Origin of the sequence: Erwinia aeris (genome assembly GCF_041224955.1) — a bacterium.
Lineage (GTDB): Bacteria > Pseudomonadota > Gammaproteobacteria > Enterobacterales > Enterobacteriaceae > Erwinia > Erwinia aeris.
The window spans coordinates 170343-227027 of sequence record NZ_JBGFFX010000007.1; the positions used below are offsets into that span (position 1 = coordinate 170343).

At 56.2% G+C, this 56685-nt stretch carries 59 protein-coding genes (2 of these 59 running past the window's edge); 10 read left to right on the forward strand and 49 right to left on the reverse strand.

Annotated elements, in window-relative coordinates; all coding sequences use genetic code 11:
• From AB6T85_RS13325 to ndk, 7 genes are all read right to left on the reverse strand, one after another.
• Positions 1–352, reverse strand: the 5' portion of a protein-coding gene (locus AB6T85_RS13325) for a YfgM family protein (RefSeq protein ID WP_253459321.1). The gene continues 269 nt to the left of window position 1, outside the view; only the first 352 of its 621 coding nucleotides appear in the window; its start codon is at positions 350–352; the stop codon falls past the left edge of the window.
• Between the two features lie 11 nt (positions 353–363).
• The gene (gene hisS, locus AB6T85_RS13330; protein WP_253459318.1) at positions 364–1653 is read right to left on the reverse strand and encodes a histidine--tRNA ligase; all 1290 of its coding nucleotides are present in this window, start codon (positions 1651–1653) and stop codon (positions 364–366) included.
• Positions 1654–1713: 60 nt separating this feature from the next.
• The gene (gene ispG / locus AB6T85_RS13335; protein WP_125289527.1) at positions 1714–2835 is read right to left on the reverse strand and encodes a flavodoxin-dependent (E)-4-hydroxy-3-methylbut-2-enyl-diphosphate synthase; all 1122 of its coding nucleotides are present in this window, start codon (positions 2833–2835) and stop codon (positions 1714–1716) included.
• 37 nt (positions 2836–2872) lie between these two features.
• Positions 2873–3928, reverse strand: coding sequence for a cytoskeleton protein RodZ (gene rodZ / locus AB6T85_RS13340; protein WP_369895807.1), 1056 nt, complete (start codon positions 3926–3928; stop codon positions 2873–2875).
• Positions 3918–4640, reverse strand: coding sequence for a type IV pilus biogenesis/stability protein PilW (gene pilW, locus AB6T85_RS13345; RefSeq protein WP_301252041.1), 723 nt, complete (start codon positions 4638–4640; stop codon positions 3918–3920). Before pilW ends, rodZ begins: the two co-directional genes overlap by 11 nt.
• 66 nt (positions 4641–4706) lie before the next feature.
• Positions 4707–5867, reverse strand: coding sequence for a dual-specificity RNA methyltransferase RlmN (gene rlmN / locus AB6T85_RS13350; protein ID WP_253459309.1), 1161 nt, complete (start codon positions 5865–5867; stop codon positions 4707–4709).
• Positions 5868–6047: 180 nt separating this feature from the next.
• On the reverse strand, positions 6048–6479 hold the full coding sequence (gene ndk, locus AB6T85_RS13355; RefSeq protein ID WP_125289523.1) for a nucleoside-diphosphate kinase: 432 nt from the start codon (positions 6477–6479) through the stop codon (positions 6048–6050).
• Between the two features lie 274 nt (positions 6480–6753).
• Here ndk and sseA point away from each other — a divergent pair, with 274 nt between their 5' ends.
• Complete coding sequence (gene sseA, locus AB6T85_RS13360) at positions 6754–7599, forward strand: 3-mercaptopyruvate sulfurtransferase (protein WP_369895809.1); 846 nt, start codon at positions 6754–6756, stop codon at positions 7597–7599.
• Between the two features lie 127 nt (positions 7600–7726).
• On the opposite strand, the gene sseB is transcribed toward sseA, so the two are convergent.
• The 5 genes from sseB to trmJ all read right to left on the reverse strand — a co-directional run bounded on the left by sseB (position 7727) and on the right by trmJ (position 12615).
• Positions 7727–8482, reverse strand: coding sequence for an enhanced serine sensitivity protein SseB (gene sseB, locus AB6T85_RS13365; protein WP_369895811.1), 756 nt, complete (start codon positions 8480–8482; stop codon positions 7727–7729).
• A gap of 47 nt (positions 8483–8529) precedes the next feature.
• Positions 8530–9813, reverse strand: a complete 1284-nt coding sequence (pepB, locus tag AB6T85_RS13370) for an aminopeptidase PepB (RefSeq protein ID WP_253459300.1) — start codon at positions 9811–9813, stop codon at positions 8530–8532.
• A 130-nt stretch (positions 9814–9943) separates the two neighbouring features.
• Positions 9944–11125, reverse strand: a complete 1182-nt coding sequence (locus AB6T85_RS13375; protein WP_253459297.1) for an IscS subfamily cysteine desulfurase — start codon at positions 11123–11125, stop codon at positions 9944–9946.
• Positions 11126–11237: 112 nt separating this feature from the next.
• Positions 11238–11735 (reverse strand): Fe-S cluster assembly transcriptional regulator IscR, encoded by a 498-nt coding sequence (gene iscR / locus AB6T85_RS13380; protein ID WP_253459294.1) that lies wholly within the window; start codon positions 11733–11735, stop codon positions 11238–11240.
• Between the two features lie 151 nt (positions 11736–11886).
• A complete protein-coding gene (gene trmJ, locus AB6T85_RS13385) occupies positions 11887–12615 on the reverse strand; it encodes a tRNA (cytosine(32)/uridine(32)-2'-O)-methyltransferase TrmJ (RefSeq protein ID WP_253459291.1) in 729 nt (242 codons plus the stop codon).
• Positions 12616–12732: 117 nt separating this feature from the next.
• Between trmJ and suhB the strand changes: the two genes are divergently transcribed.
• Positions 12733–13536 carry an inositol-1-monophosphatase gene (gene suhB, locus AB6T85_RS13390; RefSeq protein WP_253459288.1) on the forward strand — a complete coding sequence of 268 codons (804 nt, stop codon included), beginning with the start codon at positions 12733–12735 and terminating at the stop codon, positions 13534–13536.
• A 55-nt stretch (positions 13537–13591) separates the two neighbouring features.
• Here the strand turns inward: suhB and AB6T85_RS13395 are convergent, their stop codons facing one another.
• Together AB6T85_RS13395 and AB6T85_RS13400 are read right to left on the reverse strand one after the other, a co-directional pair.
• The gene (locus AB6T85_RS13395) at positions 13592–14593 is read right to left on the reverse strand and encodes a nickel/cobalt transporter (protein ID WP_253459285.1); all 1002 of its coding nucleotides are present in this window, start codon (positions 14591–14593) and stop codon (positions 13592–13594) included.
• A complete protein-coding gene (locus tag AB6T85_RS13400; protein WP_301730876.1) occupies positions 14584–15180 on the reverse strand; it encodes a DUF1007 family protein in 597 nt (198 codons plus the stop codon). The genes AB6T85_RS13395 and AB6T85_RS13400 overlap by 10 nt, the downstream gene beginning before the upstream one ends.
• 183 nt (positions 15181–15363) lie before the next feature.
• On the opposite strand from AB6T85_RS13400, the gene csiE reads away from it, so the two are divergent.
• Positions 15364–16629 (forward strand): stationary phase inducible protein CsiE, encoded by a 1266-nt coding sequence (gene csiE, locus AB6T85_RS13405; RefSeq protein ID WP_369895813.1) that lies wholly within the window; start codon positions 15364–15366, stop codon positions 16627–16629.
• A gap of 273 nt (positions 16630–16902) precedes the next feature.
• On the opposite strand, the gene AB6T85_RS13410 is transcribed toward csiE, so the two are convergent.
• Complete coding sequence (locus AB6T85_RS13410; protein WP_253459279.1) at positions 16903–18054, reverse strand: 3-phenylpropionate MFS transporter; 1152 nt, start codon at positions 18052–18054, stop codon at positions 16903–16905.
• Between the two features lie 118 nt (positions 18055–18172).
• Entirely contained in the window at positions 18173–19426 is a 1254-nt protein-coding gene (glyA, locus tag AB6T85_RS13415) for a serine hydroxymethyltransferase (RefSeq protein WP_301730817.1), read from the reverse strand.
• A gap of 333 nt (positions 19427–19759) precedes the next feature.
• On the opposite strand from glyA, the gene hmpA reads away from it, so the two are divergent.
• A complete protein-coding gene (hmpA, locus tag AB6T85_RS13420) occupies positions 19760–20944 on the forward strand; it encodes an NO-inducible flavohemoprotein (RefSeq protein WP_369895814.1) in 1185 nt (394 codons plus the stop codon).
• A gap of 49 nt (positions 20945–20993) precedes the next feature.
• On the opposite strand, the gene glnB is transcribed toward hmpA, so the two are convergent.
• The 5 genes from glnB to purL form a co-directional block, all read right to left on the reverse strand.
• Positions 20994–21332 (reverse strand): nitrogen regulatory protein P-II, encoded by a 339-nt coding sequence (glnB, locus tag AB6T85_RS13425; protein WP_125289509.1) that lies wholly within the window; start codon positions 21330–21332, stop codon positions 20994–20996.
• A gap of 141 nt (positions 21333–21473) precedes the next feature.
• Positions 21474–22808: a two-component system response regulator GlrR gene (gene glrR / locus AB6T85_RS13430; RefSeq protein WP_253459270.1), complete on the reverse strand. Its 1335-nt coding sequence runs from the start codon at positions 22806–22808 to the stop codon at positions 21474–21476.
• Entirely contained in the window at positions 22805–23470 is a 666-nt protein-coding gene (gene qseG, locus AB6T85_RS13435; RefSeq protein WP_253459268.1) for a two-component system QseEF-associated lipoprotein QseG, read from the reverse strand. The genes glrR and qseG overlap by 4 nt, the downstream gene beginning before the upstream one ends.
• Positions 23471–23508: 38 nt before the next feature.
• Positions 23509–24936, reverse strand: coding sequence for a sensor histidine kinase (locus tag AB6T85_RS13440; protein WP_301252049.1), 1428 nt, complete (start codon positions 24934–24936; stop codon positions 23509–23511).
• Between the two features lie 605 nt (positions 24937–25541).
• Positions 25542–29432, reverse strand: coding sequence for a phosphoribosylformylglycinamidine synthase (gene purL / locus AB6T85_RS13445; RefSeq protein ID WP_369895816.1), 3891 nt, complete (start codon positions 29430–29432; stop codon positions 25542–25544).
• Positions 29433–29700: 268 nt separating this feature from the next.
• Between purL and mltF the strand changes: the two genes are divergently transcribed.
• The gene (gene mltF, locus AB6T85_RS13450; protein WP_253459260.1) at positions 29701–31158 is read left to right on the forward strand and encodes a membrane-bound lytic murein transglycosylase MltF; all 1458 of its coding nucleotides are present in this window, start codon (positions 29701–29703) and stop codon (positions 31156–31158) included.
• Between the two features lie 132 nt (positions 31159–31290).
• Here mltF and tadA read toward each other — a convergent pair whose 3' ends face one another.
• From tadA to murQ, 3 genes are all read right to left on the reverse strand, one after another.
• Positions 31291–31803: a tRNA adenosine(34) deaminase TadA gene (gene tadA, locus AB6T85_RS13455; RefSeq protein ID WP_369895818.1), complete on the reverse strand. Its 513-nt coding sequence runs from the start codon at positions 31801–31803 to the stop codon at positions 31291–31293.
• A gap of 39 nt (positions 31804–31842) precedes the next feature.
• Positions 31843–32481, reverse strand: a complete 639-nt coding sequence (gene yfhb / locus AB6T85_RS13460; RefSeq protein ID WP_253459257.1) for a phosphatidylglycerophosphatase C — start codon at positions 32479–32481, stop codon at positions 31843–31845.
• Positions 32482–32601: 120 nt separating this feature from the next.
• Entirely contained in the window at positions 32602–33504 is a 903-nt protein-coding gene (murQ, locus tag AB6T85_RS13465) for an N-acetylmuramic acid 6-phosphate etherase (RefSeq protein ID WP_301730821.1), read from the reverse strand.
• A gap of 159 nt (positions 33505–33663) precedes the next feature.
• Between murQ and AB6T85_RS13470 the strand changes: the two genes are divergently transcribed.
• From AB6T85_RS13470 to AB6T85_RS13480, 3 genes are all read left to right on the forward strand, one after another.
• The gene (locus AB6T85_RS13470; protein WP_369895820.1) at positions 33664–34503 is read left to right on the forward strand and encodes a MurR/RpiR family transcriptional regulator; all 840 of its coding nucleotides are present in this window, start codon (positions 33664–33666) and stop codon (positions 34501–34503) included.
• 325 nt (positions 34504–34828) lie between these two features.
• Positions 34829–36112, forward strand: a complete 1284-nt coding sequence (locus AB6T85_RS13475; RefSeq protein ID WP_369895821.1) for an O-antigen ligase family protein — start codon at positions 34829–34831, stop codon at positions 36110–36112.
• Entirely contained in the window at positions 36109–36873 is a 765-nt protein-coding gene (locus tag AB6T85_RS13480) for a glycosyltransferase family 25 protein (protein ID WP_369895823.1), read from the forward strand. Before AB6T85_RS13475 ends, AB6T85_RS13480 begins: the two co-directional genes overlap by 4 nt.
• A gap of 409 nt (positions 36874–37282) precedes the next feature.
• Here AB6T85_RS13480 and AB6T85_RS13485 read toward each other — a convergent pair whose 3' ends face one another.
• The 20 genes from AB6T85_RS13485 to AB6T85_RS13580 all read right to left on the reverse strand — a co-directional run bounded on the left by AB6T85_RS13485 (position 37283) and on the right by AB6T85_RS13580 (position 52494).
• On the reverse strand, positions 37283–37708 hold the full coding sequence (locus AB6T85_RS13485) for a tail fiber assembly protein (protein ID WP_369895825.1): 426 nt from the start codon (positions 37706–37708) through the stop codon (positions 37283–37285).
• A gap of 2 nt (positions 37709–37710) precedes the next feature.
• Positions 37711–38691, reverse strand: coding sequence for a gp53-like domain-containing protein (locus AB6T85_RS13490; protein WP_369895826.1), 981 nt, complete (start codon positions 38689–38691; stop codon positions 37711–37713).
• A 2-nt stretch (positions 38692–38693) separates the two neighbouring features.
• Positions 38694–39263 (reverse strand): baseplate wedge 1 family protein, encoded by a 570-nt coding sequence (locus AB6T85_RS13495; protein WP_301730827.1) that lies wholly within the window; start codon positions 39261–39263, stop codon positions 38694–38696.
• Positions 39260–40462, reverse strand: coding sequence for a baseplate J/gp47 family protein (locus tag AB6T85_RS13500; RefSeq protein ID WP_253459239.1), 1203 nt, complete (start codon positions 40460–40462; stop codon positions 39260–39262). The genes AB6T85_RS13495 and AB6T85_RS13500 overlap by 4 nt, the downstream gene beginning before the upstream one ends.
• The gene (locus AB6T85_RS13505; protein WP_369895827.1) at positions 40462–40815 is read right to left on the reverse strand and encodes a contractile injection system sheath initiator; all 354 of its coding nucleotides are present in this window, start codon (positions 40813–40815) and stop codon (positions 40462–40464) included. Before AB6T85_RS13505 ends, AB6T85_RS13500 begins: the two co-directional genes overlap by 1 nt.
• Positions 40812–41468, reverse strand: coding sequence for a Gp138 family membrane-puncturing spike protein (locus AB6T85_RS13510; protein WP_369895829.1), 657 nt, complete (start codon positions 41466–41468; stop codon positions 40812–40814). Before AB6T85_RS13510 ends, AB6T85_RS13505 begins: the two co-directional genes overlap by 4 nt.
• Positions 41469–41508: 40 nt before the next feature.
• Positions 41509–42618, reverse strand: a complete 1110-nt coding sequence (locus tag AB6T85_RS13515) for a hypothetical protein (protein WP_369895830.1) — start codon at positions 42616–42618, stop codon at positions 41509–41511.
• Complete coding sequence (locus AB6T85_RS13520) at positions 42615–42923, reverse strand: phage baseplate plug family protein (RefSeq protein WP_253459228.1); 309 nt, start codon at positions 42921–42923, stop codon at positions 42615–42617. Before AB6T85_RS13520 ends, AB6T85_RS13515 begins: the two co-directional genes overlap by 4 nt.
• Positions 42923–43489, reverse strand: coding sequence for a phage baseplate protein (locus AB6T85_RS13525; RefSeq protein WP_369895831.1), 567 nt, complete (start codon positions 43487–43489; stop codon positions 42923–42925). The genes AB6T85_RS13520 and AB6T85_RS13525 overlap by 1 nt, the downstream gene beginning before the upstream one ends.
• Positions 43486–45132, reverse strand: coding sequence for a phage tail tape measure protein (locus tag AB6T85_RS13530; RefSeq protein ID WP_369895832.1), 1647 nt, complete (start codon positions 45130–45132; stop codon positions 43486–43488). The genes AB6T85_RS13525 and AB6T85_RS13530 overlap by 4 nt, the downstream gene beginning before the upstream one ends.
• Positions 45122–45274, reverse strand: a complete 153-nt coding sequence (locus AB6T85_RS13535) for a DUF6889 family protein (protein WP_125289489.1) — start codon at positions 45272–45274, stop codon at positions 45122–45124. Before AB6T85_RS13535 ends, AB6T85_RS13530 begins: the two co-directional genes overlap by 11 nt.
• A 35-nt stretch (positions 45275–45309) precedes the next feature.
• On the reverse strand, positions 45310–45735 hold the full coding sequence (locus tag AB6T85_RS13540; RefSeq protein WP_125289488.1) for a phage tail assembly chaperone: 426 nt from the start codon (positions 45733–45735) through the stop codon (positions 45310–45312).
• A gap of 3 nt (positions 45736–45738) precedes the next feature.
• Entirely contained in the window at positions 45739–46179 is a 441-nt protein-coding gene (locus AB6T85_RS13545) for a phage structural protein (protein ID WP_125289487.1), read from the reverse strand.
• A gap of 10 nt (positions 46180–46189) precedes the next feature.
• Positions 46190–47341, reverse strand: coding sequence for a DUF3383 family protein (locus AB6T85_RS13550; RefSeq protein WP_301730836.1), 1152 nt, complete (start codon positions 47339–47341; stop codon positions 46190–46192).
• A gap of 3 nt (positions 47342–47344) precedes the next feature.
• Positions 47345–47890, reverse strand: coding sequence for a phage neck terminator protein (locus tag AB6T85_RS13555; protein ID WP_369895835.1), 546 nt, complete (start codon positions 47888–47890; stop codon positions 47345–47347).
• A gap of 94 nt (positions 47891–47984) precedes the next feature.
• The gene (locus tag AB6T85_RS23770; RefSeq protein ID WP_436830343.1) at positions 47985–48422 is read right to left on the reverse strand and encodes a lysis protein; all 438 of its coding nucleotides are present in this window, start codon (positions 48420–48422) and stop codon (positions 47985–47987) included.
• A gap of 29 nt (positions 48423–48451) precedes the next feature.
• On the reverse strand, positions 48452–50272 hold the full coding sequence (locus tag AB6T85_RS13565; RefSeq protein WP_301252076.1) for a putative phage tail protein: 1821 nt from the start codon (positions 50270–50272) through the stop codon (positions 48452–48454).
• Positions 50273–50365: 93 nt separating this feature from the next.
• A complete protein-coding gene (locus AB6T85_RS13570; protein WP_369895837.1) occupies positions 50366–50806 on the reverse strand; it encodes a lysozyme in 441 nt (146 codons plus the stop codon).
• On the reverse strand, positions 50790–51140 hold the full coding sequence (locus AB6T85_RS13575) for a phage holin, lambda family (RefSeq protein ID WP_125289483.1): 351 nt from the start codon (positions 51138–51140) through the stop codon (positions 50790–50792). Before AB6T85_RS13575 ends, AB6T85_RS13570 begins: the two co-directional genes overlap by 17 nt.
• A gap of 979 nt (positions 51141–52119) precedes the next feature.
• Positions 52120–52494, reverse strand: coding sequence for an antiterminator Q family protein (locus tag AB6T85_RS13580; RefSeq protein WP_253459207.1), 375 nt, complete (start codon positions 52492–52494; stop codon positions 52120–52122).
• Positions 52495–52671: 177 nt separating this feature from the next.
• Between AB6T85_RS13580 and AB6T85_RS13585 the strand changes: the two genes are divergently transcribed.
• Positions 52672–53349, forward strand: a complete 678-nt coding sequence (locus AB6T85_RS13585) for a S24 family peptidase (protein WP_253459205.1) — start codon at positions 52672–52674, stop codon at positions 53347–53349.
• A gap of 99 nt (positions 53350–53448) precedes the next feature.
• Complete coding sequence (locus AB6T85_RS13590) at positions 53449–53706, forward strand: YfhL family 4Fe-4S dicluster ferredoxin (protein WP_253459201.1); 258 nt, start codon at positions 53449–53451, stop codon at positions 53704–53706.
• A gap of 58 nt (positions 53707–53764) precedes the next feature.
• Here the strand turns inward: AB6T85_RS13590 and acpS are convergent, their stop codons facing one another.
• The 5 genes from acpS to rnc all read right to left on the reverse strand — a co-directional run.
• Positions 53765–54145 carry a holo-ACP synthase gene (gene acpS, locus AB6T85_RS13595; RefSeq protein WP_125289479.1) on the reverse strand — a complete coding sequence of 127 codons (381 nt, stop codon included), beginning with the start codon at positions 54143–54145 and terminating at the stop codon, positions 53765–53767.
• Positions 54145–54876 (reverse strand): pyridoxine 5'-phosphate synthase, encoded by a 732-nt coding sequence (gene pdxJ, locus AB6T85_RS13600; RefSeq protein ID WP_301730840.1) that lies wholly within the window; start codon positions 54874–54876, stop codon positions 54145–54147. Before pdxJ ends, acpS begins: the two co-directional genes overlap by 1 nt.
• Before the next feature lie 71 nt (positions 54877–54947).
• Positions 54948–55673, reverse strand: a complete 726-nt coding sequence (gene recO, locus AB6T85_RS13605; protein WP_253459192.1) for a DNA repair protein RecO — start codon at positions 55671–55673, stop codon at positions 54948–54950.
• A 3-nt stretch (positions 55674–55676) separates the two neighbouring features.
• Complete coding sequence (gene era / locus AB6T85_RS13610) at positions 55677–56582, reverse strand: GTPase Era (RefSeq protein WP_253459188.1); 906 nt, start codon at positions 56580–56582, stop codon at positions 55677–55679.
• Positions 56579–56685: the end of a ribonuclease III gene (gene rnc / locus AB6T85_RS13615; protein WP_125289475.1), read on the reverse strand. The gene runs 574 nt beyond the window's last position; 107 of the gene's 681 nt are visible here — the last part of the coding sequence; the start codon falls outside the window, past its right edge; it ends in the stop codon at positions 56579–56581. The genes era and rnc overlap by 4 nt, the downstream gene beginning before the upstream one ends.

Sequence of the window (56685 nt, forward strand, 5' to 3'; positions counted from 1 at the left end):
TCGCCTTCAGGCCGCTTTGCAGCTGCGCGGCGGCTTTATCCAGCTCGTTGTTGTCAACATAGCGTTTTGCCACATCCAGCGAAGCCAGCGCGCCATAGGTGTTGCTGTTGCTGTCGGCGAATTTCGCCGCCGCCGTCAGCGTTTCCGGCTTGCTGGCGTCCAGCGCGCCCGAAACCTGCTGGTAGGTCGCCGAGACTTCGCGGCTGCTGGTGTCCTGATGGCTGCTCCAGTAGCGCCAGCCCGCCAGCGCGCCGATGCCGATAATCACGCCGATAGCCAGCGCCTTGCCGTTCTGCGCGAAAAAGCCTTTTAGCGCGTCGACCTGCTCGTTTTCGTTGCTATACACTTCCACGCAAACTCTCCTTAAATCGCGGCCGTCTGCTTCAGCATTGCTGCCAGCGTCGCTGCCGCCTCATGCTGCTCCAGCTTCTGCTGCTCGCCGTTGCGCAAATCTTTGATGACAACCTGATTGTTGGCCACTTCTTCCTCGCCCAGCACCAGCGCGACGCGTGCGCCCCACTTGTCCGCGCGGGCAAACTGCTTCTTGAAGTTGCCGCCGCCAAAATTGGTCATCAGCTTCAGAGACGGATCCGCATCGCGCAGTTTTTCCGCCAGCTGCATCGCCGCAGACTGTACGCCAGCCCCTGAAGCGATAACATAGACATCGACAATGCGCGTCGGTTCAAATTCCGGATTCACCGCCTGCACCAGCAGCACCAGACGCTCCAGCCCCATCGCAAAACCGACGGCCGGCGTAGCGCGACCGCCCAGCTGTTCGACCAGCCCATCGTAGCGGCCGCCAGCGCACACCGTGCCCTGCGCGCCCAGGCTGCTGGTCACCCATTCAAAGACGGTACGGTTATAGTAGTCCAGGCCGCGCACCAGGCGCTGGTTCACCGTGTAGGCGATACCGGCGGCATCCAGCAGCTGGCAAAGACCGTCAAAGTGTTCGCGGGAGTCAGCGTCCAGATAGTCGCCCAGCACCGGCGCGTCGTTCAGCAGCTGCTGGACGTCCGGGTTTTTGCTGTCCAGCACGCGCAGCGGATTGCTGTACATGCGGCGTTTACAATCCTCGTCCAGCACTTCTTTATGCTGTTCCAGGAAAGCCACCAGCGCATCGCGGTAGCTGGCGCGCGCCTCCAGCGAACCGATAGAGTTCAGCTCCAGACGGACGTGATCGGCAATGCCCAGCGACTTCCACCAGCGCGCGGTCATCATAATCAGCTCGGCGTCGATATCCGGCCCCTGAAGACCAAACACTTCCGCACCGATTTGATGGAACTGACGATAGCGGCCCTTCTGCGGACGCTCGTAGCGGAACATCGGCCCGATATACCACAGGCGCTGTTCCTGATTGTAGAGCAGACCGTGCTCGATGCCGGCGCGCACGCAGCTTGCCGTGCCTTCAGGACGCAGCGTCAGGCTTTCGCCGTTGCGATCGTCGAAGGTGTACATCTCTTTTTCAACCACGTCGGTGACTTCACCGATAGCGCGTTTGAATAACGGGGTCTGCTCTACAATCGGCGTGCGGATTTCGCTGTAGCCATAGCTGGCCAGCACCTGCTTAAGGGTTTGTTCAATACGCTGCCACACCGCGGTATCCACAGGCAGATAGTCGTTCATGCCGCGGATTGCCTGAATATTCTTCGCCACTGTTTTCTCTTCTTTCCTTTCGGGGGCGGACGCGCAAGCTGCGGCCCGCCCCGCCATTATTTATTTTTCAACCTGCTGCACATCGATACGACGGGATTCGTCCATCATCGCGGCTTTGGCACGAATACGCGCTTCCAGCTGGTCAATCATATCGTGGTTATCCAGACGCTCGCGCAGGCGCACGCCGTCCTCGTAAAACCCGCTTTTCTTGTTGCTGCCGGTGACGCCCAGCGTGGAAACCAGCGCCTCGCCCGGCCCGTTGACCACGCAGCCGATAATAGAAACGTCCATGGGCGTAATGATATCTTCCAGCCGCTGCTCCAGTGCGTTAACGGTGCCGATCACATCAAACTCCTGACGGGAGCAGGTTGGACAGGCGATAAAGTTAATGCCTCTGGAGCGAATGCGCAGCGATTTCAGAATATCAAAACCGACCTTCACCTCTTCGATTGGATCGGCCGCCAGCGAAATACGCAGCGTATCGCCAATGCCTTCCGACAGCAGCAGGCCCAGGCCAATCGCGGATTTCACCGCGCCAGCGCGCGCGCCGCCTGCCTCGGTAATGCCCAGGTGCAGCGGCTGCTCGATCTGCTTAGCCAGCAGGCGATACGACTCCACCGCCAGGAACACGTCCGACGCTTTTACGCTGACCTTGAACTGATCGAAGTTAAGACGATCGAGGTGATCGACATGGCGCATAGCGGATTCCAGCAGCGCCTGTGGCGTCGGCTCGCCATACTTTTCCTGCAGATCCTTTTCCAGCGATCCGGCGTTAACGCCGATACGGATTGGGATATTATTGTAACGTGCGCAGTCAACGACCTGCCGAATACGCTCTTCGTTGCCGATATTGCCGGGGTTGATGCGCAGGCAGTCAACGCCGTATTCAGCCACTTTCAGCGCGATACGGTAGTCAAAATGGATATCGGCAACCAGCGGGACGTTAACCTGCTGCTTGATAAGGCGGAACGCTTCGGCGGCATCCATGGTGGGAACAGAGACGCGAACGATATCAACGCCGACGCGCTCAAGCGCTTTGATTTGGTTAACCGTTGCGGCCACATCGGTGGTTCGCGTATTGGTCATGGACTGGACGGCGATAGGCGCGCCGTCGCCCACTGGCACCTGGCCGACGTAAATGCGCTTTGATTTGCGACGGATAATGGGTGCTTCGTTATGCATATTCTTTCTCCGAAATTACTCGCGACCAGAAGATGCGTTATTGCGCACCGACTGTCAGGCGGGCAACCTGGTTGCTACGGATAAAACGACTCAGATCGACCGGCTGGCCCTGATACTGGATCTGAACGGCGCCCGGCGCGCCAATCTTAAGACGATATGGCGCCGTGCCGGAAAGGCTGAGTTTACCACCACTACGCTGGATCCCGCTGAACAGTTTCTTGCCTGTCGCATCGGAAACTTCCAGCCAGCACTCTTTGCTGAAGTTCATAACCAGCGCGTTGGCCTCGGCGGCTGGCGCGCTAACGCCTGCAGAAGCCGTCGGCATCTGGCCGTTGTCGGCCGGCACCTGCGAAGGCGAAACCGCAACCGGCGCGGCTGAGCCAGTAGCAGCGGCTGAAGTATTGGCTGCGGAGGCGGCTGAGCCGGTTGCAGCGGCTGAAGTATTGGCTGCAGAAGCAGCTGAACCGGTCGCGGCAGCTGAAGTATTGGTCGCGGAAGAAGTGGCAGCAGCGTCAGGCGCGGCCGCAGTATCCGCAGGCGCGCTCTGGGCCGGCGCCGTCGGCGCCTCTTCAGCTGGCGACATGCCGTCCGCGCCGCTGTTGTTCAGCGGAATGGACTGGCTGTTATCGCCGCCTGCGCCGACATTCTGATCGGCCATTGAAACCAGATCGTCCTGCGCCGCCTTGTGGTTCTGCCACCACCATGCACCGGTCAGGCCTACCACCACAAACAGCACCAGCCAGGTAAAAATCATCAGCCACCCGTCGCGTTTTTTGCGGCGTTTGCCCAGGGAAAAACTCTGCATCGGCTCGACTTTAGCAGCCCGTACGGGTGCCTGTTTCGCCATCATCGGCAGCAGCTCTTCTTCCGGCACGTGCACCAGCCGGGCGTAAGAACGGATATAGCCACGCAGGAAGGTAGACGCCAGATCCGCAGGCGCCTTGTCCTCTTCAATATCGCGGACGGTGGAAAGTTTCAGGCAAAGGCGCTCCGCAACGTTCTGCTGAGACAGGCCCATTTGCTCACGGGCTACGCGCAGGCGCTCGCCTGTTGAATTTACTGCTGATTTATCTTGAGTGGCTTCAGTATTCATTAGCTAAAAAATGCAGGTACTGTATCGATTGTGGAAAATTTCGCGCCAGCTGTTCCCCGGCAAGCCGGATGCTCTCCGGATGCCCTGCCCGCGCGGCGAAGCGAATCTCTAACCACAAGCTCTGCGCCGAAGCGGCAAAGTTGTGTTGATAAACATCTAACAGGAGCCGCGATGAATCGCGCTCGTTCTTTCCAAATCGCCTTTCGGCTTCCGCCAGCAGCGCAGCGCCCTTTTCCGCATCGTTTTGCGTCGCTTCCAGCAACGCGGCTTTGGCCTTCTGCGCTTCACCCGCGCGCAGATAGCAATAGCCGGCATTCTCCAGGGCGTCGGCGCGACCCGGTATTCGGATCGCCTTACTGAACTGCTGCTGGGCCGCATCATACTGCCCTAAAAGACAGAGAAACGCACCGTAATTATTGATTACGTCACGGTTTTGTCCTGCCAGCGCCACGGCTTTTCGGTAATGCTCCTGCGCCGCGGCGTTGTCGCCCACGCGCTGAAAATAGCGCGCCATGGCAAGCCTGCAGCGATAGTCGTCAGGCGCCAGCTGCAGCGCCTGTCGTAAATTGCGTTCCGCCGGGGCCAGCTGATCCTGCGCCAGCCAGGCCAGGCCTAATTGTAGTCGCGTCCCGGCCAGCTCGCTGCGCGGTGTCGTCAGGCTACAGCCCGCAAGCAGCAGCGCGACCAGCCAAAATGATAATCCCTTATTCATCATCGCCTCCTTAGCGGAAGCGATGTTACGCCCTTTTACTCAGCGGACAAGCCGCGAGCCTGGCTTTCAGAGCGCTTTCACAGAAATCGCTTCGCCGGCCATTTTTTTACGCATCGTGCGGCGCGTGCGGTCGATGACTTCACCAGCAAGCTGGCCGCAGGCGGCATCAATATCATCGCCGCGGGTCTTACGCACAATAGTGGTAAAACCATAATCCATCAACACTTTAGAGAAGCGATCGATGCGACTGTTCGAACTCCGGCCATACGGCGCGCCCGGGAAGGGGTTCCACGGAATAAGGTTAATCTTGCACGGCGTCTCTTTCAGCAGCGCGGCCAGCTCATGCGCGTTATCGGTGCTGTCGTTGACGTGATCCAGCATGACATACTCGATGGTCACGCGGCCCTGATTGGCGTTGGACTTGGAGATGTAGCGCGCGACGGAAGCCAGGAAGGTTTCGATATTATATTTTTTGTTGATCGGCACGATTTCGTCGCGGATAGCGTCGTTTGGCGCATGTAGCGAAATCGCCAGCGCTACGTCGATCATATCGCCCAGCTTGTCCAGCGCGGGAACGACCCCGGAGGTGGACAGCGTCACGCGGCGTTTTGACAGCCCGAAGCCGAAATCGTCCAGCATGATTTCCATCGCCGGGACAACATTATTCAGGTTGAGCAGCGGCTCGCCCATGCCCATCATTACCACGTTGGTGATAGGACGCTGGCCGGTTACTTTCGACGCGCCGATAATTTTAGCCGCGCGCCAGACCTGGCCGATAATTTCGGATACGCGCAGGTTGCGGTTGAAGCCCTGCTGCGCGGTCGAGCAGAATTTACACTCCAGCGCGCAGCCGACCTGCGAGGAGACGCACAGCGTGGCGCGATCTTTCTCCGGAATATAAACGGTTTCCACCTGCTGGCCACCGACCGTGATCGCCCATTTGATGGTGCCGTCCGCCGAGCGCTGCTCTTCCGCCACTTCCGGCGCGCGGATTTCGGCCAGCTCTTTCAGCTTGCCGCGGAAAACCTTGTTGATGTCGGTCATCTCATCGAAATCATCACAGCAGTAGTGATAAATCCACTTCATTACCTGATCGGCACGGAACGGCTTTTCGCCCAGGCCAACAAAAAATTCGCGCATTTGCTGACGGTTCAGATCGAGCAGGTTGATTTTTTCTTTTTTTGGCGTGGTGATAGCAGATGACGGGGTGACAATTTGTTCAGACATAATATTCTCTGGCCTCGTTGTTACACGTTATGGCGCTGGGGAGGTTAATAAGAAGTATAAATGAAACGCCCCCGCTGAGCAGGGGCGCATTATTGTACAGGCAGAGCGTCTGCGGATTAAAGGGCGTTATGAAAATAAATTGTAAACGCGCCGCATTCCCCTGCCATCAATAATCAATAATTAACGAGTGCGTGGGCACACTTCGCCTTCGCCAAAGAAGAAGGCGATTTCGCGAGCGGCAGACTCGGCAGAGTCAGAACCGTGGGTCGCGTTCTCGGTGAAGCTGTCCGCGTAGTCGGCACGCAGCGTACCAGCCAGCGCGTTGTCCGGGTTAGTTGCGCCCATCAGATCGCGGTGACGCTGTACGGCGTTTTCGCCTTCCAGCACGGAAACCACTACCGGGCCAGAGGTCATGAATTCAACCAGGCCGTCGAAGAAAGGACGACCCTGGTGTTCTGCGTAGAAGCCTTCAGCCTGCTCTTTGGTCAGGTGCAGCATTTTGGTGCCAACGATTTTGAAGCCAGCGCTTTCAAAACGGTTAAAAATGGCACCAATTACGTTTTTTGCCACCGCGTTTGGTTTTACGATAGAAAAAGTACGTTCGATAGTCATAGTGACCCCTGTTTGATGTCGAGTTTGGCCGGTGAAAAGGCTCCCCGGCCGGGAAAATGGCGCCGATTATAGGGGGCATAAGCCCGCATTCCTATCGGATATTCAACAAATCGTTAAAAAAGTCGCTTAAGCGCCTACAGACTGGCAACCTTAGTGCGCAATCGCGCAAAAATGCTTCAGCTCGCCGCCCGGCGTGGAGAAAACCCGAGAAGATCTTGAGATGCCCGTCAGGATAACCGACACTCAGGGCAACTATTCCTGTTGCGAGGCCGCTATGACTTGTTCTTTGTTTGTGACCGCCGACTGGCTGGCGGAACACTATGCCGATGATGATATTCAGGTACTGGACGCGCGTATGCTGCCGCCGGGCCAGGAGAAGGTTCGCGATATTCAGGCGGAGTACCGTGCGGGCCATCTCCCGGACGCGCCTTTTTTCAATATCGAAGCGCTTTCCGACCCTGCCAGCCCTTATCCGCATATGCTGCCGCGAGCGGAAGCTTTTGCCGTGGCGATGCGCGAGCTGGGCGTCAGCAGCGAAAAACATTTAGTGGTTTACGATGAGGGTAACCTCTTCTCTGCGCCGCGCGCCTGGTGGATGCTGCGTCAGTTCGGCGTAGCCTCGGTTTCCATTCTGGCCGGCGGACTGAGCGGCTGGCGCGAAGCCGGTTACGAGGTGGCTACCGGCGACGTCGCGCTGCCGGAAGCGGAGTTCGAGGCCAGTTTCGATCCGGCCGTGGTGAAGCGGATCACCGACGTGATGGTCATCAGCCATGAAGGCGGCGCGCAGATTGTCGACGCCAGAGCCGCCAACAGGTTTTACGGTGAAATGGACGAGCCGCGTCCGGGCCTGCATCGCGGTCATATTCCCGGCAGCCTGAACGTGCCGTGGAACGAACTGGTGGAAAACGGTCAGCTGAAGTCGCCGGAGGCGCTGACGGCCATTTTCCAGCGTCAGGGCGTGAAGCTCGACGAGCCGGTGGTGGCCAGCTGCGGCTCCGGCGTGACGGCGGTCGTGCTGATCCTGGCGCTGACGTCGCTGGGCGTGGAAAACGTCACGCTCTATGACGGCTCCTGGGGCGAATGGGGTAGCCGCGACGATTTGCCGATCGCTACCCGATAAACAGCCGCCCCGGCGGCCGGAAGGAAAGCCTTATTAAGACGGGCGATGGCGATCGATATTCAGCGCGGCTATTTACACTGGCCGCGCTGTTTTAGCGCCATCAGCAAAGCAGAAGTCGCCCGGCGCTTTACAGGATCCTGTCCTGCTTAAGCGAGCGCAGGAAGCTGCCCCACCGCCGTTCATAAAAGGGCGTGATATGCGCGGTAAAGAAGTGGCTGATATTGTCATTATCCACTACTTCGCAAATATCTACCGGCTCATCCTCTAACAGCGTATCGGTCGCCACGCTGCCCGCCGCCTGAATGATATTTTCGATATCACCGTCGGCTTCAATGCCAATTAGCAAATTAGGCTTCGCGTCCGCCGCTTCTTTAATATGCGCTACCCATGCGCGCCGCACCTGCTTATGTTTAGCAAACAGCTCCGTCAGCGAGGCGATGATTTGCGCAGGCGGTTCGGCAATTTCCGACAGCAGCAGCGAAGCGCCGCCTTCCAGCACCGTTTGCTGGCTCAGGGCGTTGCCCTCTTTCCCCAACAGGCTGCTGATTTCCCCCGGCGAAAACTCCTTGCCGACGGGCAGGTTGGGATTCAGAAACAGCGTTTCGCCCTGAGTCATGGCAAACAGCGTGCGTACCGGCATCACCAGAAAAGGCTGTTCTTCGGTGACGGCCTGCTGTAGCGCCTGCTCTGAGGTGAAAAAGGGAATAATGCTGGTGCCGTCCTCTTTTTCCCAGTGCTGCAGCTCCGCATCGGCCTGCTCCACGCTTTCGCCAGGCACCCAGACGCTGGCTTCCATCAGTAACGTAAAGAACTCCGGGCGGTGCGCAGGCTCGGTCGCCGCCAGTTTCAACACCTCTTCCAGGCGCTGGTTGATTTCGTTCATTGCTTGCTTCCAGTCAAAGCGCCGGGCGCAGCGCCCGGCTACACGTTCTATTTCAGCAGCAGATTCGCCACGGTACGTACGCCCAGTCCGGTCGCGCCGGCAGACCACTGATCCACCGCGCCTTTACGGTAGGTCGCGGAGCAGTCGATATGCAGCCAGCCTTGCTGATAGTGCTTCACAAAGTGCGACAGAAACGCGGCGGCCGTGCTGGCGCCTGCCGTATGCGAAGGCGCGGCAATATTGTTTAAATCGGCAAAGTTAGAAGGCAGATAGCCGCGATGGAACTCGGCCAGCGGCAGTCGCCAGAAAGGTTCGTTCTCGCTGGCGGCGCTCTCCAGCAGCGACTGCGCCAGCGCGTCATCAAAGCTGAACAACGCGTGATAATCGTTGCCCAGCGCCGTTTTGGCCGCGCCGGTCAGCGTCGCCGCATCGATCATCAGCTGCGGGTTCTGTTCGCTGGCGTCGATCAGGCCGTCCGCCAGCACCAGGCGCCCTTCCGCATCGGTGTTCATCACCTCTACGCTTTTACCGTTGCGGTAACGAATAATATCGCCCAGACGGAAAGCGTTGCCGCTGACCATGTTGTCGGCGCAGCAGAGATACAGCTTCACGCGCTTATCCAGTCCGCGATCGATAGCCAGCGCCAGCGCGCCGGTCAGCGTGGCGGCACCGCCCATATCCGACTTCATTGAATCCATCGAGCCGCTGGGTTTCAGGCTGTAGCCGCCGGTATCAAAGGTGATGCCTTTGCCTACCAGGCAGGCGAAGACCGGCGCTTTCTCATCGCCCGTCGGGTTATAGTCCAGCGCCAGCAGCGCCGGGCTGCGCGTTGAGCCGCGCCCTACCGTATGCAGACCGCTATAGCCCTGAAGACGCAGATCCTCGCCTTTGGTAATGCGGTAGCTGGCCTTTTCGCCCGCCACGCCGCAGAGCAGATCGACCGCGCGCTGCGCCAGCTGTTCCGGGCTAAGTTCTTCCGCCGGAAGGTTGATGGTGTCGCGCACCCAGTCGATGATTTTCAGACGACGATCGAGCTCGGCCCGATCCGCCTCGCTCAGCGCGGCCCATTCAACTTTTCTTTCGCCTTTCGGCCCGCGGTAGCCCTGCCAGAAGGCCCAGCTTTTTTCCAGGTCCCAGTCGCCCTGCAGGCTGACGTGACGAATGCCCTGCCCGTCGATTTTGCGCGCCGCGCGCTGAATGGTGGTCAGCACATCGCCGCCGTTAAGGTGGATGGTCATGCCGCTGTCGTTGCTGGTCAGGGTCGCTTTTTCGCCCCAGCGCGCATCCGCCGCTGTCGTCGACAGCGTAATGATCATTGGCGTGGTTGTCATAACCTGGCTCCTTGTTAAAAATTTGTTATATCGACCTTGCAACGGCCGACGGCAGCGATAACGCTGCCTGTTCGTTTTAAGATTAACAGATTAAGCATAACGGGCTAAACAGCCCGTAGAACGGAAAAGATTAGCGCGAAGACGCCGCTCGCCATTGCGGAGACAAGTCACGCAGGCGGGTAATGGATTTACGCACCAGCTCGATAGCGTATTCGATCTCCTCACCCGTGGTAAAGCGCCCCAGCGAAAAGCGCAGCGAACTGTGCGCCAGCTCTTCGCTCAGGCCCAGCGCGCGCAGGACATAGGAAGGTTCAAGGCTGGCCGAGGTGCAGGCGGAGCCGGAGGAGAGCGCCAGATCTTTCAGCGCCATAATCAGCGATTCGCCGTCCACGTGCGCAAAGCTGACGTTAAGGATATTCGGCGCGCTCTGCTCCAGGCTACCGTTAAGATACACCTCGTCAATTTCGCTCAGGCCCGCCCACAGGGTTCTGCGCAGCAGGTTAAGCCGGGCGCTTTCGCTGCTCATCTCTTCCTTTGCGATACGGTAGGCCTCGCCCATGCCGACGATTTGATGCACGGGCAGCGTGCCGGAACGCATGCCGCGCTCGTGACCACCGCCGTGGATCTGCGCGGCGATACGGATACGGGGCTTTCTGCGCACGTAAAGTCCGCCGATGCCTTTCGGGCCATAGAGCTTATGCGCGGAAAAAGACATCAGGTCGACTTTCAGCTCGCTGAGATCCACCGGCAGCTTGCCGACGCTCTGCGTGGCGTCAACGTGGAAGAGAACGCCGCGCGACTGGCACAGTTCGCCGATAGCTGCAATATCCTGCACCACGCCGGTTTCATTATTGACGTGCATAATGGAAACCAGGATGGTGTCGTCGCGCATCGCGTCCTGCAGCTGTTGCAGCGTGATAATGCCGTCGGCCTGCGGGGCCAGGTAAGTTACCTCGAACCCTTCGCGCTCCAGCTGGATACAGGTATCCAACACGGCTTTGTGCTCGGTCTGGCTGGTGATGATGTGTTTGCCTTTCTCCTGCTGGAGTTCGGCCGCGCCTTTGATGGCCAGATTATCGGATTCGGTGGCGCCAGAGGTGAAAACGATTTCGCGGGGATCGGCACCAATCAGTTCGGCAACCTGGTTGCGGGCGACGTCGACCGCTTCTTCCGCCTGCCAGCCAAAGCGATGGGAGCGGGAAGCCGGATTGCCAAAAGTCCCGTCAAGGGTCAGAAACTGCACCATTTTTTGCGCTACGCGGGGATCGGCGGGCGTGGTGGCGGCGTAATCAAGGTAAATCGGGACTTTCATTGCGTTGAACTCCGTACAGTTAAGTATGTCATTCAATGCGGTCTGCCGCGTCGGTGACCATCGTCCCCGACACAGAGTGGTATGAGGACGACGGCTTTCGCCGCCGCTTTAATCAGGCTCGCAGATTGACGTTAATCGTTTCATGCAGGCGGCCGGCCGGCACGCGCGCTTTTTCAGTGTTGTTCTGACGATCGGCCACATCCAGGATTTCCTGGTTGTTCACCAGTTCCGCCAGCGTAATGTTGTTCAGGAAGTCGCTGATGCGCTCGCTCAGGTCGCGCCACAGCACGTGGGTCAGACAGCGTTCGCCGCCCTGACAGCCTTCTTTACCCTGACACTTGGTCGCATCTACAGACTCATCCACGGCGGTGATCACCGCGCCAACCGCAATCTCGCCGGACGCTTTGCCCAGCAGATAGCCGCCGCCTGGCCCACGCACGCTGGCCACCAGACCGTTTTTACGCAGGCGAGAGAAAAGCTGCTCCAGGTAGGACAGCGAAATGCCCTGACGCTCTGAAATATCAGCTAAAGGTACTGGCCCTTCGTGCGAGTGCAGCGCAACATCAAGCATAGCGGTAACGGCATAACGGCCTTTGGATGTCAGTCTCATGGCGTAAACGACCTCGGTTGTTCGTGAACATTTGATGGACGAAGTCTGCCATTCCTGAGTGTTTTGGTCAACTATTTAACCGAGTAATTCACTCAAGTATTTAACCTGGTAATTTACTCAACTATTACCGCTGCTTTTTTGCGCGCCTCGACTACTTCTCGCTCTTTGGCTTTTCCAGCGAAGAGAGCATGCCGCGCAGAATATTCAGCTCGTCGCGCTCCGGACGCGCCCGCGTATAAAGGCGGCGCATCTTGCTCATCACCTGGCCGGGATTGCCTTCACGTATAAAGCCGCTTCTCACCATCATCTGTTCCATATGCTGGTAAAAGCGCTCAAGGTCGTCGACCAGCGGATAAGGCGACTCTTCGTAGTCGGGCTGCGTGGTTTCCTGCGATTGCAAAAACGCCATGCGCACTTCATAAGCGATGATCTGTACCGCCATCGCCAGGTTGAGCGAGCTATACTCCGGGTTAGCGGCAATGGCTACGTGATAGTGGCACTTTTGCAGCTCTTCGTTGGTCAGGCCCACGCGCTCGCGGCCAAACACCAGCGCAACCGGCGCCTGCTGCCCTTCCTGCACGCTCTTGATGCCGCACTCGCGCGGATCGAGCATCGGCCACGGTAGCGAACGCGAACGGGCGCTGGTGCCAACCACCAGACTGCAGCCGGCCAGCGCTTCATCAAGCGTGTCAACGATGTGCGCTTCGCCAATCACGTCGCTGGCGCCAGCGGCCAGTGCGATAGCCTGCGAGTCAGGTTTGACCAGCGGATTGACCAGATAAAGGTTGGTCAGGCCCATGGTTTTCATCGCGCGAGCGACGGATCCCATATTGCCGGTGTGAGAAGTTTCCACCAGCACGATTCGGATGTTATGCAGCATAGGAGTTCAGGTCTGTGAGATAATTTGCCAATGTTAACATATTTTCAGGACTTTTACCGAGCCCCCTGCTATAATCCGCGCCGTTTTCCGTTCTTTAACATCCAGTGAGAGAGACCGATGCATCCGATGCTCAACATCGCCGTGCGCGCTGCGCGCAAGGCCGGTAATTTAATTGCCAAGAATTATGAAACGCCAGACGCCGTTGAAGCCAGCCAGAAAGGCAGCAACGACTTCGTTACCAATGTTGACCGCGACGCCGAGCGCCTGATTATTGAGGTGATCCGCAAGTCTTATCCAAAGCACACCATTATTTGTGAAGAAAGCGGTGAGCTGCCCGGAGAAGACAAGGATGTGCAATGGGTTATCGATCCACTGGATGGCACTACTAACTTCATTAAGCGCCTGCCGCATTTCTGTATTTCTATCGCCGTACGTATCAAAGGCCGCACCGAAGTGGCCGTGGTTTACGATCCAATGCGTAACGAACTGTTCAGCGCCGTACGCGGCCAGGGCACCCAGCTGAACGGCTATCGCCTGCGCGGCTCCACCGCTCGCGATCTGGATGGCACCATCCTGGCGACCGGTTTCCCGTTCAAGCTGAAGCAGCACGCCACGCCGTATATCAATATCGTGGGTAAACTCTTTACCCAGTGCGCGGATTTCCGTCGCACCGGTTCTGCCGCGCTGGATCTGGCTTACGTTGCCGCCGGCCGCGTGGACGGCTACTTTGAAATCGGCCTGAAGCCGTGGGATTTCGCTGCGGGCGAGCTGCTGGTACGTGAAGCAGGCGGCCTGGTGACCGACTTCGTTGGCGCGCATGGCTATATGCACTCCGGCAACATCGTCGCCGGTAACCCACGCGTGGTAAAAGCGATGCTGGCGACCATGCGCGACGAGCTGAGCGAAGCGCTGAAGCGCTAAATCACTCTCAAGAAAGGGCTGAACGTTTGTTCAGCCCTTTTTTATTGCCGCGCGTTTAAAAAAGCGGCCGGATCCCGCCGGATAACGCAGGCTGCGCGCTCAGCCACAGCATTACACCGGTTGCCAGCAGCAGCAGGCCGCCTGCCAGCGACAGCGTTGCCCAGATAAAAGCGCGATCGCTCTGCGCGTTTTCTCGTCGACTCAGCTTCAGCGCCAGCGCGCGCGAAACCTGCACCAGCACGGCCATAGCCGTTACCGTAACGGCCGTTCCCACCGCCATCGCCAGTGCGGAAAGCACGCCCCATGCGTAAACGCCGATCACTTTAGAAAACAGCAGCATCATAATCGCGCCGGAGCACGGCCGCAGCCCCATTGACAGCACCACCAGCGCTTTGGTTTTACCGCTGACCGCCTTATCCAGCATTCCGCTATCCGGCACGTGCTGATGCCCGCAGCCGCAGTGTGCGCCGTGCCGATGGCCCTGTTCTACAGGCATCAGGCGGCTAACGGCAAGGCGGGGCTTTTTCAGCAGGCGCACAATTCTGCCGCCCGCTCGCCAGCACAACCACAGCCCCAGCCCGACTACCAGCAGATAACTGCCCTTTTCCAGCCAGTAGCTGCCCACATGCAGCTGGCGGGAAGAGAGCTGTAGCACCACCAGCATTATCGTCACCAGCGCAATCGCCACGCCGCCCTGTAGGAGGGCTGCGGCCAGGGTCAGCCGGATGCTGGTGTTCATCTTCGTGGGATGCGTAGCCAGAAACGTTGCAATCACTACTTTGCCGTGGCCCGGCCCAAGCGCGTGCAGGATGCCATAAATCAGGCTGAACCCCATCAGCGTCAGGCCGACCTGATGCGGCCGGCTCGCCACCTGCTGCAGCAGCGCCGTCATCTCCACATGCAAATTGCGCTGCCAGACCACGCTTTGCAGCAATAATTGCGGCCAGTACAGCCAGGCCGCCGCGCCCGCTGCGATAAATATCAGCAGCAGCAGGTAAAGCGGCCACGCCTGAAGCCAGCGGCTGCGGGATCGCTGCGCTACGGACATCACTGACATAATAAGGTCACCGTTTGGGCAAACTGACGGCCAAGATCCATATCGGCAGGCGGCGCATCGGCTTTATCCAGCGACAGCGCATAGGTCTGGAGCGAAGCGTTGGGATTGGGCGTTTTAAGCGTCAATCGGCAGCGCTGCGCCAGCTCTGGCGGAAGATGCAGCGATTGTTCGGATGCAAAAGTCATATCGACAAAGTAAGTCGGATCGAAAATGGAAAAGGTGTAGCGCTGTCCGGCCAGCGGCTGCGGTTCGTCCAGCGGCAGAATAAACTCCAGCACGGCTTTGTTTCCCTCTCGCGACAGCCGGTATTCCGGCGGTAAGTTGCCAAATTTCACCGGCTTGCCTTTATGCCAAAACTCGGCGAAATAATGCTGCGCCATCACGTTGGCCATCACTTCCGCCGCCAGTTTTTTCCAGACCACCGAATCCGGTTTGGCTTTGCCCGCGTCGTACAATAAATCGGCGGAGGTGATCTCATCCATCACCCAGTGCATTTTCAGGCCGGTCAGCCGATCGTCCTGCTGCACCAGCGTGGCCTGCATAGCGATAAAGCTATGGGGATGGCTCCATGCTTGCGGCATTACCATCAGCAGCGCTATGCACAGCAGTCTGATAAAAATGTTATAACGTAACAATACCTGCTCCTTATCCAACCGGTGAAAAAATCTGTGACCTGCCTTAAAAGCTACAAAAAAATCTGCTGGCTGTCGGTTTAGTCCGACCGGGTCACGCTATTCTTAGCGGGGTGACTTTTATCGGGACAGCAGATCATGACTCAACCTCTAATCGGGCCAGCTGCTTTCTCCAGTCCGCAGCGACGCTGCCATCTGCTATTACTGCTTTATCTGCCAGGCAGCGTCACGCTGGAGCTATTGTGCCAGCTCAACGGCGTGGATCCTTCCGTGGCCCGGCAAGATATAGCGGAGGTCACGGCAGAAATCCAGCGCTATCACCGGCTGTCGCTGCTACAGCACGCTACTGACGGCTATCGGATTGACGGTGCGGAACTGGATCGGCGGCTGTGCCTGCTGCACTGGCTTAAACGCGCGCTGCGGCTAAGCCCTGATTTTGTTCGGCAGCATTTTTCTCCGGCGCTGAAGCAGCAGCTGCAAACGCTGCGGATAGAAAAAGCCCTTTATGATGACCATAACCTGAATGCGCTGGTTCACCACTGCGCGCAGGGTTTGTCACGAGACTTTACGCCGCGCGACTGTCAGTTTCTGGCGCTGTTTATGCAGCATTCGCTGGGTCGCCAGGCGCCCCTGTCATTTAATGAGGCCCAGCAGGCCTGGCTGGCAAAGCGTCGGGAATATCAGGTAGCGCAGGAGATTGTGCAGCACTGGCAAAAACGCTGTAAGGCCGCGCCGGAGGCGAATATTGCCTGCTTGCTTGCCCTGCTGTTCAGCCAGCTTCATACGCCCACCCTCGCCGGGATCCGTCATGACTATGAGCAGCAGCTGCTTGCCGATATTTATCGGCTGATTGAGCAATTTCAGGCGCTTTCCGGTCACCGTATCGGCAACGTGCAGGGCCTGTGCGAACAGCTCTATACGCACATGGCGCAGGCGCTGGAGCGATCCCTGTTTGGTATCGGCATTGATAACAGCCTGGCGGAAGAGGTTCTGCAGCTTTATCCACGGCTGTTGCGTACCACCCAGGCGGCAATAGTCGGCTTTGAACAGCGCTACTCGCTGCGCTTTTCTGAAGAAGAGATGGGGCTTATTGCTATTATTTTCGGCGCGTGGCTGATGCAGGAAAATGTGCTGCAGGAAAAGCAGGTACTGCTGCTAACCGGAAAAGATGCCGCGCTGGAAAAAGAGCTCGAACAGCAGCTCCGGGAATTAACGCTGCTGCCGCTGAACATCAAATATCTGGACGTGGCGGAATATCAGCGCAGCAGCGCCCCAAAGGGTATTGCGCTGGTGATTACGCCCTATGCCACGCCGCTGCCGCTCTACTCTCCGCCGTTAATCCATGCGGAACTGCCGCTACAGCCGCATCAGCAGGATCGTATCAGGCTGCTGCTGGAGTCCTGACCCACGCCTGCGAAAAGCAGGTTAGACTTGCGGGCAAAGCGCCTGTTTTGCATAAAATCAATGCCCAATGGCTCTGAATACCTTGTTGCCTGATTTTTACTTTTTGCCTGTTGAGAGGCCGCCGCCCGTGCGGTTAACTGTGTCGTCTTTTGTGAATGATAAGGATTGTGCCGTAAGGTTTAACGGCTACATTATCGTCAAGCATAAGTGCTGAGGTACTTCCCCCAATGCGCAGGCGCAAAGGGGGAGTATTTTAGCAAAGCCGCAGTGCGATTAGGTTTTCGCGGCAATGCGAGCGCTCTTTTCCGGCCGCAGAAACAGCGCCGGCACCACCAGCAGCGCCATCACCCAAAATATATCGCCGTGCAGATGCTGGAACAGCGCCCCGCAGACTATCGTCATTACCGCAATGCCGCCGCCCATCGCCAGCGCCGAATATACGGACTGCAGACGAATAACCTCGGCGCCTTCCCTGGCGGCGATAAAGCGCATCGCCGCCAGGTGACAAATGGTAAAGCTGCCGCAGTGCAGGATCTGCGCTACGATCAGCAGCGGCAGCGCCGTGGTTGAGGCCATCAGGCTCCAGCGGATCAGCGCACATACGCCGGAGAGCAGCAGCAGGTCCCGTGCGGTCCAGCGCCCAAAAAGCCGGTTGCTGGAGGCAAACACGATAATTTCTGCCACCACGCCCAAGGACCAGAGGTAGCCCACCACGCTCGCCGAATAGCCTGCATCCTGCCACCAGATAGCGCTAAAGCCATAATAGGCCGCGTGCGCGCCCTGCATCAGGGTGACGCAGAGCAGAAAGCGCCAGGATGATTTCAGCAGCCGCTGCCAGTCCTGCCAGCCCGCACGTGCGACAACCTTGTCGCTCCCCTGCGGCGGGGTCGCCGGGCGAAGCAGCATCCCACCGAGCATCGCCGCCGTTCCTGCACAGAGCAGCCACAGGATCGCCTGGTAAGAGAAAGCGTTAACCAGCACGCCGGTCAGCGCCGAGCTGATAACAAACGCCAGCGATCCCCACAGCCTGACCGGGCCGTAAGCCATTGCAATCTGCCGTTGCCAGGTGGCGGCCAGCGCGTCGCTCAGCGGCACCAGCGGTGAGAAAAACAGGTTGAAGCCAATCATGACCAGCAGTAGCCAGACCCAGAACGCGCTAAACCAAAAGCCCAGGGCAAACAGCAGCGACAGCCCCGCCAGCAGACGCAGCACGCTAATCAGGCGCGAAGGCGTCGTCACGCGGGAAGCGATAAGCAGGCTGCCGGTAAAGCGGGAAACCATGCCGACGCCTAATAAAAGGCCGATTTTTTCCGCATCAAGTCCGATGCCTTTCAGCCAGACGGCCCAGAACGGCAGCCAGACGCCGTAGGTAAAGAAGTAGGTGAAGTAGCCCAGCCCCAGCCACCACGCAGAACGGATTGCCATTTTTCCTCCGGCAATGTACAGACGAAAAAAACGGGACGTAGCGTCCCGTTTCGTTGTCGCGCCGGAAAATTCTCCGGCGTTCTGAAGCGGGATACAGCATCCCGCAGGCTTATGGCTTTTACGCGTACACCGGGAAGCGGGCGCACAGTTCCAGCACCTGCTTTTTCACGCGTTCGATGGTCGTTTCATCGTTGATATTGTCAAGAATGTCGCTGATCCAGCCGGCCAGCTGGCGCACTTCCGCTTCCTTAAAGCCGCGACGAGTCACCGCTGGCGAGCCAATACGAATGCCGGAAGTCACAAACGGGCTTTTCGGATCGTTCGGCACGCTGTTTTTGTTAACGGTGATGTTGGCACGGCCCAGCGCCGCATCAGCTTCTTTACCGGTCAGGCCTTTGCTCACCAGATCGATCAGGAACAGGTGGTTATAGGTGCCGCCGGAAACGATGTCGTAACCGCGCTCCAGCAGGACTTCCACCATCGCTTTAGCGTTTTTGGCAACCTGCTGCTGATAGACCTTGAACTCCGGCTCCATCGCTTCTTTCAGCGCTACCGCTTTACCGGCAATCACGTGCATCAGCGGGCCGCCCTGGCCACCAGGGAAGACGGCGGAGTTCAGCTTTTTATAAAAATCTTCATCGCCGCCCTTCGCCAGGATCAGGCCGCCGCGCGGGCCCGCCAGGGTTTTATGGGTGGTGGTGGTTACGATATGCGCGTGCGGAACCGGGTTCGGGTAAACGCCTGCGGCAATCAGACCGGCGACGTGCGCCATGTCGACAAACAGGTAAGCGCCGATGCTGTCAGCGATTTCACGCATTTTCGCCCAGTCGCAGATGCCGGAGTAGGCAGAGAAACCGCCGATGATCATTTTCGGCTTATGCTTCTGCGCCTGCGCGGCCAGATCGTCATAATCGATTTTGCCGGTCTCGTCGATGCCGTAAGGCACCACGTTGTACAGCTTGCCGGAAAGGTTAACCGGGGAGCCGTGGGTCAGATGGCCGCCGTGCGCCAGGTTCATGCCCAGAATGGTGTCGCCCGGCTGCAGCAGCGCGGTATAAACGGCAAAGTTAGCCTGAGAACCGGAGTGCGGCTGCACGTTGGCGAAATCGGCGCCGAACAGCTCTTTAGCGCGATCGATCGCCAGCTGCTCTACGATATCAACATACTCACAGCCGCCGTAGTAGCGCTTGCCCGGATAGCCTTCCGCATATTTGTTGGTCAGCTGAGATCCCTGCGCCTGCATGACGCGCGGACTGGTGTAGTTTTCCGAAGCAATCAGTTCAATATGCTCTTCCTGACGCACTTTCTCCTGCTCCATTGCCTGCCACAACTCGGCATCATAATCGGCAATATTCATATCACGCTTTAACATCCGCTTCTCCTGACTCAGCTAACAATCTATTCGGCATTGAACGGCCCTTTTGGGCGAAGGCCAACAGTGTAAACCGTTTTGCCTGCTCAGGGATAGCCGGAAAGCAGGGTTTTTACGCAAACGATTGGCTCCAGCGCTGGCAAGGGTTAGTTCTCTTTTTCTCTGGCGTGGCGGCTCGTCTGTTTCATCATCATCTACGTGCAGGTTTTTCAACATCGACCCTTTTTTGTGGTAATAAATGCCCTTGTCTGGCTAAAGGTTATTTACAGCGTGACGCGTTTCGCTATAAGATGCATTTAAAATGCAACTTATAAAAATCCTCAGGAGTTCGCCATGTTAGACGCCCACACTATCAGCACCATCAAAGCGACCATCCCGGCTTTGCTGGCTACCGGCCCCGCCCTTACCGCCCACTTTTACGATCGGCTGTTCAGCCATCATCCGGAGCTGAAAGACATCTTCAATATGAGCAACCAGCGCAACGGCAACCAGCGTGAAGCGCTGTTCAACGCTATCTGCGCCTATGCGGGCAATATTGAAAACCTGCCCGCTATTCTGCCGGCGGTTGAGAAAATCGCGCAGAAGCACACCAGCTTTGCCGTGCAGCCTGAACATTACCAGGTAGTGGGCGAACACCTGCTGGCCACGCTGGATGAGATGCTCAGCCCCGGCCAGGAAGTGTTGGATGCGTGGGGAAAAGCCTATGGCGTGCTGGCAGACGTGTTTATTAAGCGTGAAGAAGAGCTGTATGAGGCGTCGGAACAAAAAGTGGGCGGCTGGCGGACGCCGCGCGCGTTCCGCATCAGCGAGATTACGCCACAAAGCGAAGTAATAAAAAGTATTGTCTTCAGCCCGGTTGATGGTCAGCCGGTAGCCGATTATCAGGCCGGGCAGTATCTGGGCGTCTGGCTGCGGGAAAAAAGCTTTGCTAATCAGGAGATCCGCCAGTATTCCCTGACGCGTTCGCCAAACGGCAAAGATTACCGGATTGCGGTGCGGCATGAGGCGGGCGGAACGGTTTCCGGCTGGCTGCACGATCACGCCAAAGTGGGCGACGAGGTGCGCCTGGCAGCGCCTGCCGGAGATTTCTTCCTGAATATCACGCCGCAAACGCCGGTCACGCTGATTTCAGCGGGCGTCGGTCAGACGCCGATGCTGGCGATGCTGCACGTGCTGGCGGAACAGCACCACCCTGCGCCGGTACGCTGGCTGCACGCGGCGGATAACGGCAAAACCCACGCTTTTGCTGATGAGGTTGTAGCGACGGGCCAGCAGCTGGCGGAGTTTTCACAGCATATCTGGTATCGGGATCCGCAGCCCGACGATAGCGATCGCTATCAGACGCCGGGCCTGATGGATCTGCTGCCGATCGCAGAGCAGCTCAGCGATCCAGCCATGCACTTCTATCTTTGTGGCCCGGTCGGCTTTATGCAGCATATCGCTGAACAGCTGGTGAGCATGGGAGTAGCGGTTGAGCGCGTGCACTATGAGGTATTCGGCCCGCATAAAGTGCTTTAATACGCAAAAGGCCGGATAGTCCGGCCTTTTTTACCTGAAGACAGGCGACTCAGATCGCTTCTTCATCTTCTTCGCCGGTACGGATACGCACCACGCGCGCCACGTCGAAGACAAAAATTTTGCCATCGCCGATTTTCCCGGTCTGGGCGGTGCGCATAATCGTTTCCACGCAGGTATCCACAATATCGTCGGCGATAACGATCTCGATTTTAACTTTCGGCAGAAAATCGACCATATATTCCGCGCCGCGATAAAGTTCGGTGTGCCCTTTCTGGCGGCCAAACCCCTTCACTTCGGTCACGGTCATCCCGGTGATGCCGACTTCAGCCAGCGCCTCGCGCACATCATCCAGTTTGAACGGTTTGATAATTGCATCGATCTTTTTCATGGCAGACCCTTGTTGTTCCCTCGCCAGCCGGAGGGTAAGCGTATTCAGTATATGTGCAGCAGACAGGATCCGCCGCGCGGTCTGTCACTTTTGCCGGGCAGATAAACTATCATATCTGCACCGCGATGCGGCACAAAAAAACTATTCTTTAAAATCAGAGGCATCCAGCTCATGGCGCGACAGCAGCTTGTAGAATTCCGTGCGGTTGCGTCCGGCCAGGCGCGCCGCGTGCGTCACGTTGCCTTTGGTCATTTGCAGCAGCTTGCGCAGGTAGTTCAGCTCGAACTGGTTTCTGGCCTCGACAAAAGTTGGCAGCGCCGTGTTTTCGCCCGCCAGCGCCTGCTCCACCAGCGCTTCGCCTATTACCGGCGCGGAGCTTAACGCCACGCACTGCTCGATGACGTTAACCAACTGGCGCACGTTGCCCGGCCAGCTTGCGGCGATCAGGCGCTTCATCGCATCGGTAGAAAAGCTGCGGACAAAGGGCTTATGCCTTTCGGCGGACTGCTTCAGCAAATGGTTCGCCAGCAGCGGAATATCTTCCGCGCGTTCGTGCAGCGCCGGCAGGCGCAGCGTCACCACGTTCAGACGATAATAGAGATCCTCGCGGAACTCTTTTTTCTCCATGGCCTTCGGCAGATCGCGATGCGTGGCGGAAATAATACGTACGTTAATATCCAGATCGCGATTGCTGCCCAGCGGCCGCACCTTGCGCTCCTGCAGCACGCGCAGCAGCTTGACCTGGAGCGCCTGCGGCATATCGCCGATTTCATCTAAAAACAGCGTGCCGCCTTCTGCGGCCTGAAACAGCCCTTCGCGCTGGCTCACCGCGCCGGTAAAAGCGCCTTTTGCGTGGCCGAACAGCTCGGACTCCAGCAGCTGCTCCGGCAGCGCGCCGCAGTTAATCGCGATAAAAGCCTTGCCGGCTCTCGGGCTGGCGGCATGAATCGCCTGCGCCAGGATCTCTTTTCCGGTTCCGCTCTGGCCGTTGATCAGCACGCTGACGTCGGACTGCGCCACCATCCTGGCCTGGTCCAGCAGCCGCAGCATCACCGGGCTGCGGGTAACAATGCTTTCCCGCCAGGCGTCGTCGCTGGCCGGCGCGCGATGTGCCAGAGCCTGATCGATGGCGCTATAGAGCGCGTCGCGATCCACCGGCTTGGTTAAAAAGCTGAATACGCCCTGCTGCGTGGCGGAAACAGCTTCGGGGATCGAGCCGTGAGCGGTAAGAATAATCACCGGCATGCCGGGATGGCTTTTCTGCACCTCGGCAAACAGCGCCAGACCGTTCATTTCATCCATACGCAGGTCACTGATGACCAAATCAATGCGCTCGTTTTGCAGCGTGCGCAGCGCCTCCGGCCCGCTTTCGGCGGTGGATACGCTAAACCCTTCGCTGCCCAGGCGCATCCCTAACAGCTTTAACAGGCCGGGATCGTCATCCACCAGCAGCAGGTTTGCCGATTTTTTTATCATCGCTGCGCTCCTTTTTCCGCGTCGTTTTTCTCGCTGTGGCCGTCGCTGCCGTCGGGCGAACGGCGCGTGGAGAGCTGACGTTCAATATCCGTTAGCGTGTCCAGCTTGCGTCGGGTGACTTTAAGCTCGCTGTTCAGCGTCGCCTGCTGCTGGCGCAGCGCGTCCAGCTGGGCATCGCTGGTCTGCTGCAAATGATGGTAGCGGGTGCGCTCCTCGGAGAGCTGCAGCTGCGCCATTTGGTTATCGCGCCACAGCTGAAGCAGCGGGCGCACGGCGGCGGGATAGTCGCGGCTGAAGGCGTCCAGCTGGAGCATATACTGACGCCGCTCGACGGGCGTGACGTTACCGTTGGCCATCAGCACCGCCTCTTTGAAAGCGCCCTGCCAGCTGTCGCCGCCCTGCTGGCGTGCCTGAGCGCGCGCGTCAGCGGCAGAAAGCCGCGCCGCGCAGTCTGTCGCCCGCAGCCAGTAAAGCGGATTGCTGGTTTTGCTCTCTTCCACGTCCCAGATCCGGGCGCAGTCCACCAGCCGGTAGTCCACTATCTTTGCTTCCGGTTCTACGGGCGCGCTATGACCCACGATTTTAGCGCCGGGCGCGTCGCTCGCGCAGGCGGCCAGCAGGCCAGCCAGCAGCGCGGCTGCCGTGTATTTGCCCAGCTGCATAACCGATCCCGCAGCCGGAAAAAAGAAAGGTAATCGCATTATTTGTTCTCGCCAATGGAGTTAAGTTCGATGCGAAAGCAGACGTCGGCCTCTTTACTGGCGGTCAGCTGTAGATCGCCCAGCAGGCGATGCACGCAGTCTTTGGCGATGCTCAGGCCCAGACCGCTGCCTTTTACCGCGCCTTTGCGCTGCTGGCTTCCCTGAAAGAAAGGCTCAAAAATCATCGCCCGCTCCGCATCCGGTATCGGCGTGCCGCTGTTGGCGACCTCGATGATGACCTTGCGGCCCTGCGGCCAGCTGCGGATCCAGATGGTACCGGATTCATCGCCGTAGTGTATCGCATTCGAATAGAGATTATCGATCGCCCTTGTCAGCAGGGCTTCATCCGCCCGGCAGGCGGTGGCGGTCAGGGCAATATCGGTCTGGATCAGGCGCTTGCGTGCCGTGAGGTTGTGGCTGCTGACGATGCGCTCGATCAGCGGTTGCAGCTCCACCGGCTTCAGCACCACCTGCGCCTCTGAAAGCTTGCGGTTATAGTCCAGCAGCTGCTCAATCAGCCGCTGCAGATGGCGGCTGCTTTCGTCAAGGATGGCGACCACCTCGCGCTGATCGGTGGTCAGCGGGCCGGCGACTTCATCCGCCAGCAGCGCCGTCCCTTCACGCATGCTGGCCAGCGGCGTTTTCAGCTCGTGAGAGATATGGCGCAGGAACTCATGTCGTTGCGATTCAAGCCAGGCCAGGCGCTCGCTAAGCCATAAGATCCGCTGGCCGAGAGAACGCAGCTCGCGCGGGCCTTTCAGCGCGAGATTGTGCCCGGCCGAACGCCCTTCGCCCAGCCGGTTGATCATGCGCTCGACCGCCTTGACCGGCCCGATGATCATGCGGGTAAACAGCACCACCAGCCCTAAACTGAGCAGAAACAGGATCAGCGCCTGCCAGCCGAAATACTGGCCGCGTTCGGCTATTTCGCGCTGCAGCTGTAGCCCACGTGAAAATACTGCATCACGCGTGGACTGCACCAGCCGGCCGTTGACGGCGGAAAAACGTTCCAGATTGTCGGAAGCCGTCTTAACAGGACTGCTGTTGTCGCACGCTATTTTCGCCAGTCCGGACAGCAGCTGCTGCAACGACTGCGTTAGCCGATCGTCGGGCACCGCCGCCGCCTGCTCTTCCAGCATGCGGGCATATTTGGTTCGTTGAGTCTGATAAAGGTTCGCCAGCATCGGATCGTCCAGCACGCAGTACTGGCGGTAGCTTCGTTCCAGTTCAAGCGCGGTGCGCGCCATCGCCTCGCTGCGGCGCACATCGGTCAGCGTATTGCGATTGATATCGGCCGCCTGATTGCTCAGCGCGGAGAGGCTTTCCCACGCCTGCCAGGCGAGCACCAGCAGCGGCAGCAGCACCAGCAGAAAGGCCATCAGCACCAGCTGGCGCAGCGATCGGGGAAACAGACGCCATTTTTTCACGGGAAGCTCTCCTGTTTTTAGTCAGCCCGATGCTAACGGAGTGTGCTGCGAGAGGAAAGCCTTAGCGTAAAACGAAAAACGGCAGGCTCAGGGAGCCTGCCGTCATGCGATGCGATGCGATGCCGGGATCCCGACATGCCTGAATAGGTGGTGCCTAACTCAACGTTGCGCCCTGAGTGTGATAGAGCCGGAGCTGTATCGGTCTCGCTGGACGGCAGGCACCGTATTGTGCGTCATTCGGAACGTTATGAAGCGCTTGACCGCTTGCGCAGGGCTGTCATAACCAGGTGAATGAGCCGCTGGGCCTAGTATAGCAAATTCCATGCCATGTTTGGAATTAAATTATAACGCTTTATTTTAAATAGCTTTTTAAAAACAGTACGGCGCAATGGCGTCAGAAGAGTTCGCCCGGCTGGCAGAAAGTGTCGCCGTTCGGGAACAGGATTAGGATTAACCTCAGGAACACAGCATAATCAATAAGTTAAATGTCGCCATTAAGAGACACCCGATTGACGGCCTGTCGCTATTTTGCAACGGTTGTTCACCATCGGCTCAGAAAACATAAAAAAAGGCAGCCGAAGCTGCCTTTAAGGTTGAGGCTAAACTTAACCAAGCTGCTTACGCGCGTTGCGGAAAATCCGCATCCATGGGCTGTCTTCGCCCCACTCTGCCGGATGCCAGGAGTTGCTGACCGTGCGGAAAACGCGTTCCGGGTGCGGCATCATAATGGTGACGCGGCCGCTTTCGTTGGTCACCGCCGTGATCCCGTTCGGCGAGCCGTTCGGGTTAGCCGGATACTGCTCGGTCACCTTACCGAAGTTGTCGACAAAGCGCAGCGCCACCAGGCCTTTATGCTCCAGCGTGGCCAGATGGGCCTCGTCGCGCACTTCCACAAAGCCTTCGCCGTGCGAAACGGCAATCGGCATCTGCGATCCCGCCATGCCGGCCAGCAGCAGCGACGGGCTGGCCGCCACTTCCACCAGGCTGAAACGGGCCTCGAAGCGCTCTGACTGGTTACGCACAAAGCGCGGCCAGGCTTCGCTGCCGGGGATCAGCTCGCGCAGGTTGGACATCATCTGACAGCCGTTGCAGACGCCCAGCGCCAGCGTTTGCGGACGATGGAAGAAGGTTTCAAACTCGTCGCACACGCGATTGTTGAACAGGATGGATTTGGCCCAGCCTTCGCCCGCGCCCAGCACGTCGCCGTAGGAGAAACCGCCGCAGGCCACCAGCGTCTGAAAATCCGCCAGATCGCGACGGCCAGCCAGCAGATCGCTCATATGCACGTCGACCGCATCAAACCCGGCGCGATGGAAAGCCGCCGCCATCTCGACGTGGGAGTTAACGCCCTGCTCGCGCAATACGGCCACTTTTGGCCGCGCGCCCGTTGCGATATAAGGCGCCGCGATGTCTTCTTCCGGCCGGAAGGTCAGCTTCACGTTCAGGCCCGGATCGAGATCGTTTTTCTTCGCTTCATGTTCCTGATCGGCGCACGCCGGATTGTCGCGCAGGCGCTGCATCTGCCAGGTGGTTTCTGCCCACCAGGTACGCAGAGTGCTGCGGCTTTCGCTGTAGACTGCCGAATTGCCGGAGGTGATCACAAAACGATCGCCAGGCAGCGCGCGGCCCAGCATGTGCACGCAGTCCGCCAGTCCCTGAGCGGCAAAAACCTGCTCTACGTATTCACGATCGGCCGCCGCAATCTGAATGACGGCGCCCAGCTCTTCGTTAAACAGCGCGGCCAGCGCATCGCTGCCCAGCGCGGCGATATCCGCCTCAACGCCGCAGTGGCCGGTAAAGGCCATTTCCGCCAGCGTCACCAGCAGGCCGCCGTCGGAGCGGTCGTGATAGGCCAGCAGCTTCTCTTCCGCCACCAGCGTCTGCATGGCCGTGAAGAAGCCCGCCAGCCGCTGCGCGTCGCGCACGTCGGCAGGCTTGTCGCCCAGCTGACGATACACCTGCGACAGCGCCGTCGCGCCCAGCGCATTCACGCCCTGGCCAAGGTCGATCAGCAGCAGCGCATTGTCATGGTTGGCGGTTTGCAGCTGCGGCGTCACGGTGCGGCGCACGTCTTCCACGCGGGCAAAAGCGGTGATCACCAGCGAAAGCGGCGACGTCATTTCGCGCTGCTCGGTGCCCTGCTGCCAGCGGGTTTTCATCGACATGGAGTCTTTGCCGACCGGGATAGTGATGCCCAGCGCCGGACAAAGCTCCTCGCCTACCGCTTTAACGGCTTCATAAAGCCCGGCGTCTTCGCCTGGATGGCCTGCCGCCGCCATCCAGTTAGCGGAAAGCTTGATGCGCTTTAACGAACCGATCTGCGTGGCGGCGATATTAGTAAGCGCCTCGCCTACCGCCAGGCGGCCGGAAGCGGCAAAATCCAGCAGGGCTACCGGCGCGCGCTCGCCCAGCGCCATCGCCTCGCCGTAATAGCTGTCGAGGCTGGCGGTGGTCACGGCGCAGTTGGCGACCGGGATCTGCCACGGCCCCACCATCTGATCGCGCGCAACCATGCCGGTAACGGTACGGTCGCCGATAGTGATCAGGAAGGTTTTTTCCGCCACGCTCGGTAAATGCAGCACGCGTTTAACGGCATCGGCAACGGTAATGCCTTCCCGCGCCAGCGGCTCGCCTTTGGCTTTCAGCGTGACGGCTTCACGGGTCATCTTCGGCGTTTTGCCCAGCAGCACGTCCAGCGGCATATCGATCGGCTTGTTATCGAAATGGCTGTCGCTCAGCGACAGGTGCATCTCTTCCGTGGCTTCGCCGATAACGGCGTAAGGCGCGCGCTCACGCTGGCAAAGCGCAGCGAACTGCGCCAGTTTGTCCGGCGACACGGCCAGCACGTAACGCTCCTGCGACTCGTTACACCAGACTTCCAGCGGGCTCATGCCCGGCTCATCGCTGAGGATATCGCGCAGGTTGAAGCGGCCGCCGCGTTCGCCGTCGCTGACCAGCTCCGGCATGGCGTTAGACAGACCGCCCGCGCCCACGTCGTGGATAAACAGGATCGGGTTCTCTTCGCCCAGCTGCCAGCAGCGGTCGATCACTTCCTGACAGCGGCGCTCCATCTCCGGGTTGTCGCGCTGTACCGAGGCGAAATCGAGATCCGCATCGGACTGGCCGGAAGCCATAGAAGAGGCCGCGCCGCCGCCCAGGCCGATATTCATCGCCGGGCCGCCCAGCACGATCAGCTTCGCGCCCACCGTGATTTCGCCTTTCTGCACGTGATCGGCGCGAATATTACCGATGCCGCCGGCCAGCATAATCGGCTTATGGTAGCCGCGCAGCTCGACACCGTTGTGGCTGTTAACTTCTTCTTCATAGGTACGGAAGTAGCCGGTCAGCGCCGGACGGCCGAACTCGTTGTTAAACGCCGCGCCGCCCAACGGGCCTTCAGTCATGATATCCAGCGCGGTAACGATGCGGTCAGGCTTGCCGAAATCCTCTTCCCACGGCTGTTCAAAACCGGGAATGCGCAGGTTGGAGACGGAGAAACCCACCAGGCCCGCTTTGGGCTTCGCGCCGCGTCCGGTTGCGCCTTCATCGCGGATTTCACCGCCGGAACCGGTTGCCGCACCGGGCCACGGCGAAATCGCCGTCGGGTGGTTGTGGGTTTCCACCTTCATCAGGATATGCGCCTCTTCCTGATGGAAATCGTAGCGGCTTTCCGCATCGGCATAGAAGCGGCCAACCTGCGAGCCTTCCATCACCGCCGCGTTATCTTTATAGGCGGACAGCACGTGATCCGGCGTTTTCTCAAAGGTGTTTTTGATCATTTTGAACAGCGATTTTGGCTGCTGTTCGCCGTCGATGATCCAGTCGGCGTTAAAGATTTTATGACGACAGTGCTCTGAGTTCGCCTGGGCGAACATATACAGCTCAATGTCGTTCGGGTTGCGCCCGAGTTTTTCAAAAGCCTGCTGCAGATAGTCGATTTCGTCTTCCGCCAGCGCCAGGCCCAGCCTGCGGTTGGCCAGCTCCAGCGCCGTACGGCCTTCGCCCAGCACGTCCACGCTGGTGAGCGGAGCCGGTTCATGATGCGCGAACAGCCGTTCGGCCTGCGACAGATCGCTGAGCACCACTTCCATCATGCGGTCATGCAGCAGCGCGCCCAGCTGCGTCCACTGCGCTTCGGTCAGCTGCGGCGCTTTGATGTAGAAGGCCAGCCCGCGCTCCAGGCGCGTCACCTGCGGCAGATCGCAGTTGTGGGCGATATCGGTCGCCTTGGAAGACCACGGGGAAATCGTTCCCGGACGAGGCGTCACCAGCAGCAGGCGACCTTCGGGGGTATGTTCGGCGAGAGAAGGACCATATTTCAGCAGGCGCTGTAAACGGGCTTTTTCAGCCTCGTCAAGCGGCGCGCTGACATCGGCGAAATGGACGTACTCGGCGTAAATGTCACTCACCGGCAGGTGAGCGTCCTGAAAGCGGGCCAGCAGTTTGTTAATACGAAATGCCGACAGAGCGGGCGAACCACGCAGAATTTCCATCATTAAAGATCTCTCGTCAGAGCGCCAGGCGACGCTTCTTTGGGCGCAACAGGGGAAAACGGGCGCCATTATAAAGAATCCCCATCTGTTACGAAACCGTTTGCGCAGAATTAATCGGCACAGGGAATTGCCTGAAAAGCGCACAATTCCGCACAAATCTGGTTGCGCCGCCGCAGGGAGTTGCGCAAAATGCCCCACGCTCAGGGACCATTAAAGACCACAAATACTGCCGTTACAGACAGAATCCTGAGAGAAATCGAGAGATAACCATTTGAAACGCCTGAAAATTAATTATCTGTTCATCGGGCTGGTGACGGTACTGCTCGCGCTTGCGCTGTGGCCGTCGATCCCGTGGCACAGCAGCGGGCTGGACCGAACGGAACAGATAAAAGCACGGGGAGTGTTGCGCGTCAGCACGCTCAATTCGCCCCTGACTTACTACACAGTGAATAAAGCACCGGCCGGTATGGATTACGAGTTGGCGAAACGCTTTGCCGATTATCTGGGCGTAAAGCTGCAAATCACGGTGCGTCAAAACCTCAGCGAGCTGTTTGACGACCTGGAAGAGGATAAAGCAGACGTGCTGGCGGCGGGGCTAATCTACAACAGCGATCGCCTGTCGCGCTTTCGCACCGGCCCGACCTACTATTCCGTTTCCCAGCAGCTGGTTTACCGGATGGGCAAGCCGCGTCCGCCGAATCTGGGCGCGCTGAAGGGTCGCCTGACGGTTGCGTCCGATTCCGCGTTCGCTTCGACGCTGCGCGATATCCGGCAAAATCAGTATCCCGATCTGGACTGGGCCATCTCTACCGATCAGAGCCCGAATGCCCTGCTGGAAGCGGTGGCGGACGGCAAGCTCGACTATACGGTGGGCGATTCGGTGTCGATCGCGCTGCTACAGCGGATCCATCCGCAGCTGGCGGTGGCTTTCGATATCACGGATGAAGAGCCGGTGACCTGGTATATGGCGCGCGACGAAGATGACAGCCTGTATGCGGCGATGCTGGACTACTTTAACCAGATGGCGGAAGAAGGCGCGATGGCGCGGCTGGACGAGAAGTATCTGGGCCACGTCGGCACCTTCGACTATGTCGATACCCGCACTTTTCTGCGCGCCATCGACAGTATGCTGCCTGCTATCCGCCCGCTGTTTCAAAAATACGCCAGCGAGATCGACTGGCGGCTGCTGGCGGCTATTTCCTGGCAGGAGTCGCACTGGAACCCGCAGGCCACCTCGCCTACCGGCGTGCGCGGTATGATGATGCTGACCCGCAATACGGCGGACAGCGTCAACGTCAGCGACAGAACCGATCCGGAACAGAGCATTCGCGGCGGCAGCGCGTATCTGGTGAAAATGATGGAGAAGGTGCCGCCGACCATCCCGGAAGATGAGCGCATCTGGTTCGCGCTGGCGGCGTATAACATGGGCTACGCGCATATGCTGGACGCGCGCAGGCTGACCGAAAAGCAAAAAGGCAATCCGGACAGCTGGGCCGACGTCAAGCAGCGGCTGCCGATGCTGAGCCAGAAACGCTATTACAGCCAGACCACCTACGGCTACGCGCGCGGCCAGGAAGCCTACAACTATGTGGAGAACATCCGCATTTACCAGCTGAGCCTGGTGGGCTATTTACAGGATCAGGAAAGGAAGCTGGCGCAGCAGGCGGCAATGGAAGCGCAGCTGGGTAAAGGCTATCCGGCCGTGGAGCCGCAGGTGGCGATGAACTGAATATGGGCGCGGCGAACGGCGGGGAAGTAAAAACACCCTGAGCGCGGCACGGGCGACATTTTATGCGTCTTTAAGCCAGGCCACGTTCTCTGCTCTTTTCTGTAAAAGGGCGCTGTTATCCAGCGCCCTTGTTTATTCTCCTTTCAGCATCTCCGCGCGCAGCCTGTCGCGCAGCGCCTTTTTCTCCGCCCGACGATGGCGGAAGAAATCGCTTAGCATAGCCGCGCACTCTGCCGCCAGCACGCCCTGCTCCACGCTGACCTGATGATTCATGCCCGCATGGCCTAAGATATCCAGCAACGACCCCGCCGCGCCGGTTTTCTCATCCCGCGCGCCAAACACCAGCCGCCCCACTCTGCCGTGCACCATCGCGCCCGCACACATCACGCACGGCTCCAGCGTTACGTACAGCGTGGTGTCCAGCAACCGATAGTTTTCCAGCACCTTGCCGCCCTGCCGCAGCGCCATAATCTCCGCATGTGCGGTCGGATCGTGATAGCCGATAGGCCGGTTCCAGCCTTCGCCGATAACGGTATCGCCCTGCACCAGCACGGCGCCGACGGGCACTTCGCCTTCTTCCCAGGCACGGCGCGCCAGCGTTAAAGCATGGCGCATCCATTTTTCATCAATTTGGGTATCGCTCACCTGAGCCTCCAGCAAAAAATCGCGGGGCAGTATACCCGTTTACTCCAGCTGTTGCAGTTCGCCCTGCGGCGTCACCCGCCAGCGATGCTGGCAGAAGAAAAGCAGCGGGTTATCCTGCTTGCTGTCGCTGTAGCCGCTGTAAAGCTGTAAAGGCGTACCGATACGTTTTTCCAGCTGCGCCACCTTTTCATGTCCCAGGCAGCGCATTGTCAGCACTCGTCCACCGTAGCCGCGTGACATCTGGCTGGCGATCGTTTTTACCTTCGGCAGAAAAGCAGAGTCAAAATAGACCAGATCCACCAGCGACTGCGGCGAGCCGGTAATCAGCCAGACGTCAGCGTCAGCGCTGTTCAGGTAGTCGGTCAGCCGCTGCTGCACCACCGGGAAAGCGGTGACCCGTTGCCGAAACCACTGCGCAAAGGCTTTTTCGCGCACCAGCAGCTTCTTTTCGCTGTGGCCGAACGTAATCGCCCACAAGAGCAGACTCATCGGCCAGCGCGAAGCGCGCCCCTTGAGAAGCAGGCCGGCGCCGATCACGGGCAGCAAAGGTGCCACCAGCAACAGGTTGAGCGGCTGACGCCATAGCAAATAGCGCATAAAAGTGCCGAACATATCCTGCTGATGCAGCGTGCCGTCGAGATCGAAAAATACCACACGTCGTTCCTGACCAGTTATCAAACCTTTCTCCTCGGGGAAAACCCACAAACCAGACGCGTTTCGCGCCGTCATAACGCTGTTAATAATAGTGGACGCTGAGACAGCAATGTCAAAACTGCGCGCGGTGCGGGTAAATCCGCTTCAGCGCATACTCGCCTGTAATGCCGCGCGTAAGAAGCCGCCGTGTTCGGCAAGCAGCGTAGCGGCTTTTGTTGCATCAACGCCGCTCAACACCATCAGGATAGCGGTTTTTACTTCATATGCCGTTTGCCGAAGCGCCCGTTCCGCCTCTTCCCGCTCGCAGCCCGTCGCCTGGCAAACCATCCGGCAGGCGCGATCGACCAGTTTGACGTTGGTCGCCTGCATATCCACCATCAGGTTCTGATAGACCTTGCCGATTTTCACCATCGCGCCGGTGGAGATCATATTCAGCACCAGCTTCTGCGCCGTTCCCGATTTTAGCCGCGTCGATCCGGTGAGCGCCTCTGGCCCCACGACCGGCGAAATGGCGATGGCCGCTTCATGCGCGATGGGCGAGTCCGGGTTACAGGAGATTGCTGCGGTGCGGCAGCCGGACTGGCGGGCGAAACGCAATGCACCAATGACATAAGGCGTGCGTCCGGAAGCAGCCAGGCCGACCACCATATCCTGCGGCGTCAGCTTCAGCGCCTGCAAATCGCTGACGCCCAGCTGTTCATCATCCTCGGCGCCTTCGACCGCTTTCAGCAGCGCGCCTGGCCCGCCCGCGATTACCCCTACCACCAGCCCATGCGGCACGCCGAAGGTCGGTGGACATTCGGAAGCGTCCAGCACGCCGAGCCGCCCGCTGGTACCCGCGCCCATATAGATAAGCCTGCCGCCTTCCTGTAACGAAGCGGCTGCCGCGTCTACCGCCTGCGCCACCTGCGGCAGCGTCCTGCGCACCGCTGCTGCAACGGTGGCGTCCTGATCGTTAAATTTCGTCACCATCTCCAGCGTGGAGAGACTGTCGAGGTCCATCGTGTCTGCATTACGTGTTTCTGAAATCAGTGCGCCAAGATCCATGCTATCCTCACAAATGAATTTTTAATTCTGTATTCGGCTTAATTACTGAATATTATATTCATAACCGTTTTCCGAAGGGTCTTTTTTACTAAGCTGGCCGCCTTTTATAAGGGTAGCTGACGTGCTGAAGCGTGTTCAGACCGTTTTAAGGAGGAGCCGATGAGCTCACTATTACGTATTCGCCAACTCTATCCCACGCTGGCGCTGAACGAGCGACGCCTCGCTGACTTTTTACTGTCGCAGCCGGATCAGGCGCGGCATCTCAGTTCGCAAAAGCTGGCGGAAGAAGCGGGCGTCAGCCAGTCCAGCGTGGTGAAGTTTGCGCAGAAGCTGGGCTACAAAGGATTTCCGGCACTGAAGCTGGCACTGAGCGAATCGCTGGCGAAAAAAGACGCTATTACCGTGCATAACCTGATCTTAAGCGACGATCCGTTAAAAGTCGTGGGCGAGAAACTGCTGGCGGAAAAACAATCCGCTATCCGCGCCACGCTGGATATTAATAGTGAGGAAAAGCTAACGGAAACGTTGCAGCTGTTGAAGGAAGCGAATCGCATTGTACTGGTAGGTATCGGGGCGTCGGGGCTGGTGGCGAAAGATTTTTCGTGGAAGCTGATGAAGATTGGTATTCATGCCGTGGCCGAGCAGGATATGCATGCGCTATTAGCCAGCGTGCAGGCGCTGGATCCGGGCGATGTGCTGCTGGCAATTTCCTATACGGGTGAACGTCGCGAAATCAACCTTGCCGCTCAGGAAGCGCGGCGTGCCGGGGCCAGCGTGCTGGCCTTCACCGGCTTTACGCCGAACACGCTGCAACAGTGCGCCACGCATTGCCTTTATACGGTGGCCGAAGAGCAAACCACCAGCAGCGCGGCAATCTCTTCGACTTCTGCGCAGCTGGCGCTGACCGATCTGCTGTTTATGGCGCTGGTGCAGCACGATCCCGAACGCGCTTCCAGCCATATCCGCCACAGCGAGGCGCTGGTGAAGAAGCTGGTTTGAGGCTCGCGCCAGCGGTAAAGCAAGATAGTGCTGTCTGGATAGTTCAAATGCGCAACAATGGAATTTATCTTTTTTTTCAAACAGATAGGTAAGACCCCGCACTTAACTTTAAGCGGGCTGTTTTGATTTTTCTTTATAGATCAGTTATAAACGAAGGCTAATTTTCTCAGTTGGCAGTACTAAAATTACTCCCCTGAAGGCAGGCGCAATGATTATCCATAAAGGAAATGGCGGCAGTATCCCCAGCAAATGTTATCAGGTATTTATTCAGTTAACGTTCATTCGTAACGGTTTAACCTCCCTTGTGCCAAGGACTCTATTCTAAATGAGCGAATTACCTTCCTCCCGGAAATATACAAGAAATGAGCAAGTCACCAGGGTAATATTTTTTGGTTCTCTGGCATTACTCTTATTGATACTGCCTTTCGGATTTGTTCATGAAAAGGCCAGCAGAGTTTCATTCTATCTTTGTAGCTATCTTTGCGCCGCTGGCATTTTACTGAACTTTAAAGATATCCGCTCAACGCTTTTTAATTCCAAAATAATCCTTCCCGGCCTGCTATTGGCAATCATGTTTACAGTATGGTCACTGTTCGCATCGTATAACAAAATTCCCGGCGTGGATAACGGCCTCTTATTCACCCCGGCTAAACGCTGGTTTTTAGCTACGCTTATCGCTTTGTTTACCCTGTGGGGCGTAAAAAAAGAGCTGATCAGTAAGACGATACTTTATAAATTAACGTGGGTTTCGTTATCTTTTGCCTTTATCCTTTCCAGCGTTTACGGCATCTGGCAGCATATAAACGGCGTCGACAGGATCGTTCTTGGCATAAACCGCGCTACGCTTACCGCCTATGCTTATAGCGCGCTGGCGTTGGCTATGATGACCATGCTTAATCAAATAAATTCGCTATCCGTCAGGTTTACCGCCATCATTTTTACCTGTTTGCTCTCTATATATATCATTCTACTGACTGAAACCCGTTCTGCCATGTTTATCCATACGCTTCTGTCAGTGGCGATAATGGTTAGTGCGCTCTGGCGCGGTAAACTCATCAAACCTTTACCGGTGATAGCCATCGTTATAGCTTTTGCGACCATCGCTACCTTTGGTAAGAGCATCATTTATTCACGAGTTGATACCACGCAGCAGGAAATAACACGATTCAGTCAGGGTGATGACCACACATCTTTGGGATCTCGTTTTACCCTGTGGCAATCGGGCCTTGTGGCTATTCAGGAAAATCCGCTGGGTCAAACCCAGGTCACCAGAAACACTATAATACGCAACTGGATCACTACAAACCATCCTGATTCATTTGCGCTGGAATATATTGATGTTCACTTGCACAATGAATTCCTACAGTACACCTCGCTATTTGGCGTTTTTGGCTTCCTTATCCTTTTATTCTTTTTTATAAAATTGATTTTTGATAATGGTACAGCAGGTATCTTTAGTAACCCTGTCTCGATTATGGCAATCTCTGCGTTGCTGTATGGCATGACAGATGTGCTGTTGACCTCTATAGAGTATATAGTACTGCTCAGCACACTGATTTTGTTGGCCAGCCTCAACAGCAATAAAAAAGTAATAGCGGATAAAAGATGAGTAATATAGCCATTTTCGTGATCAATTTGCCTGTCTCTACAGACAGGTTACAATCTATGCAGAGACAGTTGGCTGCTATAGGTAAAGAATTTTTTACTATTAAAGCTGTCGACGGTTCGAAAATAGCCGATGACGAGTTCTTCTTCTATAAAAGAGAGGTGAGCTACGCCATCACTAAAGGGGAAGTGGGCTGCGCAATGAGCCATTTGAAGGCTTATAAGCAGCTGGTGGACTCTGACTATGATCTAGCCTTAATTCTGGAAGATGATGTCACCGTTCCCGCCGATATTGGGAAACATTTGGAGAGTATCGCTAAAAATAACAGTGACAGGCATAGTACCGTCACTCTGCTTTCTGATATTAACCAATATCAGAACAAGCAGCTTTATTCTACAGATAATACGCATCATGTTCATAAAGTACTTAATGCAGCCTTCTCGCACGGCTATGTGATCAATAAAGCGGCGGCAAAAAAGATGCTGGCCAACCTCTTTCCAGTCTGGTGCGTCGCAGATCAATGGACAACGTTTCAAGAGTTTGGGTTAATTGATCTTCACGGGGTAGTGCCATCATTGATAAATACCTATGAACCGTTGGAAAAAGTTACCACTATCGGGGACAGGGGTTCAGAGTCTATAAGAAACGAGAAAAATTTAATATGGGGCAGGATTAGAGATTCACGCCCTGTAACGTTAAAAGTAAAGAAAAGCTTGTGGCTGGCTTTTGTCAGGCCCTTTATTTCCATTAAGAAAAAATATTAATCTGCCAATAGCATTCGAGGTAGTGAATAATAAGTCACTATCTCGAGAGTTTTCTAAGTCTAAAATAAATGTAATTTTATTAAACGAACGTAAGGCAATGCTTTGCTTAACTAAAGATTTAGGAAATTGCCCCCCGGAACTTGACCATTATTTTTATTCATTTCCATGTTGAGCAAGATGCGGAAACAATCTTTATTATTATGTGAATTACCACACGAAACAGTACATTTTTCAGAGGCAGTCAAAAACATCAGAAACTGAAAATAAATAGTATATTATAACAACTGATTTTTATTTCATTACATAGCTTGTGCAATATAATTTGCATCATAGTTACTTTTACTAACAAGCAGGAAAACTATCAGTAAAGCAGCTTTTTTGCCGCTTTACTGGAATATTATAATACTATTCAGGGCTTTTCAGGCCAAACGATATCAGGAGCGTCACTGATATCAATCCGGTTTAGCAAGACCCTATATTTTTTCCATGCGGTAAGCTGCGCTGCTTCTTCCCTGGTCGCCTCATCTAGCTCGATTGCATCCTGCAACGGGGCGATAGCTATCGTTGCTTCTGCTATTAAAGTTCTACGTTGTTCTTCTGCGAGGGCCAACAACTGTTCTGCTGTAGGAGCTGGCGGAGAAATTAAAATTGGATTGCCATAATTATCAGCAGTTATAATTTTCCCCTCAGCCTGCCCCGCATATAGTTTATTATATACCCCCTCACTGACCATAACGGCATCATCGGGCCAGCCATTTGGTGAGGCTTCATAATCTGCTTTCATGGTCTCTGGGTAAAAGCCGTTAGTTTTTTTACTGTAAAAATAGTTATTCATATTTAATATCCTAGCGCGATCCAATGAAAACCAAGGCTATTAGTGGTGGTTCTGCTTGAAAAAACAGAATTATTAGCAACTTGTAAATAAACAACTCTCCCCAGATCCTGATCGGTTCCTAAACTGCCAATAACAGCCAAGGCAGCTCGTGGGAAGGAAATATTAAAATTATGGTTTTCAACATTGCTTGAACCGTTTGAAGTACTCCCCCATTGAATAATAAAACCGGTCGATATATCTTTAAACCAGCCTGCCCCACTAAATTGTGTGGATGGGTTGTTCGGGCCAAAAACCCGCTGCCCCATTTCAGTCAGGTAGCGAGAAGTATTCAAATCGCCATTGCCACTGATTGTAATTCTACCTGTTTCAACAGAATTATCTGAATTAACAGTACGAAGAACAAATCCACCTGAACCAGAACCTCTGTTACAGACTAATGCCCCTTCCCCCGTACCGTTACTTTCATTCCATTGCATGTACATACCCTGCGAGTTTCCTGGCATCGTATGGTTGTTAACAAAAATACCGGGGGCTTTTATACCGTTGGAGCCTACAGTACCGCCTTCTGCAGGAAAAGCCCCCACGTCTGCCGCGCTAAGCCCGTTTTTTAACGCCAGGCTACCCAAACCAAGATTGCCGCGCGCCTGCGCTACGTTATTTACATCCGCAAGGTTTTTGCCGGTCTGCAAATACCGGCCATCCAGCTGAGCAGTTGCATTATTTAACAAGGCTTTTAACAGTGTGGCCTGTAATGCCGCTGTGTCGCCATCGTCCAGCACATCATTACCGGATTTATCTGCCATAAAGCTGGCTACGACGGAAGCAATCGTTGAGGCCTGTCGCCAGACCTTATTCAGCTGTTCGCTTCTGGCGATGCCGGTTTGAAAGCCGTTTGCCGTAGCATCCAGCGCTTCGTAATCCGCCTGTGACAGCACGTTTGCGCTTTCGCCCGTAGCAAAAGGTTTAAAGTCATTTTTTGCCATCGTTATTCTCCATTAATTTCATAATTTACCGTGACGCCAGCGGGCTTGATCGCCAGATAGCCCTGCTTAATAATCTCTTTGGTAATGGTGGACAGGTTTTTTGCCGTCACATATACCGTTACGGTCATATCCTGATTATCGGTAAAGGTGATATTGATATCCTGCTTCGTATAGATTTCTTGCAGAATTGCGGGCAACGTGTCGGCCGTGCCGTCCCACTTATTGGCGCCGATTTTAGCGCGCAGCATCGTGCGATAATCCTCATCATCCACTTTGATAATGCCCGAATCGGGTTCATACCTGTCTTTCCAGCTGCCAAGGTCGAAGCCCAGCGAGGCCTTATCAAAGGTAAAAAAGTAATCTTCAATCGGTGCGTTAATACTTCTGGCTCGCCCGATCCACTCGCCTAAAATATCAAGCTGCGCGCCGGTAGCGTTGTCTAAATCTAACGCCGTTACGATTTCGCTAAAGAGATCGATAATTTCTTTTTGCGGCCGCGTGGTTAAATCAATGTGCTCGACGTATTTCGCTTTTCCGCGATGGTAGTTGGTGATCAAATCGGTATAGTTCATGCGGTCACCGATATCGTAATATTATCCGCCTCGCAGCTGGCAAATTCGTTATAGCCGATAGCGATATTGCCTGAGGAAAGCGCGGCTTCGCTTTTTCCTGCCAGCAGGCTCAGGATGTCGTAGTACTGGCTGTCCGTACTGTCCTGCCCTGTCGTCAGGTTAGCGGGCGAATAAAGACGGCTGAGCAGAACGCTGTTGCCGATCCCCAGACTATTGATATAGGCCGCCAGCGCCTTTTTAATTTTCTCCGCGATGGGGCTGGTGTAGCCCGTCAGCGCTTTCAGCTCCAGCGACAGATAAACCGGCACCGGCACCGGCCGCGAAAAGCGGATCGCCTGCGGCGTGCCATAGCTGTCGGCAAGCGTTATGGTGGTATTGCCAAACGTGCCTACGCCCAGCGATTTCTTTTTGCGAATAACGTCGGCGATCGTATTTGCGTCACCGCCCTGCACCACTGCCGAAATAGTATGGCCGGGCAGCCCATTCGCATCCTTATCATCGCTGTCGTTCTGGTAAAGCTTATGCCCGACGACGCCTGCGATATTTGAAATTGCGCCGTCCAGCGCGTCAAAAGTGGTCAGCGCCGTCAATGAAACGCTTTGCGCCTGGCGCAGCCGCAGTTCCGCGTCCGTTTCGGCAACGCTTCCCGTGGCCGCCGCGTTCAGGTTGGTCACCGTCTGCCAGCCGCGCGTCGGCGTGTTGATTTGGTTAACGGAACCACTTACCGCCGCTATCGGCCCGGTTTCCGCGCAGGTGGCCGTCACGGTGACCAATCCCGTGGTGGCAATCGTTACGCTTGCGGGCAGGTTCCAGATAACGTTATTACTGTCCCTGACCGAGCCGTTAACAATGGTGGTGCCCGGCGTGCCGCTCAGCTGTAAATCCACCGTTGAGTTGGTCGCGGGTTTACGCACGATACCGTTGATTTTTACATTGCGCGTCAGCGCGTCGCCCACCGCGGTGGACGGCGAAAACGAGTTGTAGCAGGTTATCGCCATATTATTGGCATCGTGGATAGCCAGCGCCATAATCGCTATCATCTGCCCGTCTTTGCTGTCCGGTTCCAGATAGGCGTCGGTGCCATAAATTTGTCGGAAATAGTCGGTCAGCGCGCTGAGGATTGTCTGGTAATCAGGCGCGCCGATCCCCTGGGCCGTTATCGTTGCCGATAACCCCAGCCTGTCTGTCTTAAGAGCCATTATGCCTCGCTTGTTACTGTCGTCGTGCCGTACAGCGTTTCCACGGTTACCGTGAAAATTGCCCGGCGGGATGAAGAGTCGAACGTGGTATTGAAAGAGAGAATGGACTTAACGCCCTGGGTGGCAAGGATGCGCTGGCGCAGAACCATTTCCGCCGTCGCGCTGTGCTGCTTGCCGGTCAGCGATTGCAGCCAGGGCGTGCCTTCCGTGGTATCCAGAAACCATTGCCCATACCATAATTGCAGCCGCGTTTTAATCGCCTGTGCCACGCACGCCGGCGAGTTAACCAGGAAAGCGCTGTCCCCTTTGCCAAAGGCGTAATCGCCGTCCTGCTCTTCTCTGCGATATCTCATTGCGGTCCCCTTGTGTAGCTGCTGCCGCTCTGGATGCCGCCATGAACGTGATCGATCTGGCTGATGCCGCCAGCGGTCTGATCGCCGGTCGAGGTAATATCGCCATTGACGTGCAGATTGCCGTTAAGCGTTAGCCGCGTAGTGGTGATATTGACCTCGCCGCTCTGTTTCAGCTCGATAAAGGCCTGGCCTTCATCCGTACGGATTTGCAAAGCCTCCGTGCTGATAGCGCTGATTTTTTCCTTCTGGGACTGCGGCCCGACCAGCGCGAAAGCGTCGGACAGATCGTGCTGACGCGGATCGACCGGTTCCTGCACGTCGCCGTTTTGCCACCAGAAGTCGATGCAGCGATCGCTGAAGATCACCAGGCATTCATCGCCCTTTTTAACGGGAAAGGTGATGGTACAGCCGCCGCCGCGGGGAAAAATCACGGGAACGTCGACCAGCAAAGGCAGCGCCTGAGAAACCGGCTGGCCGCTGGCATTGCGCACGCTGCCCTTAATGGCCGGCTGCACCACGCAGGTTACAGTGTCGGGATCGAAGGATTGAATAATGCCGGGTAAGGCTACGCGTAGCGTTGTGGACACCATGTCCGCTAAAGCCCGATACGCCTGAGCTTCCCCGCCAATCACTGACTGGATAGAAACGGGCATAAAAACTCCAAAAAAAAACCGCCTCAGGCGGATGGTTGAATTAGTGCGGCGCAGCGGGCGCCTTAAGGGCGGTCTGTTTATCCCGCACGATGCAGGTCAGTGTCATATACCAATTCTCATCACGGGTATCACCTTCGTAAGTGATACCTTTAACGATATAGACGCCGTCGGCCGCGATATCGGCAGGCGGCTGCGCGTTCTTTTGCTCGCCCTGGGGCGCCGCCTGCGGCTGCGCTTTGTTCCCTTTTGCCGCCGCCTCTCTTTCTTCGGCGGCCGCGCGGTTGACCGATTCCATGGCATTACGCATGCTGTTAAGCGCAGCCTGATTGATATGCACCAGACCATGCAGACGAAGCGTTGGGTCGATCAGGCATTTGATGTTGACCCCTTCCGTGGTCAGTTCGGGCGCGCCGATCATGCCGGTCTGGCTGTTCAGCACCACAATGCGTTCGAGATAGCTTTCTTCCGGCACCATTTGCAGTTTGCCGTCGACAAACTGCCAGGTCGCGCGGCACTGCGCGGCAACGTTATCCATCACCTGGCTGGCCGTCTGATAGAGTACCCGCCCTCTGGGGAAACGCGTGGGCGGCATGGTGCCGGTGGCGCCAGCGGTCACGCCGTAAGGATTAAAGCTGCGCAGGGTTAACCTGTGGATGGCGCTGGCATCGTAACCTGCGGCGACGGTAGTGTTGACCGTTGCCTCCATTGCGGCCTGATGACCATCGATAGCCTGAATTTTCAATACGCTTTCCGGACTAGCCTGCGTAGATTCTTTGGATCCGATCTTATCAATAAACGCATAGCGGATTTCGCCGCTAAAGATTTCGCCGTAATTTGGGCCTCCTGATTTAACCGGCGGGTTTTCGATCGCTTTTCCCACCATATAGTCAGGTATAACCGGCTCCTCTTCGTTCTTATCCGGCAGGACTCCCGTATAGCCCGCGATAAGGCGCAGCTTTTTATATTTGCCGCTCACGATCGCGTTGCGGGTTTCCGCACTCAGGTTATAAATTTTAATCTCCGCAGTGCTGCCCTTGCTTTGCACATGAGTAACAATTTTGAAATCGACCTTTAAATCGCCCAGGATAATCGACGCTTTACTGGCATCTTCCAGCAGCAGCTCACAGTAGCGCATCCAGTTAACGCTCATGCCGCCTCCGTGATAATGCAAAGATGCGCGGTGTAACCGAGATCGTACTGACCCGGCGCGGTATTGCCGCTGCTGTCGGAAAACAGCCACAGGCCAAAGCCCAGCTGCAGATAAGCATACTGCGCCACCAGGTCGGCGCCGGTCACCAGCGGAATGCCCGCGATAATATCCCCGCCGTCGCTGTTTTGCAGATCGAGAAACCAGCCGCTCTCCCGCCAGATAATGCGCATTTTATAATCGCTATTATTGATGGAAATATCGAACAGCTGATTATCGGGCGTCAGCGGAATTTCGGTAATAGTCATCAGCTGCTCCCCCTCGTGAGAACCACATTCGCCGGGCCGGGCCTGGCGACTTTCTTACCGTTATTCTGCACGGCAGAGGTTTTTGCGCCCTGCGCCATATTCTCCTTTTCCGCGCTGCTGAGCGTTCGCGTCTGCGTAATCATCAGCTCGGTCAGGCCTAACGAGGCGAACAGCACGTGTTCCGTAGAGGCATCCGTTGTCACGGAAATTGAGGTAATCAGCATATTGTTGTACAGCCGCTTGCCGGTCACCACGGTCAGCGGCTGCCTGTTGGTCATCAGCTCCCGCAAATTCTGGTAGCTTTCTGCCGGGCTTAACGATGTCTGGATACCGAATTGTGTCGTATCCATAAAGTCCACCAGCGAACCGCCGCCGGAAAAGCCTACCTCCATAGTCAGCTCCGCAGGCGAGAGATAAGCATGATCGGCGATGGTGGCGCCCGCTTCGACAGGATGCGTGGTGACGTTCAGTTTGTCGGTGTGGCTCTCTTTCATTACCACATTGGGAATAAGCAAACCGATTTTACGTTTGCTTTGCATTAATAGCGTGGGGAAACCTTTTATCATACCGGCATATTCCTTACGGTCTGGACGAATTGCGAGTTCACATCGAACTGACTGTCCGCCACTCTCTGGGCCGTCAGGTGTGGCTCGCCACCCTGCACATAAATATTGGTTTCCTGCTGGATGCCAACGGTGCTGTCCGCCCGACTCTGCGCTATTTCACTTTGCCAGGGTAAACGGCCGCCCATGCTGAAAGGCAGCGCGCCTGTCAGATTGTCATTGGCAGACCACGTCATCACGTTCGCCAGCATCCGGGCCTGCTGCGGGTTCAACGGGCTGTTTGGATCCGCCAAACCCGGCAATGAGATGTCCGACACGGCGGCCTGTGTCTCTCCGGCCATTTTTTTCACAAAGCGCCAGATTGGACTGTTGGCCAGCTTATTAGTGATATCGGTAAAGAAGTTATCGAAATAGTTCTTCACCTTATCCACGGCGGCGGTCATGCCCGCCGACCAGTTACCCGTCACAAAATCGGTAATAGCCTGTAGCCCGCCCTTCCAGTCAAGCGTGCCTGCCGTAAGCTGGCCGAATTTCTCCAGCAGCCAGTCCAGCGCCTTTTTGGCCGCGTTGATGCCTGGCGCCCACTGGTCCCAGTCAATCAGGGTTTTTCCGCCCTCCTGCCAGGTTTTATAGCTGTCGTAAAGCGTGAAAAGCAGCGCTACCAGCGCCACGACTATTCCTATGGGCGAGAGTAAAAAAGCGCTGTTCAGCGCCAGCCAGGCCGCCGTCATTACGCCAAGCGTGACGATCAGCTCCTGCGAACTGCTATCCAGCGAGTCCCACCAGCCGCTTAAATCGGCCACCGCCTGGATCAGACGCAATATGACCCTTTCTCCCACTTCGGCAAGCAGCAGCAGCAGGCTTACCGCGCCATCAAGCACGCGCTCGACGTCAGGCGCGTTGTCGGTCAGCTTCTTCGTAAAGTTATCGAAGATCTCCCCAAGTCCGTTGTTCAGCCGGCTGCTGCTGTTGGTTTGCAGCAGTTCGACAACCTCATCAAACTTGCGCCTGGCCGTCATAAAGTGGTCGGCGCCGGAGACGGCCTGCGTCATATTGACGCCGAGAGAGTCGGAAAGCTGGTTATAGTCGCCGATAAATTTCCCCAGCCCTCTTTGCATAGCGACCAGGATATCGGGCGCAAGTCCCAGACTATTGGCGGTCGCCAGCGCCTGCTCTTCCGGCATAGCGCCAAGCCTGCTGCTGGCCTCGCTGAAGAGTTCGCTGTCCGTTTTTTTCTGGCCGCTGGCGTCGCGCGTTGCCACGCCCAGCTTATTCAGGCGCGCTTGTGCGCCCGGCTTATTAATGAGGGTCTGGAAAGCTTTCGCTATGGCATCGTTGCTGAGGCCGGTCTGGGCCGCGCCGTATTCCAGCGCGTTGAGATCGCCCGCTGGCGTACCGGCATTCTGCGCACGGACGCCAAGCTGCTCCAGACGGCTGGCGAAGCGGTTGATGTACTCCACCAGCGCTTTACCCGCCTGCTCTACCGTCTGTTTGATCTTTTGCAGATCGAGCGCCTTTGCCGCCTGTTCGTTGTTTTGCCAGCCCGGCGCCTCAACAAACTGCCTGACTTTTTGCCAGCTGGCGGCCTCCGCCGCCAGCTGTGTATCCAGCACCATCAGAAAATTTTTTGTATTTTCAGCGTTCATTGGCCTGTTTCCATTGCTCAATGCGGTGTTGATTATCCGCTTTCAGATCCAGCCAGTCGTTCAGGCGGGCAATATCCGCCAGATCCACTGAGCCATCCTTGAGCGCGGTGTAGCTGATAAGCCCGGCATCCACCGGGCGCATCAGAAAATCTTCCCCGTCAGGAAGCGTTTCCAGTGTCAGCCCGCTGCCGGGACCTCGCTCCTGCTGACGGGGAGTTCGGGCAAAAAACTGCCCAGCGAATCCTCCACTACCCGCAGCACCAGCTTCAGCATGGTGATCAGATCGAGGTCATCGAACATCAGCACACCCTGAGAGAAGATCGGCACCCAGCTTTTTGCCTGCTGGCGCGAGACTACCGCCAGGCAGGGATGCAAAATCGCATTGGTGTCTTCCTCGCTCATGTCGGCCAGCGAGTGCGCAATAGCGGGCAGCGCTTTTTCCAGCACCTGGAAATAGTCGCCCTGCGCCGCCGCCGATTTCACCGTGTTAATGTCGGAGAGCAGCCCGGCCAGCAGCGGCAGCAGCTTTCGCGAGACTTTAAGCTGTTGAAAAACGTCCAGCTTAGCGATACGGAACGTGGTTTCGTTGAGTGTGAATTCCATCGATTAATATTCCCCCATCACCACATCGATTTTGATGCAGTCGAAGATCCAGGCGGTGGTGCCGCCCTCTTTGGCGAATTTACGATCGGGCAGCTTCTGGAAGGCCACGCCGCGCGCGGTGATGACTTCACCCGAGGCGCTGTTGCGGATCACGATAATATTTTTCCCCCAGCTGGCAGAGCTTGCGCTCTGCGCGTTATAGGCCAGCGAAAGCTTTTTATTCACCGGCGAGGTTTCCAGCAGATTAACCGTAATCTGGCCGGACGTGCCCGGCAGCAGGGTATTCATCCCTTCGCCGTCAATCCCCAGCTTCATGCTGTTTTTATTTTCCTTCATGGAAACGGTAATGCCCTCTTCCGAGCTGCCGGAACCGCTTCCCAAATCAAATACCGCGCCCGGGCCAATAAAAGAGGCGGTAACATCCATAAATGAATAGGCAGACATATTTTTTTCCTTAGCGAACAACGTTAATTTGGACATCGGCGTAGTGCACGGCACCGGCCAGTTTGCAGGCAACCTGCATCAGCGGCGCTTTACGCGCTTCGCGATCGGCCTGCGACTGCAGCGCCAGCGGCTGGGCATAGACGTAATAGCCTTTGGTGAGCATGTCGCCGGCAGCCAGCTGGCCAATCTCGCCGCCGTTCCAGACGCCCGGCGCGATCAGCCCGTTGGTCACGGCCTGATCCATAGATGCTTCCACATTGCCCATCAGCCGGGTAATGCCCGCTTCGGTCTGCGGAATTTTGCTGGCAGAGGTGTAGAGCAGGTTATACAGGTTGGTCTGCACGAAGTTTTGCAGCCAGTCCAGCCCGTGGCGCTCGTCAAAGAAGTCGCCGTTAGCCATGACGCCCTGTTGCAGAATGGCGCTGTCGTTGGCGAAAAGGACATAGACGTTGGCCCTTTTGCTTTCCAGCGCGGCGGCCTGCCTGGCGTTCAGGGTTTCATAAGCGATGCCCGGCTCCTGCTTAAATTTCAGCGTCAGCGTGGTGTTGCTGCCGTTGAAATTAACGGTAAAGGCACGGGCGAACGCGGAAATCGCGGCAAAGCGGCTGCGGGTGGAATACTGCACAAAGGTGCGCGCATAGCCTGCCGCTTTCAGCCGGGCGGCGACGTCCGTGGTGGAAGTTGCATCCAGCACCGCTGCGCTGCCGGTGGTAACGGCAAAGACACGGCTTTGACCGGCTGATTCGATAGCCGCCGCCACGCCGAGTACATCTTCGTCGCTGATAACGTCGTCTGCGGCGGTGGCCACGGCCAGGCCGTACCAGTTAGCATATTCCAGCGCGGCGTTGACGGCTTCGACCAGCGTTTCTGTCTTACCCTCTTCGTCCGCGGCGAGCGTTTTAGCCCAGCGGCCGATATAAAGCTGCTGCGGCTGCGGCGACTGCGCAAACCAGACGGCGGCCGCCTGGTATTCGGCGGAATCCAGGCCAAAGTCGGCCCCAATATCGGCGGCGGCGGTATAAAGACGCAGGCGTTCCGTCAGGGGGATTACCGTGGCGCTCCCCATAATCAGCATTGAGCCAAAGTTACGACCGGAAGCGGCAACGGGTGACATCAGGACGTCAACATTCACGATGCCGGATAAAGGCAATCCTTGAGGCATATTTTATTCTCCAAAAAATTGAACGGGTGTTTCCACCAGTGAGTAAATTCCGTAGAGACGGAATATTTTACGAACAACATTGACCGTTAATTCATAACGGCGGGTCTGAGCGTTATTAACCATTTCCAATACGGTGGTAATATCGCTGCAATCGCTGACGCCAAGCGAAAGCTGTTTTAAAGCGGCAAGGTTTTGCGCCAGCATATTTCCGTCGCGAAAACGAGCGGCATAAAGCTGGGCGGAAGGGCCATAGAAATGCAGTCGGCATTCCATCCGTTCATCCCGCCACAGCTGGACATTGTCCTCCTGTTGGTTAGTCAACACGGGCGTGCCTTCGGCGGCGATTTTCATCACCATAAAAGCGCAGCCGCTTTCGCCGGTCGGCAGCCATGCAGGCGGCGACGCGCCGTCGTCAACCGCCACCCGATCGGCAGCCAGGCCGGTAAGCCCCTGGATCCACGTGCTGAGTTGTTCTTCCAGCGCGGCGTCCCTGGCTGGTTCGTCATTAAGCGGCGTCAGCCAGCCGGCTGTTTTACTGGTATTCGTCACCAGCACACCTCCTGTTAGTTATTGCAATGAAAAGCAAATTGCAGGCAGCAGAAAAGCGGATGAAAAGATTTCATCCGTCGGGATATAACGCTTATTAAGGCTGACACTGCTGGCGAATATAATCCTGTAATCCCGCTATCTGAATGCGGGCCGTTGCTATTCTTTCTCTGAGAGTGAAATAATACCGTTGAGCGGCGTCAGTAAGTCGGGGGCCGGCTGCATCAGCCACGCCGACGGCGCGGGCCGTGGAGGCGCTGTGGCAGCTGGCGGCGAGCTGCAGCCTGCGCTGGCCAGCAGCAACATCATGCTCAAGCTGGCCAGCGTTTTCCCTGGCCTGTTGCAGTTGCGAAACATATTTTTTATCCATAGCGGCCGCGGCGTTAAGCCGTTGCTGTAGCGTATTAACCTGCTCCTGCTGCTGCCGAAGCTGATTACGGGTATCCACATAGTGGGAATGATAAAAAAGCGCGGTTTTTACTGCGGCCAACATAACAACCGACAGAAAAATAAAGATTAGCCATTTAGCGTTCATTCATTTCATTCGTCCTCTCCTTTTATTTATCAGAAATAGGCCAGCTTGCGGTTTACGCCGTTAATTTTAACGGTGATATAGCCTGCAGGCGTTGCGGTCGCCGCCGGCGCTTCCGCTACTGCCGTCGTCAGCGTCGCCAGGCTGCCGTCAAAGCCATAACCGGCAGTGCCGTTATGAAAATTCATCACCGTAGAGAGCGTGACGCGTTTAGTGGTATCCAGATCGGTGACTTCTGAGAAGTCGGCGCTGAACAGCGAGCACTCTCCCGCTTCAAAGCGCGACGGGCCGGTGGTTTTCAGATTGACCATCACGTCGCCGCACTGCGCCTTGAGCTTGATCCAGACTTCGCCGTACAGGCCTTTGCTGTCGCTGGTTCTGACAATGCAGTCAACCACGCCCGAATCCCCTTCATAATGCAGGTTGCCGCCAACGGAGCTGGCGCCGCGATAAAGGTTCAGGTAGGCCTTACCGCAGACGTTGGTCAGCAGCGGCGCATCGGCAGGCTGCGTAACGGTATCCCTTAGCGTTTTGCCGTGCATTTCCAGATGCCAGTGCTGGTTGGCATGAGGGAAAAAGAATTTGCCGACGCGGAACCATTTATCCTCATCCGTCGTGTTGCTGACGCGGTAGCCGGAATACCAGCCGGCCTTCAGGGAACCGGTCATCTCCGAACCGTAGTTTTCATCGCGACGCCAGCCGTATTCAAAGCCTGACAGCCACGGCGTACCGGATCTGCTCAGGTCGACTTTGGCGCCGGACTGAAGGCTGAGGGCGCGCATCGTGGCCCTGGTGTAGTTCAGCTTCAGCGGATTTTCAGAAGACTCGATGCTCAGCGCGTCGATAATCCACTGGCCGTTGCTCAAATCGCCGGGGAAACGCGTGTGTTCAATCCAGACGTTGCGGATCAGTCCCTGGGTGACGCGCGGCATATAAAGCGTGGCGTCGCTGTATCCTTTCTGGAAATTACAGTTCGACAGCTCGACCGCCGTCGAGTGATCCCAGACGCCAATAACAGAATCCGACCACTGGATATCAAACACTCGCGCATAGGTGGTGTTGCTGTAAATCTGATCCAGACGCGTATCCAGCGTATCGAGCAATTTGAAAGCGGCGCCGCCGATATTCTCAATGCGGCAGCAGGTAATATTGACGAACTCGCCTTCAATCACGGTATTTTCAAAAAAGGGCTGCGTGTTGCTGACCATTTCCGGCGTAATCACGCCCGTATTGGTTTCGGTGTCCGCCGTGGCCTGACCGTCCCAGAAGATGCCGCGGATAGCGGTGCGGCGCGCCTTCACTTTAAATACCGTCGCGGCGGACTGGTCGGAAACAATAATGGTGCGCGGTGACACGCCATATTCGCAGTCGTCACCGTACAGGCTGAAATAGTTGATTTCGCCTTCGCCGGTAAGATCGACCGGGTTTACCAGGAATTTCCCGGCCGGGAAGCGAATACCCACGCCGTGGATCGGATTTTTGCTGGTATCGCTAATCGGCGATGAAAAAGCCTGTCCCCATTTATACATATTGATGCAGGCGTCATGGTTGACTTTACCATTGTCCGCATCGAAATTACTGTCGCCGCGCAGACGCTTGCCGCCGAAATGATAGATATTAATATCTTCGACGTTATCAATAATACGCTTCCAGTAATAGCCGCCGCCCGTCGCTACCGCCACGGAGCCGCCATCATCCTTTGATGCTGCTATCGACGCATCAATAAAGCCGACGAAACGCCCGCCGCCCTGAAAGGTGGAATCTTTATCGTAATAACGTTTCAGCATGGCGATATCGCCAGAGGCGGAAGGTTTGGTGGTGCGCAACTCTGCAAATGAATTAACTTCAATCATCTTGATTTCCTTGGGTTGTTGGTTAGTTATTTTTATGGTTATGGCATAGCGAAACGCCACGGTTTTTAGCGAAGAAAATAAAAAAGGACGTTTTTATTTTTTCAGAAAAAGAGCGGCTTCTCTTTTTCTGCGTGGCAGCAGCACGTCAGATAACTGACCGGCCCTTTTCCATAACAGCATGGCTTCTGCGGCGCCCTCATAATCGCCTTGATTTAATTTCTTTAACAGCGTCGAACTATTAAAAGCGCTGACGCCAATATTGAATACCAGACTACATAAAGCATCGTACTGATTTTGCGTCAGACTGACGCTGACTTTTTCATTAATAAAATGCTCAACATGCGAAATATCCGCAAGCAGCAGCTTATTACTTTGCTCAGGCGTAATGACCATGCCGTCCGCTATCGTTTTACTGGCAACCAGGCCCGTATGCCCGACGCCGATAGTTAATATGCCGCGGCTATCCCGATAGGCCGTAAGTTTTTCACCTTCTTCCTGCTTGATAAAGCTGATACCGTCAGGGCTGATTTCCATCTGGCTCTCCCGTTCTTTTGTTGATCCAGCGCTTTAACTTTTCGCTGATATAGTCATTACCCACGTAGCCAATATAAACGGCAAAAACCTGGGCGGCGGCCTCGGGCATATTCCAGTTCAGCAGCGCGCCAATTACCTGCAGCGTCGGCGCCGCAAAGAAAGCCAGGGCGCTGCACGACACCGCGTCAAGCACACGCTTGCTCCAGGGGGTTCGGGCACAAGCGCTGCGCAGCAGGGAAAACATGGCGGCGATGCCGGCATAGCCCCATTCTGTTTTATGGCTGTAAAGCCAGAGTCCGACACTGGCCCAAAAGCCTGGCTCCTGAGGAAACATGCTTTATATCTGGCCTCCTGTATCATTACGGCGCAGGGAAAGCTTGCTCCCTACATCGTTTTTTGAGATGTATTTTAAAGTTTTTTTGATCGTTTGATTATTTATATGCTGCCAGATTATTGCGGACTATTCGTTACGAAAACCTTTCCCTTTTTTATTACTTGCCGTCGGTCACTTATCCATACTGCTACATTACGGCGTCTATTTCGTAACGAAAACCATTTTCTTTAATATCTTTTGCAGCCGGTTGTTTATATTCATGATGCTATATTACCGCGGGAAATTCGTTACGAAAACCTTTCCTTTTTCATTTCTCCCTGCCTGTCACTAATCCATACTGCTACATTAAGGGGTTTATTTCGTAACGAAAACCCTTTTTTTTATTATCTTTTACAGCCGGTTTTTTTATATCCATGATGCTATATTACTGCGGGGAACTCGTTACGAAAACCTTTCCTTTTTTATTTCGCCCTGTCTGTCACTAATCCATGCTGCTACATTAAGGGCTTTATTTCGTAACGAAAACCCTTTGCTTTAATATCTTTTGCAGCCGGTTGTTTTTATCCATGATGCTATATTACTGCGGGGAACTCGTTACGAAGAACTTTTCCTTTTTCATCCCTCCCTGCCTGTCACTAATCCATGCTGCTACATTAAGGGGTTTATTTCGTAACGAAAACCCCTTAGTGCTAATTTTTTTATTTAATAACTCAGGAAAGTTTGAGGCATAAAAAATGCACTCCTGCCTGCCAATAAGGCAGACAACGGAGTGCATATAGAAAACATTCTCTTTGTGGTTCGCAATCGTTAAAGAACCATGTTGCTACTTTACGCGTATAAAATCGTTACGAAAAGCCCTGATCAATATTATTTTTGCTATGTATGCAAATTGCGTAACAACGTAGACTTGCCTTACGACATCTGGTCATAATTAAATTATTCTTTGCTTTTATATTTTTATATTCGTAACGAAGAAATTTTATATCCAGGCATCCATTTCCAGCTCCGCATCGCTCATAATTATACAGGCATCAATAAAGGTTTCAGCTATCATCAGCTGGTTCCTTACTTTGCCTTCCGAGCATTTCTTTTTCCGGGCAATGGCGGATTTGGAAATATTATAGAGGTAGTGCAGGATAATCAGCTCGACCTCGTCCGTACGCCCGACCTTGTGCAATTTGGCGATAGCCGCATCGACAATCAGCCCGTCGCTGTCGCTACAGGAGAGTCGGCTTCTCCGCTCATCCGGCAGCAGCCCTTTAAAGCCCGCCGCAACCGGCGACCAGTCAAGCTGCGTGCCCTCTGCCACAGCCCAACCGCCCCAACGTTCCAGTACTTTTTGTATATTACGCATCAACCGACCTCCTTTTCTTACCTGACTCTTTTGTGGCCTGCCCGATCGGGCAGGATGACTGTGGCGATGAATTATACTAAACTGCATTATCTGATGAAGCATAATCGCCTTAACAACACCTATTCTAATGCAAAAACGCATAATTGCAACGTTAGCGCGCAATAACAGGAAGATAAAATGATCTTTGATTTGGATGTATTCAACAGTAACATCAAGCACTTGATGGAAAGAGAGGGCATCGGCAGCGTGACGGAGCTTTCTAAAAAGGTCAGGCTACAGCAGTCCACCCTGCACCGGCTGCTGACGGGAGAAGTGAAAGACCCAAAGTACACCACGCTGAAGTCTCTGGCGGATTATTTTCACGTTTCGCCCATCGATCTGATCGAGCGCGACTTACAGGCATCGGCTGCACAACATGCGCCGGGCGTGACAGGCGAGCTTCACTCGCTGGTGCTGCATAAGGTGCCGGTTCTGGGCAATACTCAACTTGGCCACAGCGGCTACTGGAGCGATATGCAATATCCTGTTGGCAATGGTGACGGGTTTCTACGCTGGCCTTCCTGCGATCGCGACGTCTACGCGCTGAAATGCGTGGGGGATTCGATGATGCCAAGGATCAAAGAGGGTGAGTTTGTGATCGTGGAGCCGAATCAGAATTTTCATCCGGGCGATGAGGTGCTGGTGGTCACCAGCAGCGGCGAGGTGATGGTGAAAACCTTCCTGTTTAAACGCGACGGCTTTTACCATCTGCTGCCGGTTAATGAGGATCACGCCCCGATCCGCCTGCCGGTTGAAGAGGTTACGCAGATGCAGTATGTCGCCGGCATTGCGAAATCTTCGCTCTGGCATCCCTGAGCAACAACGGCTGGCTAACGACCCGAAGACAGGCCGTGGGAAACGGTCGTTCAGTGTGGTAAATTACGCCCCTTCTTCCGTTAAGGGTATTCGCTGAACATGGCTTTACTGATCACTAAACGCTGCATCAATTGCGATATGTGCGAGCCGGAGTGCCCGAACCAGGCGATTTCCATGGGCGAAAGCATTTACGAGATCGATGTGAACCGCTGTACAGAGTGCGTGGGTCATTACGACACGCCAACCTGTCAGCAGGTTTGCCCTATTGATAATACGATTATCAGCGATCCGGAATGTGTGGAAAGCAGCGACAGGCTGTGGGAAAAGTTTGTGCTCCTGCATCACGTCGCCTCCTGAACGGGCGACCTCTGAGGCGCGCAGCGGTCGGACTGGCGATGCAACCAGCCCGACCGAATTAGCTTTCGATAATCACCGTAGCGCAGGCGTAGTGACGCTCGTCCGCCAGCGTGACATGAACGTGTGCGACGCCCAGCTTTTGCGCCACTTCCGCCGCCTGCTGAAAGAAACGCAGCCCCGGCTTGCCCAGCTCGTCGTTGTAAACCTCAAACTGGTTAAAAGCCAGGCCGCCGCGTATGCCGGTACCAAACGCTTTAGCCGCAGCCTCTTTTACCGCGAACCGTTTGGCAAGAAAGCGCACCGGCTGCTGATGCGCCTGATACTGCGCCCATTCGTTTTCGCTCAGCACGCGTTTCGCCAGCCTGTCGCCAGAGCGGGAAATCACGCCTTCGATACGGTCGATTTCCACGATATCCGTGCCCAGCCCCAGAATAGCCATTAGCGACGCGCTTCCCGCATCAGCGCCTTCATCTCGCTTACCGCATCGGCAAGCCCGCTCATCACCGCGCGGCCGATAATAGCGTGTCCGATATTCAGCTCATGCATCTGCGGCAGCGCGGCGATCGGCTGCACGTTATGATAGGTCAGCCCGTGGCCCGCATTCACCTTCAGGCCTTTGTCGTGCGCATAGGCCGCCGCATCTTTAATACGACGGAACTCCGCGTCGCGTACCGCGCCCTCTTCCGCTTCCGCATAGGCGCCGGTATGAATTTCGATATAGGGCGCGCCGGAGGCCATGGCGGCATCAATCTGCCGATGGTCGGGATCGATAAACAGCGAAACCTGAATGCCCGCCTCTTTCAGGCGCGAAACGGCAAAGGTGATTTTTTCCTGCTGGCCCGCCACGTCCAGGCCGCCTTCGGTGGTGACTTCTTCGCGCTTTTCCGGCACCAGACAGCAGAAATGGGGTTTGATCTCGCAGGCGATGTCGACCATTTCATCGGTCACGGCCATTTCGAGGTTCATGCGCGTCTGAATGGTCTGACGAAGAATTCTGACGTCACGATCGGTGATGTGGCGACGATCTTCGCGCAGATGGACGGTGATGCCGTCCGCGCCGGCCTGCTCGGAAACAAAAGCAGCCTGTACCGGATCGGGATAATGCGTGCCGCGAGCGTTGCGCACGGTGGCGATGTGGTCGATATTGACGCCTAACAGGAGTTCAGCCATAACAAACCTCAGAATAATGTACGAGGGCTACAGTGTACGTCCGCGCCGTTCCCCGGTACAGCCAGGCGACTTTACTCGGGCGCGTCCGCGCGTTTTTTCGGCACGAACTGTCGAAAAAGCTCCTGGCTCTTCAGGGGTTTTCCGCCCAGATAGGGCTTGAGCGCCATGCGGGTGAAACGCTTGGCGGCCCTGAGCGTCTCGCTATCCGGAAAGCTGCGTTCATAAAGTGCCCGCAGCTCGCGTCCGGTAAAGCTTTTATGGCTTTTCACCAGGCTGGCGATAAAGCCTTTTTCCTCGCGATAGATATAGGTCATATCATCCGTAACCTCTTCGCCGCTGCCCGCGCAGTGCAAGAAATCGACGCCGTAGCCAAGATGGCCCAGCATCGCCAGCTCGAAGCGGCGCAGCGCCGGTTCCGGCGAGCCGACGCCCGCAGCCAGCGCCTGCACACAGTGCAGATAGTCGAAAAAAAGCTCGGTAAAGGCGGTTTCCTGCTCCAGCACGCGAGCTATCAGCTCATTAACGTACAGGCCGCAGTAGAGGGAAATACCGGTCAGAGGAAGGGCAAGAGAGATGGGTTCGGCGCCGCGCAGGGTTTTCACCTCGCCGCGCCCGCCCCAGCGCACCAGCAGCGGCGTAAAAGGCTGTAATGCGCCTTTCAGGCTGGAACGCTTGCCGCGCGCGCCTTTGGCCAGGACGCGCACGCGGCCGTAGTTTTCCGAAAAGAGATCGAGCATCAGGCTGGTTTCGCTGTAGGGACGTCCGTGCAGGACAAATGCGCGTTGCCAGCCTTCCATCAATTACAGATCGTCTACGTAACCCAGGCTACGCAGCGCACGTTCGTCGTCTGCCCAACCGGATTTAACCTTCACCCACAGCTCCAGGTGGACTTTGGCTTCAAACATTTCTTCCATGTCTTTGCGCGCTTCAATACCGATGGTTTTGATCTTCGCGCCTTTGTTGCCGATGACCATTTTCTTCTGGCCTTCACGCTCGACCAGGATCAGGCCGTGGATATCATAGCCGCCGCGATCGTTGGTCACAAACTGCTCGATTTCCACCGTCACCGAATAAGGCAGCTCGGCGCCCAGGAAGCGCATCAGCTTTTCACGGATCATCTCGGAGGCCATAAAGCGCTGCGAGCGATCGGTGATGTACTCTTCCGGGAAGTGATGTTCCGCTTCCGGCAGGCGCTTGCGCACGATGCTGGCGATGGTATCAACGTTTTTACCGGTTTCGGCAGAGATCGGCACCACGTCCATAAAATTCATCTGCTGGCTCAGGAACTGCATATGCGGCAGCAGAATGGTTTTATCGGTAACGTTGTCGACCTTGTTGATCGCCAGCAGCACCGGCACCTTGTTCTCTTTCAGCTTGTTCAGCACCATTTCGTCATCGGCCGTCCAGCGCGTGCCTTCCACAACGAAGATCACCAGCTCGACGTCGCCGATTGAGCTGCTGGCCGCACGGTTCATCAGGCGGTTGATCGCCCGCTTCTCTTCCATATGCAGGCCCGGCGTATCGACGTAGATCGCCTGATAGCCGTCTTCCGTATGGATGCCCATAATGCGATGGCGCGTGGTTTGCGGTTTACGCGAGGTAATGGAAACCTTCTGCCCCAGTAACTGGTTCAGCAGCGTGGATTTTCCAACGTTCGGGCGGCCTACGATAGCAATAAAGCCGCAATGGGTGGTTTGTTCGCTCATTCAAGTCCCAGCTTAATCAGCGCCTGTTCGGCCGCTGCCTGCTCAGCTTTGCGACGACTGGAGCCGGTTCCCACAACCGGATCCGTCATGCCGCTTACCTGGC

Coding starts and splice junctions, on each gene's coding strand:
- AB6T85_RS13485 (WP_369895825.1), bottom strand. CDS start 37,708: ATGAATAACTATTTTTACAGTAAAAAAACTAACGGCTTTTACCCAGAG.
- AB6T85_RS13550 (WP_301730836.1), bottom strand. CDS start 47,341: ATGCCTCAAGGATTGCCTTTATCCGGCATCGTGAATGTTGACGTCCTG.
- pdxJ (WP_301730840.1), bottom strand. CDS start 54,876: ATGGCTGAACTCCTGTTAGGCGTCAATATCGACCACATCGCCACCGTG.
- recO (WP_253459192.1), bottom strand. CDS start 55,673: ATGGAAGGCTGGCAACGCGCATTTGTCCTGCACGGACGTCCCTACAGC.
- AB6T85_RS13525 (WP_369895831.1), bottom strand. CDS start 43,489: ATGATAAAAGGTTTCCCCACGCTATTAATGCAAAGCAAACGTAAAATC.
- AB6T85_RS13565 (WP_301252076.1), bottom strand. CDS start 50,272: ATGATTGAAGTTAATTCATTTGCAGAGTTGCGCACCACCAAACCTTCC.
- ndk (WP_125289523.1), bottom strand. CDS start 6,479: ATGACTATCGAACGTACTTTTTCTATCGTAAAACCAAACGCGGTGGCA.
- AB6T85_RS13410 (WP_253459279.1), bottom strand. CDS start 18,054: ATGGCAATCCGTTCTGCGTGGTGGCTGGGGCTGGGCTACTTCACCTAC.
- AB6T85_RS13500 (WP_253459239.1), bottom strand. CDS start 40,462: ATGGCTCTTAAGACAGACAGGCTGGGGTTATCGGCAACGATAACGGCC.
- era (WP_253459188.1), bottom strand. CDS start 56,582: ATGAGCGAACAAACCACCCATTGCGGCTTTATTGCTATCGTAGGCCGC.
- AB6T85_RS13495 (WP_301730827.1), bottom strand. CDS start 39,263: ATGAACTATACCGATTTGATCACCAACTACCATCGCGGAAAAGCGAAA.
- AB6T85_RS13470 (WP_369895820.1), top strand. CDS start 33,664: ATGAGCTCACTATTACGTATTCGCCAACTCTATCCCACGCTGGCGCTG.
- acpS (WP_125289479.1), bottom strand. CDS start 54,145: ATGGCTATTCTGGGGCTGGGCACGGATATCGTGGAAATCGACCGTATC.
- hmpA (WP_369895814.1), top strand. CDS start 19,760: ATGTTAGACGCCCACACTATCAGCACCATCAAAGCGACCATCCCGGCT.
- AB6T85_RS13480 (WP_369895823.1), top strand. CDS start 36,109: ATGAGTAATATAGCCATTTTCGTGATCAATTTGCCTGTCTCTACAGAC.
- suhB (WP_253459288.1), top strand. CDS start 12,733: ATGCATCCGATGCTCAACATCGCCGTGCGCGCTGCGCGCAAGGCCGGT.
- murQ (WP_301730821.1), bottom strand. CDS start 33,504: ATGGATCTTGGCGCACTGATTTCAGAAACACGTAATGCAGACACGATG.
- rlmN (WP_253459309.1), bottom strand. CDS start 5,867: ATGTCTGAACAAATTGTCACCCCGTCATCTGCTATCACCACGCCAAAA.
- AB6T85_RS13395 (WP_253459285.1), bottom strand. CDS start 14,593: ATGTCAGTGATGTCCGTAGCGCAGCGATCCCGCAGCCGCTGGCTTCAG.
- AB6T85_RS13545 (WP_125289487.1), bottom strand. CDS start 46,179: ATGTCTGCCTATTCATTTATGGATGTTACCGCCTCTTTTATTGGCCCG.
- AB6T85_RS13490 (WP_369895826.1), bottom strand. CDS start 38,691: ATGGCAAAAAATGACTTTAAACCTTTTGCTACGGGCGAAAGCGCAAAC.
- sseB (WP_369895811.1), bottom strand. CDS start 8,482: ATGAACGAAATCAACCAGCGCCTGGAAGAGGTGTTGAAACTGGCGGCG.
- csiE (WP_369895813.1), top strand. CDS start 15,364: ATGACTCAACCTCTAATCGGGCCAGCTGCTTTCTCCAGTCCGCAGCGA.
- AB6T85_RS13575 (WP_125289483.1), bottom strand. CDS start 51,140: ATGTTTCCTCAGGAGCCAGGCTTTTGGGCCAGTGTCGGACTCTGGCTT.
- AB6T85_RS13570 (WP_369895837.1), bottom strand. CDS start 50,806: ATGGAAATCAGCCCTGACGGTATCAGCTTTATCAAGCAGGAAGAAGGT.
- AB6T85_RS13505 (WP_369895827.1), bottom strand. CDS start 40,815: ATGAGATATCGCAGAGAAGAGCAGGACGGCGATTACGCCTTTGGCAAA.
- AB6T85_RS13580 (WP_253459207.1), bottom strand. CDS start 52,494: ATGCGTAATATACAAAAAGTACTGGAACGTTGGGGCGGTTGGGCTGTG.
- AB6T85_RS13540 (WP_125289488.1), bottom strand. CDS start 45,735: ATGGAATTCACACTCAACGAAACCACGTTCCGTATCGCTAAGCTGGAC.
- glrR (WP_253459270.1), bottom strand. CDS start 22,808: ATGATAAAAAAATCGGCAAACCTGCTGCTGGTGGATGACGATCCCGGC.
- pilW (WP_301252041.1), bottom strand. CDS start 4,640: ATGAATAAGGGATTATCATTTTGGCTGGTCGCGCTGCTGCTTGCGGGC.
- AB6T85_RS13475 (WP_369895821.1), top strand. CDS start 34,829: ATGAGCGAATTACCTTCCTCCCGGAAATATACAAGAAATGAGCAAGTC.
- pepB (WP_253459300.1), bottom strand. CDS start 9,813: ATGACAACCACGCCAATGATCATTACGCTGTCGACGACAGCGGCGGAT.
- AB6T85_RS13375 (WP_253459297.1), bottom strand. CDS start 11,125: ATGAAAGTCCCGATTTACCTTGATTACGCCGCCACCACGCCCGCCGAT.
- AB6T85_RS13590 (WP_253459201.1), top strand. CDS start 53,449: ATGGCTTTACTGATCACTAAACGCTGCATCAATTGCGATATGTGCGAG.
- purL (WP_369895816.1), bottom strand. CDS start 29,432: ATGATGGAAATTCTGCGTGGTTCGCCCGCTCTGTCGGCATTTCGTATT.
- AB6T85_RS13510 (WP_369895829.1), bottom strand. CDS start 41,468: ATGCCCGTTTCTATCCAGTCAGTGATTGGCGGGGAAGCTCAGGCGTAT.
- AB6T85_RS13515 (WP_369895830.1), bottom strand. CDS start 42,618: ATGAGCGTTAACTGGATGCGCTACTGTGAGCTGCTGCTGGAAGATGCC.
- glnB (WP_125289509.1), bottom strand. CDS start 21,332: ATGAAAAAGATCGATGCAATTATCAAACCGTTCAAACTGGATGATGTG.
- trmJ (WP_253459291.1), bottom strand. CDS start 12,615: ATGCTGCATAACATCCGAATCGTGCTGGTGGAAACTTCTCACACCGGC.
- AB6T85_RS13535 (WP_125289489.1), bottom strand. CDS start 45,274: ATGCGCCCGGTGGATGCCGGGCTTATCAGCTACACCGCGCTCAAGGAT.
- sseA (WP_369895809.1), top strand. CDS start 6,754: ATGACTTGTTCTTTGTTTGTGACCGCCGACTGGCTGGCGGAACACTAT.
- glyA (WP_301730817.1), bottom strand. CDS start 19,426: ATGTTAAAGCGTGATATGAATATTGCCGATTATGATGCCGAGTTGTGG.
- AB6T85_RS23770 (WP_436830343.1), bottom strand. CDS start 48,422: ATGAACGCTAAATGGCTAATCTTTATTTTTCTGTCGGTTGTTATGTTG.
- AB6T85_RS13520 (WP_253459228.1), bottom strand. CDS start 42,923: ATGACTATTACCGAAATTCCGCTGACGCCCGATAATCAGCTGTTCGAT.
- AB6T85_RS13530 (WP_369895832.1), bottom strand. CDS start 45,132: ATGAACGCTGAAAATACAAAAAATTTTCTGATGGTGCTGGATACACAG.
- ispG (WP_125289527.1), bottom strand. CDS start 2,835: ATGCATAACGAAGCACCCATTATCCGTCGCAAATCAAAGCGCATTTAC.
- qseG (WP_253459268.1), bottom strand. CDS start 23,470: ATGCAGCTGGGCAAATACACGGCAGCCGCGCTGCTGGCTGGCCTGCTG.
- rodZ (WP_369895807.1), bottom strand. CDS start 3,928: ATGAATACTGAAGCCACTCAAGATAAATCAGCAGTAAATTCAACAGGC.
- iscR (WP_253459294.1), bottom strand. CDS start 11,735: ATGAGACTGACATCCAAAGGCCGTTATGCCGTTACCGCTATGCTTGAT.
- AB6T85_RS13400 (WP_301730876.1), bottom strand. CDS start 15,180: ATGGTAATGCCGCAAGCATGGAGCCATCCCCATAGCTTTATCGCTATG.
- AB6T85_RS13585 (WP_253459205.1), top strand. CDS start 52,672: ATGATCTTTGATTTGGATGTATTCAACAGTAACATCAAGCACTTGATG.